This is a genomic window from Nocardia alni (genome assembly GCF_019038435.1).
Classification (GTDB): domain Bacteria; phylum Actinomycetota; class Actinomycetes; order Mycobacteriales; family Mycobacteriaceae; genus Nocardia; species Nocardia alni.
Genome location: NZ_JAGPOX010000067.1, coordinates 1 through 49,330 on the forward strand (window position 1 = coordinate 1; position 49,330 = coordinate 49,330).

Below are 49,330 nucleotides of genomic sequence, written 5' to 3' on the forward strand. Positions count from 1 at the left end.
ACTCACCCGTTCGCCGCTCGTGTACCCCGAAGGGCCTTACCGCTCGACTTGCATGTGTTAAGCACGCCGCCAGCGTTCGTCCTGAGCCAGGATCAAACTCTCCGTTGAAGACTCTCAACAAACCCCACAAGGGGCTTATCGGAAGAATTAACCAGAGTCCGAAAACCTTGGCAAAATCAAACGCCAACAAAAAGTATTTGCTGACAAAAATGTCCGACACCCACACGGGGGTGTAAGCGCCGGAACCAAATAAAACATTTGGCACTGACATTCATCGACACACTATTGAGTTCTCAAAGAACACACGCACCAGTAACCTCCCCGGAGTGAACCGGCTCGATCAGCTGGGCAACTTTTACAGCTTAGCTCAGTCAAGTACATGGAACCAAATCCGTGATCTTGGCTGATCTAGTGCGATCGCCAGGCGCTCCTCGTACATCCTCGTTTCCCGGGCCTTTCGGCTCCGGGTCGGTGTCCGTGTCGCTCTGACTTGGATTAAGTTACGTGCCGCCCCGAATCATGTCAAATCGCCTGGTCAGGGCCGTGGCCCGACACGCTCGATCTCCGCACCCAATCCACGCAGATTCTCCACGAAGTTCGGATAACCCCGATCGATATGGAAGACGTCGTGCACCTCGGTCACCCCGTCGGCCACCAGACCGGCAAGCACCAGGCCGGCGCCGGCCCGAATATCCGACGACCACACCGGCGCACTCGACAACCGCGGAATACCGCGCACCACCGCGTGATGCCCGTCGGTCCGGGCGTCGGCGCCCAGCCGGATCATCTCCTCCACGAACCGGAACCGGGCCTCGAACACGTTCTCGGTGATCATCGAGGTGCCATCGGCGATCGCCGCCAGCCCGATCGCCATCGGCTGCAGGTCGGTCGGAAAACCGGGAAACGGCAGTGTGGAGAAGTTCACCGCGCGCGGCCGCTCGGGCTGCACGACTCGAAAACCCTCCGGCTCGAACGAGATTCGCGCACCCGCCGATCGGAGCTTGTCCAGCACCAGCGACAGGTGTTTGGGGTTGATCCCGTTGACCCGTACGTCCCCGAGCGTCATCGCGGCGGCGATTCCCCAGGTGGCGGCGACGATTCGATCGCCGATCACCTGATGGGTGGTGGGCGAGAGCTTGCGCACGCCCTCGATGGTCAGCACCGAGGTACCCGCGCCGTGGATCTGCGCCCCCATCCGGGCCAGCATTGTGCACAGGTCGACGATGTCCGGCTCGCGCGCGGCGTTGTCGATCACCGTCTCGCCCTCCGCGAGCACCGCGGCCATCAGGATGTTCTCGGTGGCGCCGACGGACGGAAAGTCGAGGCGGATCCGTGCGCCCTGCAGCTCGTCGGCCCGCGCGACCACGCAACCGTGCTCGATCTCGCTGGTCGCACCGAGCAACCGCAGACCTGCCTGATGCATATCGAGCGGACGTGAGCCGATCGCGTCGCCACCCGGCAGAGCCACCACGGCCCGGCGACACCGCGCCATCAGCGGACCGAGCACGCAGACCGAGGCACGGAACTGGGTCACCGCGGGAAAGTCCGCGTGGTACTTCGGCTCCGGGGGCGTGGTGATGGCGACGACGGACCCGTTGACCGTCACGTCGCAGCCCAACCCGCGCAACACCTCGGCCATCAGCGGCACATCGAGAATGTCGGGGCAGTTCGTGATCGTCGTGGTGCCCTCGGCCAGCAACGCGGCGGCCATCAGCTTCAGGACGCTGTTCTTCGCGCCACCCACCGCGACCTCACCGACGAGCCTGCTGCCCCCGGTGACCAGAAAACGCTCACCACCCGTCACAACTGCACCTCGCTACCGCTCGGCTCTTCGCTGCGCTCACTCACGGACGTCAGCCTAACGGTCAGGACCATCTGTGGTGGCCTCTCCTTCCGCGTGTGCATTTGCGGTGGCACCGGGACGCCACAGAATGTCGCCGTCGGGATTGGCCACCCGGCCGAGTATGAACAGCAGATCCGACAGCCGATTCAGATATTTCGCCGGAAGGACGCTGATGTCCTCGGGATGAGCGTCGACGGCCGCCCAGGCCGCTCGCTCGGCCCGGCGGACCACCGTGCGTGCCGTATGCAGCAACGCTGCCAATGGCGTCCCGCCTGGGAGAATGAAGGAATTCAGGGGCGCCAGTCCGGTATTGAACTCGTCACACCAGCGCTCCAGCCGATCGATATACGGCTGGGTGACGCGCAATGGCGGATATTTGGGTTCGGGGACAACGGGAGTCGACAGATCCGCGCCCGCGTCGAACAGATCGTTCTGGACCTGCCGAAGTACCTCGCGTAACGCCGCGTCGGGCTGCCCTAGCGCAATTGCGACACCGATCGCGGCGTTCGCCTCGTCGCAGTCGGCGTACGCGACCAGCCGTGGATCGTTCTTGGCCACCCGGGAGAAATCGCTCAATCCGGTGGTGCCGTCGTCGCCGGTCCGCGTGTAGATACGCGTCAGATGCACACTCACACGAGCAGCCTAACTTTTATGCCGGGCGCCGACGGACGCGTTCGGAGGGCCGGGACTCCACCCAGGACAGAAAAGCCGCCAGCGAGCCGCGGTCCAGGGCTAGCTCGTAACTGCCGTCACCGTCGGACACCGTGATCACGACGATGTCGTCGGTCATGATGTCGTACTCGTCGCCGACCGGGCCGCGTCGATCCACCACCTCGATGCCGAGCCGGCGAATCGTGGAATCCGCGCCGAATTTCAGGCTGGTCAGCTTGTAGAAGACCAGCTGGTTCTCGCGGTAGCGGATCAATCCGTGCCGCCAACCCTGACCGCCCTTGGCCGGGAGCACACGCAGAATCGCCGCCGTGCCGCCGCGTCGCAACATCACCAGCCGGTACAGCGAGGCCAGTCCCAGACCGACAAGCAGCAACACCAGAATGATCAGCAACACCATTCCGGTCCGCAATCGACGTCCGTCCCTTCGGTGTAGCCCCTGTTCGTCGCTGGTGCCGTGCCATCCCGTACAACGTCACCGTGGGGGCGAGTCTACAAACCGCTCCCGGCGCGGGGTCGCCCGGTACACCCCTGTCCCGGACCGCATCGCCCGCAACCACGCCCGCCTGCGCAAACTCCTTCAAATATACAGGTGTGCAGGATAATTCAGCGCACTACGAAAGACCCGGACAGCGGGCCGCCCGGAACCGGACAACCCGCCGCCACGCGACTCGATGGGGTTCAGCCCATGCTGAACGGCTGACCCCACACCGTGGTGATGCTCTCACCGGCGGCGGTGGACACGTCGACATATGTGAAGGCCCTGGCCTGCGCGTACCCGGCGCACCCGTCGACGGAGAAGGTCTCGTCCTGCCAGCTGACACTCGCATGCGGACCGTTCACCGTGGGATGGGTCTTGTGCTGCTCCTGGCCGTAGTCGTCGGGCTGCTCGATGTCGAGCAGATAGCGCGCCACCGCCTGACCGGGACTCAGGACGAGCGTCTCGGTGGTGCCGAGCGAAGGAACCCCGACAGGATTCGTCGCACCCGGCGTCACCGTCTCGCTGTCCTGCTCGCCCGTGGTCGCCCCGCCGAAGGTCACCTGACAACCGACCACATATCCGGGGTTCATCTGGATACCGGCAGTGGCCGCGCCGGGGCCGGTGACATCGACGATCGCTCGCCCTGTCGTCCACACGTTGCGGTGGAACGGCGTAGAACCCATCGACGGGCTGATCCTGGCCGACTCGTTCACGATTCGCAGATGGACGACGGTGCCGTCGCCGAGCGTGCGGTTCACCACACCATCCGACAACGGAATGAATGTGTCGGCGTTCGCCGCGCCGGGTGAGAACAGTCCCAGTCCGATAGTCATCGCCGCCGCCACACCGATCAGGCGCCGGTACCGCACAAGATGTCGCACAGGATTACTGCGGATCATGCGTTTCCTTCCCGAGGAGTGCCGACGGCATCAGCCGAGAGTGAACGGCTGGCCGTAAAGAGTGACCTTGTGATAGTCGGGGCCGACTACCTCGACCACGTCGAACTGCCGGGCCTCCGCGTAACCGCCGCACCCCTGCACATCCATCGTGACGTCCTGGTAATTCATGTAATACCGGCCCGACTTCGTCATGTCCTTATTGTCGATCTGGTACCACTTGACCTGACCGGGACTGATCGGAATCGACATCCCCAGGACCGCCGTCGGCGACTGGGACAACGTCAAACCGAAAGACGGTCCGAACGTTCCCAGCGCCACCTGGCAGCCGACCAGATATCCGACGATCAGGCTGGATGCGCCGTGCGTCGACGAATCGTCGGTACCCGCATTGTTCTGCGCGCCGTTATTGGGCCCGACCACACCGTTCGGAGTATCGATATCCACGGTGACGTCCCCGCTGACCCATGCGGCCCGGCCCGCACCGTTAGCCGCCATCGACGGCGAAATGATCGCGTGCTCATGGATACTGCTGATCCGTACCCCGGGCCCCTGCTTGAACCCATTGTGCAGCGGTATGAAGCTATCGGCCCGGGCGGCTCCCGGGGACCACAGTCCGATCGCCGCGACAACCGCGCTCACACCCACAGCAATACGCATGAACCAGGAAGTATCACTTGCCGAAGACTTGCTCATTCACTCCACGCATCCTCATCTTCATGGCGAGATGGCGATAATCACAGGAGGAGTGACATCGCGGCGCCAACTAGTTGGGCGATTGGGTGACGCTGAAGTATTGCTGCTGAGAAAGTACCTGAAGATCACGATCCGGCCAACGAGGCCCACCGGTGTCGCAGCAGGTAATTCGCCGAACCATGAAACGCACAGTCGCACACGAAAAAAACCGTGTGGCGGTTCCGGACGAATCCGGAACCGCCACACGGTTTGCTGCATCGGGTTGGCGCCGCGAAGCGCCGGCGATGCCTCAGAGCGTGGAGCTCTGCTCCACCGCCTTCAAGCGCCCCTCGGCGGCGTGCTTGTCGAGTTCGGACGCATTCGGATCGGCCAGCACCGCGCGGGCCGCGTCGACATCCACATCGCTTGCGAAATCCGCTGTCTCCGCGAGAATTCGCACGGTCGCTCCGGTCACCGAGAAGAACCCGCCGTTCACCGCGGCGACGATGCGCTCACCGTCGGTACCGACGATGGTCACCACGCCGCCCTCGACCAGCTGGCCCAGCACCGGCTCATGGCCGTGCAGGATACCGATCTGGCCCTCGGTGGTCGTCGCGCTGACGAAACTCGCCTGGCCCGACCACAAACGGCGCTCGATCGAGACCATATCGACTGACATATCGGCCATGGTGGACTACTTCCCGGCGATCTTCTTCGCGGCCGCCTCGACGTCGTCCAGGCCACCGCAGGAGTTGAACGCCTGCTCGGGGAAGTGGTCGAACTCGCCCTTGCAGACACGCTCGAAGTCGTCGATCGTCTGCTCCAGCGGCACGACCGAACCCACCTGACCGGTGAACTTCTCGGCGACGATGAAGTTCTGACCCAGGAACTTCTCCAGGCGACGGGCGCGACCGACGAGGACCTTGTCCTCTTCGGACAGCTCGTCCATACCCAGAATCGCGATGATGTCCTGAAGTTCCTTGTACTTCTGCAGGATTCGCTTGACCTCGTTGGCCACCGCGAAGTGCCGATCGCCCAGGATCGACGCCTCCAGGATGCGGGAGGTCGAGGTCAGCGGGTCGACGGCCGGGTAGATACCCTTCTGCGAGATCGGACGCGAGAGCTCGGTGGTCGCGTCGAGGTGCGCGAAGGTGGTCGCCGGCGCCGGGTCGGTGTAATCGTCGGCGGGCACGTAGATCGCCTGCATCGAGGTGATCGAGCGACCGCGCGTCGAGGTGATGCGCTCCTGCAGCTGGCCCATCTCGTCGGCCAGGGTCGGCTGGTAGCCGACGGCCGAGGGCATGCGGCCCAGCAGGGTCGACACCTCGGAACCGGCCTGGGTGAACCGGAAGATGTTGTCGATGAACAGCAACACGTCCTGGTTCTGCACATCGCGGAAGTACTCCGCCATGGTCAGCGCCGAAAGAGCCACGCGCATACGGGTGCCCGGCGGCTCGTCCATCTGGCCGAAGACGAGGGCGGTATCCGGAAGGACGCCCATCTCTTCCATTTCCAGGTGCAGGTCGGTGCCCTCACGAGTGCGCTCACCGACGCCCGCGAACACCGAGGTGCCGGAGAACTCACGCGCGATACGGGTGATCATCTCCTGGATCAGCACGGTCTTGCCGACACCGGCGCCACCGAACAGGCCGATCTTGCCGCCCTTGACGTACGGGGTCAGCAGGTCGATGACCTTGATGCCCGTCTCCAGGATCTCGGTCTTGCCCTCGAGCTGGTCGAACGGCGGCGGCTGGCGGTGGATGCCCCACTGCTCGCCGTCGCGACCCGTGCCCGGGGCGTCCAGGCAATCGCCCAGGGCGTTGAAGACGTGACCCTTGACGACGTCACCGACCGGCACCGAGATCGGCTTGCCGGTGTCCTCGACAGCCACGCCGCGGACCAGGCCGTCGGTGGGCTGCATCGAGATGGTGCGAACGATGTTGTCGCCCAGGTGCTGTGCGACCTCGAGGGTCAGCGTCTTTGCCACCGAGGGCAGTTCGACCTTGGCGTGCAGGGCGTTGTAGAGCTCGGGAATGGACCCGCGCGGAAACTCCACGTCCACCACGGGGCCGATGACTCGGGCGACGCGGCCTGTGCCAGCGCCCGCCCGGCTTTTGTTCTCTCGGGTAACAGCTGCGGTCATTGTTTCCTTCTTAAGGGGTGGGCAGTGGCTACTAGCCGCGGTCCGACGCCGTTGCCAGCGCGTTCGCGCCGCCGACGATTTCGCTGATTTCCTGCGTAATCATGGCCTGCCGAGCCGAGTTCGCCTGCCGGGTCAGGTTGTTGACCAGTTCGTTGGCGTTGTCGGTGGCCGCCTTCATCGCTGTACGGCGCGCGGCCGACTCCGAGGCCGCGGCCTCGAGCAACGACGAGTAGATGCGGGTGTTGATGTACTTCGGCAGCAGTGCGCCGAGCAGCTTGTCCGCATCGGGCTCGAACTCGTACAACGAGTTGATCTGCGCGGTCGGCGAATCGGACAGCATGTCCTCGCCGAGCTCGTAGTTCTCCTCGATGTAGTCCACGTGGATCGGCGCCAGGCGCCGCACCTCGGGGACCTGCGACAGCATCGAGACGAACCGGGTGTAGACGATGTGCAGTTCGTCGACGCCCGGGATCGTTCCCTCGCCGCTCGGCGCGGGCACCTGCTGCTGTGAGCCGGCCATGAAGGCCTCCACCAGGTGGTTGCACGCGGACGACGCGTCGGTGTAGTGCGGCTGCTGTGAGAAGCCGGTCCACGATCCCAACGGCCGGCGGTTGCGGAAGGTGTAGTAGGTCAGGCCCTTACCACCCATCACGTAGACCACCGGCTCCTTGCCCTCGGAGCGCAGCGTCGTCATGAGCTCCTCGGCGCGCTTGAGCACGTTGGAGTTGTAGCCGCCGCACATACCGCGGTCGCTGGTGATCACCAGGATCGCGGCGCGGCTCGAATCGGCCCGCTCGGTCAGCAGCGGATGCGAGAGATTCTGCGAGGCGCCGGCGAGTTCGCCGAGCACCTTGGTGATCTCCTCCGCATACGGCTTCGCGGCGGCGACCCGGGCCTGCGCCTTGCTGATCCGCGAGGTCGCGATCAGCTCCTGGGCCTTGGTGATCTTCTTGATCGAGCTCACGCTTCGGATGCGGGAGCGCAATTCGCGAATACTGGCCATAGGTCAGGCCTTACTTCTCGACGTGCTTGCGGTGCACGGCAACGGATTCGACCTCTTCGTGAGCGAGTTCGCCCGCGGCGGCCTCGTTCACCACGCGGCTGCCGTCGGAGGCGATGAAGCTCTTCTTGAAGTTGTCGGTCTCGGTCTTGACCAGGTCGGCCGACTCGCCCTCGAGCTTCTTGCCGCCCGCGATCGCGGTGAACGCGGCGGCCGCGGTGCGGTGCAGGTTCTCCAGCAGTTCGACGTTGAACCGGCGCACGTCGGCGACCGGCACGGTGTCGAAGTAGCCGGCGTCGACGAGGAAGATCGACACGATCTGGTCCTCGACCGAGACCGGCGTGTACTGGTCCTGCTTGAGCAGCTCGACCCAGCGGGCGCCGCGCTCGAGCTGTGCCAGCGAGGCGGCGTCCAGGTCGGAGGCGAAGGCGGAGAACGCCTCCAGCTCGCGGTACTGGGCCAGCTCGAGGCGCAGCGAACCGGCCACGGCCTTCATACCCTTGGTCTGCGCGGCGCCACCGACACGGGAGACGGAGGTACCGACGTTGATCGCCGGGCGCACACCCTTGTTGAACAGGTCGGATTCGAGGAAGACCTGGCCGTCGGTGATGGAGATGACGTTGGTCGGGATGAACGCCGAGATGTCACCGGCCTTGGTCTCGATGATCGGCAGACCCGTCATCGAGCCCGCGCCCATCTCGTCGGACAGCTTGGCGCAGCGCTCCAGCAGGCGCGAGTGCAGGTAGAACACGTCGCCCGGGTACGCCTCGCGGCCCGGCGGGCGGCGCAGCAGCAGCGAGATCGAGCGGTACGCCTCGGCCTGCTTGGACAGGTCGTCGAACACGATCAGCACGTGCTTGCCCTGGTACATCCAGTGCTGGCCCAGGGCCGAACCGGTGTACGGCGCAAGCCATTTGAAGCCGGCCGAGTCGGACGCGGGCGCCGCGACGATGGTGGTGTACTCCATCGCGCCGTGCGCCTCGAGCGCGGACTTCACGCCGGCGATGGTGGAGCCCTTCTGGCCGATCGCGACGTAGATGCAGCGCATCTGCTTGCTCGGATCGCCCGAGGTCCAGTTGGCCTTCTGGTTCAGGATGGCGTCGATGCAGACCGCGGTCTTACCGGTCTTGCGGTCGCCGATGATCAGCTGGCGCTGGCCGCGGCCGATGGCGGTCAGCGCGTCGATCGCGGTGATGCCGGTGGCCATCGGCTCACCGACCGGCTGGCGCTCGAGCACCGTGGCGGCCTGCAACTCCAGGACGCGGCGCTCGTCGGCCTCGATCTCGCCCAGGCCGTCGATCGGCTGGCCGAGCGGGTCGATGACGCGGCCCAGGAACTTGTCGCCGACCGGCACCGAAAGCACGTCGCCGGTGCGCCGGACCGTCTGGCCCTCTTCGATGGAGTCGAACTCACCGAGGATGACCGCACCGATCTCGGTATCCTCCAGGTTCAGCGCTACGCCCAGCACACCACCCGGGAATTCGAGCAGCTCGTTGGCCATCGCCGAAGGCAGGCCACTGACGTGGGCGATACCGTCGCCGGTGTCGGTGACCGTGCCGATCTCCTCGATGGAGGTCTCGGGGGTGTAGGCCTGGGTGTAGCTCTCGATCGCGCTACGGATCTCATCGGGGGAGATCGTCAGCTCCGCCATGTTCTTCCTGCTCTCGCTGTGTGGTCTCGAATGTCGGGTGGGGTGGCCGTATTTACACCGGATCGCCTTACAGGAGCGTCCGGCGCAGGCGCTGTAGCCGTCCCACAGCACTGCCGTCGATCACGTCGTCGCCGACGTGTACGACGACGCCGGCCAGAAGGCTTGGGTCGACCTGCACGTGCACCGTGATCGGCTTGTCGTAGATGCGCTGCAGCGAGGCCGCCAATTGCTCACGCTGCTGCTGCGTCAGGTCGGTGGCCGCCCGCACGTGCGCGACGATCTGCTTGCGCAGAGACGCGGCCAAATCGGACAGTTCATCGAAGATGACACCCACATCGCCGTGTGAACGGCTGACCGCCTGCTCGGTCAGCTGCAGGGTGATCTCCTCGACCTTGCCGGTGAGCAGGCGCGCGACCAGCTCACGCTTGGCCTGCGCCGACTTGCCGCGGTCGGCCAGGGCCTGCTCGAGATCCGGATTGTCCTCGACGATCCGGCCGAGCCGGAACAGCTCGTCCTCGACCGCGTCGATGCGCCCGCTGTCGGCCGCGGAGCGCAACAGCGCCTCCCGGCCGAGCAGCACGAGCGTCTCGACCAGATCCCTGGTACGGGACCAGTCCTGTGCGACGGCCGTGGTCAGCACGGCCTGCGTGGCCGCGCTGATCTTGCCGCCGAAGACGCGTTCGGCCAGTTCGGCACGCGCCGAACTGGCCACCGACTTATCCGCGAGCGCTACACGCAGCGAACGCTGATCGTCGAGCACGTCGACTACGGCGAACAATTCGGAGCCAGTCGTCGCCGCGACGGTTTCACTCCCGGTGAGAGCGGCCGAAAGAGCTTCCCGAGCACGGGAATTCGCCTCACGGCTCGCTGCGTACATGCTTCCCACTTTGTGTCGTTACCTTCCGACCCCGATACCGGCTTGCACGTTCAATTCTGCAAGGAACCGGTCGATGGAGGCAGCCTGCTTGGCCTCATCGGCCACGGACTGCCCGATGATCTTCTCAGCAAGGTCGACCGCCGTGTGGCCGAGTTCCGAACGAAGCTCGGTCACGATCTGCTGCCGCTGAGCCTCGAGCTGAGCATGCCCTGCGGATACGATGCGGTCCGCTTCGGCCTGCGCCTCCGCGCGCAGTTGCGCGAGAATCTGCTGGCCCTGGCCGCGCGCCTCTTCCCGGATGCGCGCCGCCTCGAGCCGAGCGTCGGACAACTGCTGCTGGTATCGCTCCAGCGTTGCCTGCGCCTGAACCTGAGCTTGCTCGGCCTTCTCCAGACCGCCCTCGATCTTGTCCGAGCGCTCGTCCAGCACCTTGGTCAGACGCGGGACGACGTACTTGAAGAAGACGAAGCCGACGACGATGAAGACAATCGCCGACCAGAAAATGTCGTACGACTCGGGGAGCAGAGGGTTCGGATCCGAACCCTCGGCGAGCCGACTGATCGACCCTGCGTCCGCGAGCAAAAACATCCCGTTCATGGCAATCAGAAGATGAAGCCGGCGACGAGACCGATCAGGGCCAGCGCCTCGGTGAACGCGATGCCCAGGAACATGTTGGTCCGGATGGTGCCCTGCAGCTCGGGCTGGCGAGCGATGCCCTCGATCGCCTTACCGACGACAATGCCGACGCCGATACCCGGGCCGATCGCGGCCAGACCGTAACCGATGGCGCCGTAGCCCTTGACCTTGTCGCTGGTCTGGGCTAACTCGGCAGCCACGTAGGAGAGGCTCATGAGTTATCTATCCCTTTCTGTTGCCCGCCCGCCGGGAGCGTGCGGGGCAGTTCTTGTGCAGCTTGCGTGCGCTGTGTGCGGTCACGTGTCGGTCAATGCGAGTCGGCGTGCTGCGCCAGGCCGATGTACACGGCTGTCAGCAGCGCGAAGACATACGCCTGCAGGAAGATCACCAACAGCTCGAAGAGCGTGAAGGCGAATCCACCGGCCAGCGAGAACGGGGACAAACCCTTCATCCATGCGGCGCCATCGAACAGGAAGAACTGCGTGGCGGCGAAGAACAGCACCAACATGACGTGTCCGGCCAGCATATTGGCCATCAGTCGCACGGTCAGCGTGAACGGGCGCAGGATGAAGGTCGAGATGAACTCGATCGGAATCAGGAGAAAGTGCATGGCCCAGGGCACATCGGGTACCACGATGGACGAGCGCATGTACTTCCAGAAGCCGTACTTCTTGATGCCGATGTAGTTGAAGGCGACATACGCGACAATCGCCAGCACCAGCGGCATACCGATTCGCGCGTTCGAGGAGACGTTCAGGAACGGGATCACGCTGGAGAAGTTCAGGAACAGCACCGTGAAGAAGATCGTCGCGATCAGCGGGAAATACTTCCGGCCCGTCTTTTTGCCCAGGACTTCGAAGCAGATCTGTTCGCGCACGAACACCAGTCCGTATTCGGCGACGTTCTGCAGACCGCGCGGTACGAGCCGCGGGCTTCGAAATGCGAGCAACATCACAGCAATCAATACTGCCGCCATGACGATACGCACCAGCATCAAACGGTTGAGCTCGAAAGGCGTCCCCGCGAACAGCACAGCATGCGGGAAGAAGTCGTTCAGTGACGGTGCGTGAAACTCGCCCGCCAGAGTTGTGACGCTCAGCGTTCTCTCCCGTGTTCGGGCCGTGGACGAGTTTCATCCACGGTTCGGACATTGACGATCTGGTGGTCGACTCAGGTCGGCTCGAGGTTCGTCAGCGGCTGAGGCGGGTAATCCCCGCTCGAGGCGTCTGTACGTCGGCGACATCGTCGACGGTGCAGAGCCAGGCCCGGAAGCCTGACACGGCTGTAAGCATATCCTGCGGTGAGTGGATCGAAGCGATCGCCCCCACTGTTCGGATGCTTACGGTAAAGAGTTTACCAAGCAATCTACGACAACGCGTAGGGGGTCCGGTGAAAGATTTTATTGATCTTGTTCTGGCTGCTCATCGGGGGTGGCCATGATCGGCACTCGCGGGCGTAACGCCCCATAGGTCTCCGCGCCCAGCACGATCAGCAGCGCGGCGACCACGGTGAGGAACAACGTGCCGCGACTGTAGAAATCGAACTGTTTCAGCACGGCGATCACGATCAGGACAACCAGGAGTTTGCCAATCCAGCTGGCGAGCATCGTCATGCCCTGAATACCGGATTCCAATTTCGCGCTGAACAGCACCAAAGCGGCTGTGGTCAGTATGAAGAACCCGCCGATTGCCGAGCCGATCAGCGCACCCCACAGACCGGGCAGCCCCGCGACGATCGAACCGACCACGGCCGAAACGATCACCAGCACGATCAATCCGCCGACGCCGTAACGCAGCGCCGCGCGCAGGGGCGCGTCGTGGTCGGTCTGCGGTGTCGTCACGTCGGCAGAGCCTACTCCCCGCTCGCCACGGGCCCGTCCGGTGCCCGATCCTGCGTGGGAAGCGAAAGGTCCTCCGTCGGGGCCGGATCCTCGTCGTCTCGCTTGGCGCCGCCCCGGCGCAGGCCCACGGCCTCCCGCAACGACGGCACCAGGGTCACCACCAGCGCGAATACCAGTCCGGCGGCGAGCAGCAGCACCACCAGGCGGCGATCGATCAGCGACGAGCCGACCGCCGCGAACGCGAGCACGCCGACCCACAGATAAATCGTCATCACGACGCGGCGCTGCGAATGCCCGATCCGCAGCAACCGGTGATGCAGATGCATTTTGTCCGGTGTGGAGAAGCTCACACCCGCACGCGTGCGGCGAATGATGGCGAGCACCAGATCCAGCACCGGAACGAACATCACCGCGCCCACCAGCAACAATGGCGAAAGCAAGGCGACGATGTCGCGGGCGCCGTATCCGGTCAGCGGAATTCGCCCGGACGCACCGGTGGATACCGCCGCGAGCATCAGCCCGATCAACATCGATCCGGAATCGCCCATGAATATTCGCGCGGGCTGGAAATTATGTGGCAGAAATCCCAGACAGCCGCCCGCGAGCGCGGCGGCGAGCAGCGCGGGCGGATAGCCGTCCGTGGTGCCGCCCTGCTGGTAGAGCAGTCCGACGGCGAAGACGAAGACCGCCATCGAGGCGATCACGCCCAGCCCGGCCGCCAGACCGTCCAAGCCGTCGACGAAGTTCCAGGCGTTGATCATGGTGACCGTGATCAGGCCCGTCACCAGACCGCCGTACAGCTGGTCCAGCACCACGGTGGTGTTGGTGAACGGGTTGTAGATCGCGACCCAGCTCAGCCCCATCACCGCCATCACCCCGGCCGCGGTGATCTGCCCGACGAATTTGGTGAGCGCGTCCATGCCCCAGCGGTCGTCGATGATGCCGACCAGCACGATGAGCGTGCCCGCCACCATCACCGCGGGGATGTCGCGCGGATAATCGAAGCCCCGGCGCAGCGCGGGCAACTGATGGGCGAACAGCACCGCGGCCACCACGCCCAGAAAGATGCCGACGCCGCCCATCCGGGGAATCGGCTTGGTGTGCACATCACGCGCGCGCGGCACGGCGACGGCGCCGAACTTGATCGCGAGGATTCGAATTCCCCCGGTGGACAGCAGTGTCACCACCGCCGCGACGAGCAGCACAAGCAGTAGCTCGCGCAGTGGGACGACCGCGCCCTGGCTGAAGATCATCTACCAGGCCGTATCCATCTGCGGCGCTTCCGAGGACCCCACGTGGTTACGCAAGCTTCCTCCTGCGGGTCCGCCGGGCGCACCGCATCACCGTGCGGCCTGGGACGCCAGCTGATCGGGCGCGATGCCCAGCACCTGCGCCACCTGCGCGGCGGTGATCGCACCCTCGCGCAGGATGCGCGGGGTGTCCGCGGTCAGATCGATGATCGTCGAGGCGATGCCGTGGTCTGCCGGGCCGCCGTCCAGGTACACGCTCACCTGCTCACCGAGCTGGATACGGGCGTCCGCGGCGGTCGTGGCGGCCGGCTGCCCCGAGACGTTCGCGCTGGACGCCGCGATCGGGCCCACTTCGCGCAGCAGTTCCAGCGTCACCGGGTGCAGCGGCATGCGCAACATCACCGTGCCGCGGGTATCGCCGAGATCCCAGGCCAGCGAGGGCGCCTGCCGCACAACCAGACTCAGCCCGCCCGGCCAGAACGCCCGGATCAGATCGCGGGCGCCCTGCGGCATCGAGAACACCAGACCGTCGATCGTGCTCCACGAGCCGACCAGCACCTGTACCGGCATATCTCGACCGCGGCGTTTGGCCGCCAGCAGCGCGCCGACGGCCGCCGAATCGAAGGCGTCGGCGGCGATGCCGTACACGGTGTCGGTCGGGATGACGGCCAGCCGCCCGGATTTCAGCGCGGTACGCGCGGCGGTAAGGCCGGCGGCACGCGAGTCGGGATCGGAGCAGTCGTAGACGGTACTCACCCGGGTGAGTTTAGGTGTTGTCTCTGAGAAGGATGTGGCGGGAGTCGGCCACGGGATCACATACGGGGTCTGCGGCCGAGAATCCGTCATGAGCACGCTGAGAACCGGCCTCCCGCTGCATTTTGTGTTGGGATTCGACGGTTTCCAGACTTTCTGGCGAGGAGATTGCAGCGGGAGGCCGGTTCTCTGCTCATCGCACCAGGCGACCGAGCAGGGCCGAGGCACAGGCGATTCCGAGAACCGCGGCCACGACCAGCACGCCGAAGTCCAGGGGAAGATTGTCCGCGGAGTTGATCAACAGACCGCGCAGGGCGTCGACCTCGTAGCTGAGCGGATTGATGTGGCTGATGGCGCGCAGCCAGCCGGGCATCAGGGCGATCGGGTACAGCGCGTTGGAGGCGAAGAACAGGGGCATGGTGATCGCCTGGCCGATGCCCATGAGCCGGTCGCGCTGGGCGACCACACCGGCGATGGTCATCGACAGGCAGGAGAAGAACGACGCGCCCAGCACCACCACGACCACCGCGCCCAGCAGCTTCAGCGGGTTCCACGTCATGTGCACGCCCATGACCAGCGCGAGCACCAGCACGATCACCACCTGCGCGACCGAGCGCGCACCGGCGGCGAAGCATTTGCCGGTGATCAGCGCCGAGCGCGGGGTCGGGGTGACCATCAGTTTGTTGAGGATGCCCGCGTCGCGGTCCCAGATCAGATGGATGCCGTAGAAGATCGAGATGAACAGCGCGGACTGCGCGATGATGCCCGGGGCCAGGAAGTCCAGGTACGGCACGTGTCCGGTGGGGATGGCCCGGATCCGGGAGAAGGTGTTGCCGAAGATCACCATCCACAGCACCGGCTGCACCGCACGGGTGAGCAGTTCGGTGAGGTCGTGCCGTAACTTCTGCACCTCGATCAGTACGAAGGTGCCGATCCGCGAGCTCAGCGCCGCCGCCCGGGCCAGGCCGCGCGGTGAGTGGCGCAGGGGTGGGAAGTCGGTGGGGCGAGTAGGTTCAGCCGGCTCGCTGAGCGGTTCTACGTGTGCTTCGGACACTGCGCAGCCCTCCCTCCGTATTCGTTTCCTCGTCCAGCCCCGCGCCCGCGTGGTGGCGGAACACGTCCTCGAGCGATGCCTCGGGCCCGAGCGTGGCCTTCAGCTCGGCCGGTGATCCGACCGCGCGCAGCAGGCCCTTGTGCAGCATGGCGATGCGGTCGCACAGCACGTCGGCCTCGGCCATGTAGTGCGTGGTGAGCAGGACGGTCGTGCCGAATCGGTGACGCAATTCACGCACCCGGTCCCAGACGCTGTCGCGCGCGATCGGGTCCAGCCCCACGGTGGGCTCGTCGAGGATCAGCAGGGCCGGCCGGTTCACCAGGGCCTGTGCGAGTTCGAGGCGGCGCACCATGCCGCCGGAGTATCCGGACGCCAGGCGGTCGGCCACGTCGAGCAGATCCATCGCATCCAGCATCTGCTCGACCCGCTCGGCACGGTCGCGGCGCGGCACGTCGAACAGCCGCGCGAACCAGGTGACATTCTGCCGTCCGGTCAGCGCGCCCTCGATGGACAGCTGCTGCGGGACGTAGCCGAGGTTGTAGCGGATATCGGTGTTGTGCTTGCCGACCTGCCAGCCCAGGATGCTGACCTGCCCCTGCTGAACCGGCATGAGCGTGGTCAGCAGACGGATGGTCGTGGTCTTGCCCGCGCCGTTGGGGCCGAGCAGTCCGAATACCTCGCCGCGATCGATGCGCAGGTCCAGATCATCGACCACGGTGTGCTCGCCGTAGCGGTGGGTCAGGCCGCGACATTCGACGGCGGGGATGTCATCGGGTGGCTCAACGGATTTCGTCGTCATCGCCCTCCCCTGTCTCACTCGTGCCCGATGCCGTGGGTTCCGGCCATCGCGGCGTTTCCGTATTCTCGTGCGCCGGAAGTCGGCGGTCGCCGTTGACCGACCGACGACCGGTTCTACCGCTGCACGTGCTGCTCGCGCTCGTACAGCAGGCCTATGAGTTTGTCGATCGCGGCCACACCGCGGATCAACTCGTCGCGTTCCTGGGCCGACAGTTCGCCGAGTGCGCCCCGGACAACCTCGTGCCGACGTTGGCGGACCTCGTCGACCGACCGCTGCACCTGTGCGGGCAGCGTCAACCGGATCACCCGGCGATCGTCCGGATCCTGTTCACGCACCAGCAGATCCGCCTTGACCAGCGCGCTGACGAAGGTCGACACGCTGTTGGGCGCCAACCCCATCTCGGCGGCGACGGCCTTCACCGAGATCCCGGGACTGCGCCCGACCAACCGAAGAAACTCCGCCTGCGAATCACTGATCGCGGCGCGATCGAACGACCGTCCCGCCAGCCGCCGAACCTGTCGCCGGAACCTTCCGAACGCTCCGAACAGCCCACTGACCAGCTCCGTATCGAAGGCAGGATCAGCGACCGCGGTCTCGCGCGTCGTCTCCACACTCGGACGATACCTCCGAGTCAGAGGTATTTCCATCGGAAACAGAGCTAATTGTCCGAACCACAGCACACTCGAAGGTGCGCGGGCCGGATCAGACGGTGCGGCGGGCGGCTACGAAGCGGGGCTTACCCGCCAGGTCGGGGTGTTCGACGATCGCGTCGAAGGCGTCCGTGGCACCCAGGAGGGCGGCCACCTGGGAACCGTTGGTGTCGTCGTGCTCGATGGCGACCAGACCGTCGGCGCGCAGCAGGCGGGTGACGGTGGGGATCATGGGGCGGATCACCGAGAGGCCGTCGCGGCCGCCGAACAGGGACAGGTGGGGATCGTGGTCCGCTACTTCGGGGTCGAGGTCGGCCGATTCGGGGATGTAGGGCGGGTTGGCGACCAGGACGTCGACTCGGCCGTCGAGATTCGACAGGATGTCGGGGGCGGTGACGTCGCCGTTGTGCAGGATTATCGGCGTATCGCCTTGCGCGGCCTGGTTGTCGGCGTTGCGCTGCGCCCACTGGAGTGCGGCGGAATCTATTTCGACCGCGTGCACCTCGATATCGGGGCGGGCGTGGGCGATCGCCAGCGCGAGGGCGCCGGAACCGGTGCACAGATCCACGACGATCGGGCGATGCTCGTGGCCGACGGCCTCCAATTGCGCCAAGGCCCAGGCGAACAGCAGTTCCGTCTCGGGGCGGGGCACGAAAACCCCTGGGCCGACCGCCAGATCTATCTCACCCATGGCCGCGACACCCGTGAGATGTTGCAGCGGAACACGTTCCGCACGCCGATCGACCAAGGTCCGAAGCTCGGCGAGCTGCTCGGCGGTCACCATGGGCGTCAGCGCCAGCCGGGAGCGCTCCACACCGAGCACGTGCGCTGCCAGAAATTCGGCATCGGTGTGCGGACTGTGCACACCGGCGACCTCGAGTTGTTCGGCGGCTCGGACGATGGCGGGACGCAGGGGTGATCGACTCACTCCGACAGTCGCATCAGTCATGATCAGACAACCTCATTACGTCGGGGTACCCGTCACGGTGCCGATTCCTGCCTGTCCCGGAGGCTACCCCGGCCCTGACACGCTCACACCTGCCACCGGCCCGGCGGGTGATTTACTCCGCGGAAAGCCGGGCCGCGCGATCGGCCTCGCCGAGGGCATCCAGGAGTGCGTCCAGATCGCCGTCCAGTACCGAATCCAGATTGTGGGCCTTGAAGCCGATGCGGTGGTCGGCGATGCGATTTTCCGGGAAGTTGTAGGTCCGGATGCGTTCGGAGCGGTCCACCGTGCGGATCTGCGAGGCACGCCCTGCCGCGGCGTCCTGGTCGGCCTGCTCCTCGGCCAGGGCCTGCAGGCGTGCGGCGAGGACCTGCTTGGCGCGGATCTTGTTCTGTAGCTGGGACCGTTCGTTCTGGCAGGTCACGACCAGGCCGGTGGGCAGGTGGGTGATGCGCACGGCCGAGTCGGTCGTGTTGACGCCCTGGCCGCCCTTACCGGACGAACGGTAGACGTCGATGCGCAGGTCCTTCTCGTCGATCTCGACCTCGGCCACCTCGTCGGGCTCCGGATAGACCAGCACGCCGGCGGCGGAGGTGTGGATGCGACCCTGCGATTCGGTGACCGGAACGCGCTGCACCCGGTGCACGCCGCCCTCGAACTTCAGCCGCGACCACACGCCGTCGCGGGCGGCCTCCTTGCTCCGGATGGAGAAGGTGGCCTCCTTGTAACCGTCGAGGTCGGAGTAGGTGACACCGAGCACCTCGACCTTCCAGCCGTGCCGCTCGGCATAGCGGATGTACATGCGGGCCAGATCCGAGGCGAACAGCGCCGATTCCTCGCCGCCCTCGCCGGATTTCACCTCGAGCACCACATCGTCGGCGTCGTGCGGATCGCGCGGGGCGAGCAGGTCGGTCAGGGCCTTCTCCAGCTCCTCGACCTGCTGTTCCAGCCCGGGCACCTCGGCGGCGAAGGACGAGTCGTCGGCGGCCAGCTCGCGCGCGGCCGACAGGTCCTCGCGCGCGGACTTCAGCTTGGCGTAGGTGGACATGATCGGAGCGAGCTCGGCGAACCGCTTGCCGACGCGCCGGGCCTCGCCGGGGCTGTTGTGCAGCGCCGGATCGGACAGCTGCAGTTCCAGCCCGGCGTGCTCGGCCAGGATGTCGTCGATCGCGTTCGGGGCCGTCAAGTCGGCCATCGCGTGCTCCTCGGGAAAAGTCTGGATAGTTGCCGCAGAACGCACCGACGCCCGCCCTGCGAACGGGCAGGACGGGCGTCGGGTGAGCAGCTACTGGGCGTCGGCCTTCTTCGCACGCTTGCCGTAGCGAGCCTCGAAGCGGGCGACGCGGCCGCCGGTGTCCAGAATCTTCTGCTTGCCCGTGTAGAACGGGTGGCACTGGGAGCAGACCTCAACGGTGATGTGGCCCGACTCCTTGGTGCTGCGAGTCTGGAAGGTGTTACCGCAACCGCAGACGACGGTCGTGTCCACGTATGCGGGGTGGATTGATGCCTTCATGGGTGTCCTTTCGATGGTCGCCGGGTCGCCCTCGCCGAGCGGGGACGTGAACCGGAACCGACTAGGCATGGTTGCCAGCGCACCAGTATAAGCGCCCTGCCCCCACTCCTTTATTCCGCCCCCCACCAGGCATTCGACCCCTCTCTCGATGTCACCCCCAGAAAGTACGGGCACGCATATTCGAAGGTCTCGAGCCAGGCTGAAGACGGGTAGTCGGCTACTCGCGAATACGAACATTTTCGTTCGTAGAGTGTCGACTTACGAGGGAACGGATAGCGATCCGCACAGGAGGGAAGCCGTGAATCAGCACACCGCGCGGGGGGCTCGGGGGTCGCGGTCGCCCGGCATCCGGGCATCTCATCGCTCGATCCGCGTCCTGCCGGGGGGTTGGCGCGCGGAACGGCTGGCGGCGGCGGTACTGGTCGCGCTGCTCGCACTGATCGCGATCGGCTGGTGCGCCGCGCCGTCGGACCGCAGCGCCGCCGCGGCCGCCGCGTCGGCGACCGTCACCACCGACGAGCCGTATCAGTTCACCGCGAGGACCGTCCCGATCAACGGGGTCACCGCCGCCACCGCCGTGATCCTGGGCGTGCTCGTCCTGGGCGCGGCGACCATCGGCGCGGTGTTCTTCGCCCCCACAACAAGCCAGCGCGGCGGCCCCGCAGAAGCGGGGCCGCCGCGCAATAGCGGGGGAGCTCTCAGTCGTCGATCGCGCCCGGAGCGGTCTTGGAGACCTGGAGCAGGAACTCCATGTTGTTCTTCGTCTTCTTCAACCGGTCCATCAGCAGGTCGATCGCCTGGTGCGAGTCCAGGCCGGACAGCACGCGCCGCAGCTTGTGCACGACCGCGGCCTCGTCGGGCGCCATCAGCAGATCGTCACGCCGTGTGCTGGACGGGTTGACGTCGACCGCGGGGAACACCCGGCGCTCGGCGATCTTGCGGTCCAGCTTGAGCTCGGCGTTGCCGGTGCCCTTGAACTCCTCGAAGATGACCGTGTCACCGGTGGACCCCGTCTCCACCATGGCGGTGGCGACGATGGTCAGCGAGCCGCCGTTCTCGATGTTGCGCGCCGCGCCGAGGAACCGCTTGGGCGGGTACAGCGCTGTCGAGTCGATACCACCGGACAGGATGCGACCGGAGGCCGGCGACGAGTTGTTGTACGCGCGGCCCAGACGGGTGATCGAGTCCAGCAGCACCACGACGTCCTGGCCCTGTTCCACCAGGCGCTTGGCGCGCTCGATGGCGAGCTCGGCGACCGAGGTGTGATCGCTCGGCGGACGGTCGAACGTGGAGGCGATCACCTCGCCGCGCACTGTGCGCTGCATGTCGGTGACCTCTTCCGGACGCTCATCGACCAGCACGACCATGAGGTAGACCTCGGGGTTGTTGGTCGCGATCGCGTTCGCCATGTCCTGCAGGATCGTGGTCTTACCAGCCTTGGGCGGAGACACGATCAGGGCGCGCTGCCCCTTGCCGACCGGCATGATCAGGTCGATGATGCGGGTGGTCAGCTTGTTCGGCGTGGTCTCCAGGCGCAGCCGCTGGTTGGGATACAGCGGGGTGAGCTTGTTGAACTCGGGGCGACGACGCGCGGCCTCGACATCCGCACCGTTGACCGTGTCCAGGCGCACCAGCGGATCGAACTTCTGCCGCTGATTGGCCTGATCGCCCTCGCGGGGCGCGCGGACCGCACCGGTGATGGCGTCACCACGGCGCAGGCCGTTCTTGCGGACCAGATTCATCGAGACATACACGTCGTTCGGGCCGGCCAGGTAGCCGGAGGTGCGGACGAACGCGTAGTTGTCCAGCACATCCAGGATTCCGGCGACCGGCTGCAGGACGTCGTCCTCGCGGATCTCGACCTCGCGGGTCGGACCGCCACCGGTCTCGGCGCCCTCGCGGTCCCGCCCCCGACGACGCTCACGGAACCGACGACCCCGGCGGCCGCGGCCGTCCTCGTCGTCACCGGCGCGATCAGCGCGGTCGCGGTCGCGGTCGCCGCGATCGGCGCCGTTGCGGTTCTGGTTGCCCTGGTTGTTCTGGGCCTGATTGCCGTTCTGCTGATTGCGGTCGCGGCGGCGCTCGCCGGACTCCTCGGATTTCGCCTCGGACTTGGCTTCGGACTTGGTCTCTACCTTCGCCTCCACCTTCGCCTCCGCATTCGCCTCGGTTCCGTTGGTCTCGGCCTTCGATTCCGAAGCGCCCGAACGCTGGTCACGACCACGACGCTGGCGGCCGCGGGCACGGGCGGCGTCCCGGCCACCCTCCTCACCCGAATCGGCCGGGCGCGCAGGCGAATCCGCCTTGGCCTGCTCAGCAGGCTGGTCGGTCATGCCGTCCAGGGTCTGCTGTTCGGCCCGCGCGGCCTTGGGCCGTTCCTGGGCCGCCTTGGGCTGCTCCTGGGCCGGGGCCTGCGGGGCCTGTTCGGCCTCCTGCGACTTCTCCGGCTTGGCCTCCCCCGCCGGCGCGGTTCGACCGCGCGAGAGTTTCGTAGTAGTACCGGCTTGATTTTCCTTGATGGCGGCGATGAGATCGCCCTTGCGCATACCGGAGGTGCCTCGGATACCGAGCTCTCCGGCGAGTGCGCGCAACTGCGGCAACAACATTCCAGTCAGCCCCTGTGCGACGTCGGTTTGTTCGCTCATCTTCGAAATCTGTCCGGAATCACTTTCGCGCGCGCCCGGGGTACGTCCATTGGCTTCCACCTCGGGTGTCGCGAGCAGGTCCGTATCTGTCACGGAGATCCTTTCCTTCCCTCGATTGCCGTGTGCTTATTCGAGGGTTTCGTCCCGAAGCTCGATCACCGAGCCCGGATGCCGTATCGCCTGCCCCGCCGGACCGGCGGCAAAACTACCACCAGGTCTGCGCCACCGGTTCACAAAGGTGGGATTGATCATTCCAGCGACAACCCCGAATTCGAGACTCGTGTCGCGAGCCTCTCGCAAGGAGCCTGCTGGAGCGATTGCCCAAATGAAGCACCGGCGACTGATGCGCACGATGTACGGACTCGCTCAGGATAGCTCCAAGGTGGAATGCCTGCAAGGCAGCCACGCCGTTCATCTGGAATCGGGTCCGAATCAATCGGTCAGGACACCATCGGATATGACCGGCTCGACCACCCGCAGACCCTCGGAGGTCGCGAGTTCGCGCAGTTCGGCAGGGAACTCTTCGGTGGTCAGCGCCAGGACCGTCGGGCCCGCGCCGGAGACCATCGCGGCGATTCCGGCCGCGCGCAGCCGGGCGATCCACGCCGTCGTCAAGGGAAGCGCGCCGGCGCGATAGCCCTGGTGCAGCCGATCCGCGGTGGCGGGAAGCAGCAGGTCAGGACGCTCGGTGAGGGCCACGACCGCCAGTGCGGCGCGGCTGGCGTTGAATGCCGCGTCGGCGTGCGGAACCGTCTCGGGCAGCAGCCCGCGGGTGTGCGCTGTCGCCGAACGCTCCTCGGGGATCAGTGCGAAGGCGCGCAGCGAGGGATGTGGGTTCAACCTCGCGGCGAAATAGCGCCGGCCCGGTCTGTCACCGTCCGCCACCTGCTCGTTCTCGGTCCAGGACACCACGATTCCGCCCAGTACGCTGGCGGCGGCGTTGTCGGGATGGCCCTCGAACTCCGCGGCCAGCTGCACCAATTCGGCCTCGCCACAAGCCAGTTCGGGATCGAACTTCGCGGCCAGCGCACGGCCCGCCGCCAGCCCGCCGACCACGGCCGAGGCCGAGGAGCCCAGCCCTCGTGAGTGCGGAATCACATTGCGGCACATCACATCCAGGCCGTCGGCCCATACGCCCGCCGATTCCAGGCCGCGCTCGATCGCGCGTACCACCAGATGCGAAGGGCCCCAAGGCACATCGTCGGCGCCCTCACCCTCCACCCGAACGGCCAGCCCGGATTCGGTGGTCCGTACCGTGATCTCGTCGTAGAGGCCCAGTGCGACACCCAGGGAATCGAATCCCGGCCCGAGATTGGCGCTGGACGCGGGCACGCGCGCCGTGACACTCAGTCCGGCAGGCAGGGTTTCGGTGACCGCCGCGCCTCGCCGGCGCTCGGTCACTTCCGCGCCGCGCGTGTGCCGGGGCTCTGTGACGTGATTCACTCGATCAGTTCCAGCTCTCGGGCGACCGCGACCGGATCGACCTGGATCGCCTGCACCGGCGGCATGCCCGACAGCGCGGTGTCGGGATCCTTGAGGCCGTTACCTGTCACCGTGCAGACCACGGTGAGTCCGGCCTCGAGCCAGCCCTCCTTGCGCGCGGCCAGCAGCCCGGCCACGCTGGCGGCCGAGGCGGGCTCGACGAAGACGCCCTCGGTGCTCGCGACCAGGTGATACGCCTCGAGGATCTCCTCGTCGGTGGCCGCGCGGAACGCGCCGCCGGACTCCTGCTGGGCATTCACCGCGCTGTTCCACGACGCGGGAGCGCCGATCCGGATGGCGGTGGCGATGGTCTCGGGATTCTTCACCGGCGCGCCGTTGACCAGCGGCGCGGCACCGGCGGCCTGGACGCCGAGCATGCGCGGGCGGCTGGAGACCAGGCCGTCGGCGTAATACTCGCCGTAGCCCTTCCAGTACGCGGTGATGTTGCCCGCGTTGCCGACCGGGAGCGCGTGCACGTCGGGGGCCCGGCCCAGGGCGTCGCAGATCTCGAAGGCGGCTGTCTTCTGGCCCTCGATGCGCGCCGGGTTCACCGAGTTCACGAGGCCGACCTGCGGGAACTCCGAGGTCACCTTGCGCGCGAGCTCGAGGCAGTCGTCGAAGTTGCCGTCCACCTGAATGATCTTGGCGCCCAGCATCACCGCCTGGGCGAGCTTGCCCATCGCGATCTTGCCCTGCGGGATCAGCACCGCGCAGTGCATGCCGGCCCGGGTGGCGTACGCCGCGGCCGAGGCCGAGGTGTTGCCGGTCGAGGCGCACAGCACCGCCTGCTGGCCGCGGGCCTTGGCGTCGGTCATCGCGACGGTCATGCCGCGGTCCTTGAACGAGCCGGTCGGGTTCAGGCCCTCGACCTTGAGATAAACCTCACAGCCGGTGAGCTGCGACAGATGGTGCGCGGGCACCAGCGGGGTGCCGCCCTCGTACAGCGTGACCGTCTCCCAGTCGGCGCCCACCGCGAGGCGGTCGCGGTAGGCCTCGATCAGCCCCGGCCAGGGGGTGTGTACCGCGGTGGGAAGAGGCACTCCTGCCTGATTCATTCCTCGGTGCCTTCCAATCTCAGAACGCTGGTCACGGACGTGACGGATTCCAGCTCGGCCAATGCGGCCACCGTATCTGCCAGCGCCGACTCCGCTGCCTCGTGGGTCACCACAACCAGGCGGGCGCCCTCGTCGGAACCCTCCTGGCGGACCGTCGAGATGCTGACACCGTGCCGGGCGAACTCACCGGCGACCTCCTGGAGGACTCCGGTGCGGTCGGCGACCTGCAGATTCACGTGGTACCGCGTGGGCGTATCGCCGATCGGCGCGATCGGCAGCTCAGCATAGACCGATTCGCCCGGTGCGCGGCCACCGTAGAACTTGTTGCGCGCGGCCATGACCAGGTCACCCATCACCGCGGAGGCGGTCGGGGCGCCGCCGGCGCCCTGGCCGTAGAACATCAACCGGCCCGCGTTCTCCGCCTCGACGACCACAGCGTTGAACGCGCCGGTGACCGCGGATAACGGATGCTTGCGCGGGATCAGCGCGGGGTACACCCGTACCGAGATGCGGTCCTTGCCGCCCTCCTCGGCGGCGGGACGGCCGGGTACGCGTTCACAGATAGCCAGCAGTTTGACGGTGCAGCCGACGGCCGCGGCGGTTTCCATATCCTCGGAGGTGATCTTGGAGATGCCCTCGCGGTAGACGTCCGCGGCGGTGACACGGGTGTGGAAGGCCAACGAGGCCAGGATCGCGGCCTTGGCGGCGGCGTCGAAGCCCTCCACGTCGGCGGTCGGGTCGGCCTCGGCATAGCCCAAGCGGGTGGCCTCGGCGAGCGTCTCGTCGTAGTCCGCGCCGGTCTCGTCCATCGCTGACAGAATGAAATTCGTTGTGCCGTTGACGATTCCGACGACACGGTTGACGCGGTCACCGGACATCGACTGGATCAGCGGGCGAACCACCGGAATCGCGCCGGCCACCGCCGCCTCGAAGTACAGATCCGCGCGACTGGGCAGGGCCGCCGCGGCGAGTTCGCCGGTGTAGTCGGCCAGCAGCGCCTTGTTTGCGGTCACCACCGACTTGCCCGCGCTCAGCGCGGCGCCGATCAGCTCGCGGGCCGGATCGATACCGCCCATGACCTCCACGACCAGGTCCACGTCGTCGCGGGCGACCAGCGCGTGCGCGTCGGTGGTGAGCAGCTCGGCCGGAATGCCCCGGTCGACGTCCGGGCGGCGCACCGCCACGCCGCGCAGCACGAGCGCGGCGCCGACACGCTGGCGCAGGTCCTCGGTTTGGTTCTGAATGATCCGGACCACCTCGGTCCCGACATTGCCCATGCCCAGAACCGCGACGCCGATCGGATGATCGGATCCGTAAGCGGACCGACTGTTCATTCCCGCACCTCCAAACTCAGCAGATCGTCCACCGTCTCGCGGCGCAGGATCAGACGGGCCTTCCCGTCCCGCACGGCGACCACCGCCGGACGGGTCAACAGGTTGTATCGGCTGGACATGGAGTAGCAGTACGCACCCGTCGCCGCCACCGCGATCAGATCGCCGGGGGTGAGGTCGTTCTGCATCCAGGTGTCGCGGATGACGATATCGCCGCTCTCGCAATGCTTCCCGACCACGCGGGCCACGACCGGCGCGGCAGAGCTGGCGCGCGAGACCAGTCGGCAGTCGTAGTCGGCCTGGTACAGCGCGGGGCGGATGTTGTCGCTCATTCCGCCGTCGACGCTGATATACCGGCGCTGGGCGCCGGCGTCGAGGGCGACGTCCTTGATCGTGCCGACCTCGTAGAGGGTCACGGTGCCCGGTCCGGCGATCGCACGGCCCGGCTCCACCGCCACCGACGGAGTGGGCAGGCCGATCGCCGCCGCCTCCTCGGTGATCAGGTTCATGACCTTCTTCGCGAAATCGTCCAGCGGCGGCGCGTCGTCGCCGGGAAGGTACGAAATACCCAGTCCCCCACCGATATCCAGGGTGTGGATCTGCTCGGTCCGCGTCACGCCGAACTTCTCGATGGCCTCGTACAGCAGGCGCAGCATCCGATGCACGGAGATCTCGAAGCCGTCGATATCGAAGATCTGCGAACCGATGTGGCTGTGCAGGCCGACCAGGCGCAGGTTGTCCGCGTCGAACACCCGCGACAGCGCCTCCATGGCGTCGCCGCCGGCGATGGAGAAGCCGAACTTCTGGTCCTCGTGCGCGGTCGAAATGTATTCGTGCGTATGGGCTTCCACGCCGACGGTGACGCGAATCAGCACGTCCTGCACCGCCCCGGCGCGGCCGGCGGCGGCCTCGAGCCGGTCGATCTCGATCAGTGAGTCGACCACCACGTGCCCGACGCCCGCGGCGACCGCAGCGTCCAGCTCGGCGACGGATTTATTGTTGCCGTGCAAGGCAATTCGCTCGGCCGGGAATCCGGCGTGCAGGGCCACCGCGAGCTCGCCGCCCGAACAGACATCCAGCGACAGGCCCTCGTCACGCACCCAGCGGGCGACCTCGCCGCAGAGAAATGCCTTGGAGGCATAGTGGACTCGCGTGTTGGTTCCGAATGCGCGCAGCATATCCCTGCAGCGGGAACGGAAGTCGTCCTCATCGATGACGAACAGCGGCGTACCGTACTGTGCCGCAAGCTCGTTCACGGGCACACCGGCGAGCCGGACCATGCCGTCGGCATCGCGAGAGGCGTTGCGCGGCCACACATTCGCGGGCAGATCGATCAACCTCGCCGGATCATCGGGCCGCTCCGGCAGATTCGGGGCATGGGGGATCTCGGCATGCCGAGGTCCTGCCGGGTGGGCGCTCACAGCATTTCCTTCCATACTTCTCGGCCGGCAACTCGGCCTTCCGGCCGAATGCGGTATCCGGCCGGTACGACTGGTAGAGCGGGGCTCACATGCGCTCCGGGGCGCCGACGCCCAGCAGCGTCAGCCCGTTGCGCAGCACTTGCCTGGTGGCCTTGACCAGTTCCAGCCGGGCGGCGTGCCGCGGCGTCAGCGGCTCGTCGCCCTTGGGGAGCACGCGCATATCGTCGTCGGACTGGAACGGGTGATACACGCCCGCCAGATCCTCCAGATAGCGCACGACGCGATGCGGCTCGCGCAGCTGTGCGGCCATGGCGACCACGCGCGGGTACTCGCCAAGGGTGCGCATCAGCTCGCCCTCGCGGTCGGCCGTCATCGCGGCGAAATCCGGTGCGACCGAGGCGAAGTCGAACGCGGCGGAATTCTCGATGATCCGGCAGGTGCGCGCGTGCGCGTACTGCACGTAGTACACCGGGTTGACGCTGTCCTGCTTGGTCCACAGGTCCAGATCGATATCGATGCTGGTGTTGACCGACGAGCGCACCAGCGAATACCGCGCCGCGTCGACGCCGATCAGATCGACCAGGTCCTCGAGCGTGATCACCGTGCCCGCCCGCTTGGACATCCGCACGGGCACACCGTCTTTCACCAGATTCACCATCTGGCCGATGAGCACCTCGACGGTGTCCGGATCGTCGCCGAACGCGGCCGCGGCGGCCTTCAGCCGTCCGATGTATCCGTGGTGGTCGGCGCCGAGCATGTAGATGCACAGATTGAAACCGCGGGCGCGCTTGTTGTGGAAATACGCGATATCACCGGCGATATAGGCGGAATTACCGTCGCTCTTGATGACGACGCGGTCCTTGTCGTCACCGTATTCGGTGGAGGCGATCCACCATGCGCCGTCTTTTTCGTACAGCTTGCCGGACGCCTTCAATTCGGCAACGGCACGCTCGACCTCACCGGAGGCGAAGAGCGAACTCTCGTTGAAATAGACGTCGAAATCGGTGCCGAAATCGTGCAGGCTCGCCTTGATGCGCCCGAACATCAACTCGACACCCTCACGGCGGAACAGTTCGTGCCGTTCGTCCGCGGGCAATTCGGCCGCACCGGGATTCGCCGCGACGATCGTATCGACGATCTCGGAAATATAGGCGCCCGCATAGCCGTCGTCGGGGGTGGGCGCGCCGGTCGCGGCGGCGGTCAGGGAGTTGGCGAAGCGGTCGATCTGCGCGCCGTTGTCGTTGAAATAGTACTCGCGGGTGACCTGCGCGCCCTGCGCGACCAGGATGCGGCCGAGCGCGTCGCCCACCGCGGCCCATCGGGTGCCACCGAGGTGAATCGGGCCGGTCGGGTTGGCCGAGACGAATTCCAGGTTGATGTTCTTACCGGCCAGGGCCTGGGCGGCGCCGTATCCGTGGCCCGCGGCCAGCACCGTCTCGATGATCGCGCTCTGCGCCTCGGCGGCCAGCCGGATGTTCAGGAAGCCCGGGCCCGCGACCTCGGCGACCTCGATGCCGTCGGCGGCCGAAAGCGCGTCGGCGAGCAGTCCGGCCAGCTCACGCGGGTTCATCCCCGCCTTCTTGGCCACCTGCATGGCCACGTTCGTGGCGTAATCACCGTGCTCCGGATTGCGCGGACGCTCCACCGTGACCTCGGCGGGCAGGACCGACGGGTCCGCTCCGCGCTCGACAAGCACCTTCGCGGCGGTAGCACGAAGGAGTTCCGCAAGGTCAACTGGAGTCACGACTCACCATCCTATGGTTCGAGCAGGTGCACGCTGTCAGCGGGTTTGCCACGCCCGGCTCGACGACCTCGCCGTCGTCACCGCACCAACACTCCCTCCCACACCGATATATCAGCGACCCCCCACACCCCGCATCGGGTTTTCCCCGCCCAGCACACCCTTTTTGGCTCACCGCCCCCGATGCGATACGCTGTCCCAGCCCGATCGGACTCATGGACGAGCGGGTCCAATCCCCGCCCTCGTAGCTCAGGGGATAGAGCGTCTGCCTCCGGAGCAGAAGGCCGCAGGTTCGAATCCTGCCGAGGGCACACCACGAAATGGCCCTGACCAGTGCGCAACTGGTCAGGGCCTTTTTTGTGCCAGCGGTTCAACCGCCTTCGGTGTCACGAGTTGTCACACACGCATCCGGCAGGGCGCGTTCAAGGGGTCGGGATCACCTTGCCGGGGTTGAGGATTCCGTAGGGGTCGAGGGACTGTTTGACGGCGTGGTGCATGGACATGACGACGGGGTCGAGTTCCTTGGCCAGGCCGTTCATCTTGAGCAGGCCTACGCCGTGTTCGCCGGTGACGGTGCCGCCGAATCGCAGGGCGGCGTCGATGATGTCGGTGAAGGCGGACTGGGCTCGGGTGCGGGCGGCGGTGTCGCCGGGCGGGGTGATCAGCAGGGGGTGCAGGTTGCCGTCGCCGGCGTGGGCGATGTTGGCGATCAGGATGTCGTGGTGGGCGGCGATCTCCTCGATGCGGCCGAGCATGTCGGGGACCGCGCCGATCGGCACGCAAATGTCTTCGGTGAGAAGGGGGCCCAGGCGTTCGAGCGCGGGGTAGGCCAGGCGGCGAGCCTGGAACAGGGCCTCGGATTCGGTCTCGTCGGTGGAGACCGCGCTCCAGGTCGCGCCGCACTTCTCGAAGCACGCGCGCATCGTCTCGGCCTCGGATTCGCCTGCGGCGCCGACGGTGTCGACCCGGCCGAGCAGGACGACGTCGGCGTCCACCGACAGTCCGAGCTTCTTCCAGTCGTCCACCGCGCGCAGGCAGTGCCGGTCGATGAGTTCCAGGGCCGAGGGGATCACCCCGGAGCCGATCACCGCCTCCACCGCACGACCGGCGCTGACGATGGAATCGAAATAGCCCGCCACCGTGCGCTCGGCCGGGCGACGGGGCCGCAGCCGCACCGTGATCTCGGTGATGATGCCCAGGGTGCCCTCGGAACCGACCATCAGCCCGGCCAGGTCGTAGCCCGCGACGCCCTTGGCGGTGCTCCGGCCCAGCCGCACCAATTCACCTGTGCCGGTGACGATTTGCATACCGAGTACATAATCTCTGGTCACGCCGTATTTCACGCAGCACAGCCCGCCGGCGTTGGTGGCGACGTTGCCGCCGATCGTGGACCACGGCGCGCTCGCCGGATCCGGCGGATACCACAGGCCGTGCTCGGCGCAGGCGCTGCGCAGATCGTCGTTGACCACCCCGGGCTGCACGACCGCGAGGCGTTCCAGCTCATCGATCCGCGCGATGGCGTTCATCTGCTCGAACGACAGCATCACGCTCCCGGCGATCGCGTTCGCGCCGCCGGACAGCCCGGTTCCCGCGCCACGCGCGATCACCGGTGTGCGGTGCGCGACACAGCGACGCACGACTGTCTGGACGTCGGCGGCGGTGCGGGGACGCACGACTGCCAGCGGGGCCTCGTACGGCGCCCACTCGGCCTCGTCGTGCAGGTAACGCGTGAGCACGTCCGGATCCGTCACGATCCGGCCCGCGGGCAGGTCACCTGTCAGTTCCTCGAGCAGACTCACCACGTCACCTCACATTTCCACTGCCACGGGCACCTCGAGCCTACGGGTCGCGACGGCCGGTCCTATCGCCCCGGGCGCATCGTCAGATAGCGCTGCAGGGTCGGGGCGATATCGGCGACGAGCTCGTCGTGCGTCAGCGCGACGACCGACGGAATACGCAATACGTAGCGGCACAGGGCAAGTCCCAGGATCTGGCTGACGACCAGGCCCGCGCGATGCGGTGCGTCGGCCGGATCCCCGGCACGCAGCACCATCGGCATGGCCTGGGTGGCGAACAGTTGCAGCACACGCTCGACCATCGACTCGTCGGTGACCACCGTGCGCAGCAGCGTCATCAGGACCTCGTTGCTCGGCGGCGTCTCCCAGATCGCCAGGAATCGGCGCACGAGCACCTCGCCGAACGAGCCCGGATCCACCAGCCCGAGGTCGGGCAGCCCGAGGTCGATGTCGAGGGCGGCGGTGAACAGCCCCTCCTTGTTGCCGTAGTACCGCATGACCATCGACGGGTCGATACCGGCGTCGGCGGCGATCGCACGGATGGTCGCCTTGTGAAAGCCGTCCCGCGCGAAGCGGCGGCGCGCCGCGTCCAGGATGGCGGCGCGAGTGACGTCGGAGCGGCGCGTCGGCGTTTCGGATGTCTCGGCGGTCATGCCAACGACTGTAGGCCAACAATTGTTGACGTGCCAGCACCGGGCCACCGATGGACAAAACACGTGGTAGCCAAGGCCCTGCGGGACGGCCGCCGAAGCAGCTGGCGTCCGGCCCGGTGCCGTAGGGTGCGCGGGGACGGTAGTTCCGAGGTCCCGACACGCCGGATGTGCAAGGGGAGCGAAGTGACGTGCTGCGGGCCGAACCGGCGACGCGTGCTGGCCGCACTGGCCGCGATACCGATCCTGGCGGCAGGCCCGGCTCGCGCGCAGGCTGGTTCCATGATCGCCACCGACCTCGAGGTCGTCACCATCACCGATACCTCGGTGGTACTGACCTGGACCACCCTGGCTCTCGATCCGTCCGGCAATCCGGTGCCGGTTGATGCGGGCACGCGCCTCCACCTGGCCCCGGCCGACGCGCTCGCACCCGCCCGGCCCTGTTTCGAGGACCCGGTCCGAACGCCCTACCACTACGCGGAGGTCACGGGCCTCGAACCCGGACGAACCTACCGTTTCGAGGCGTGGTCGGACGGCGTGCGTGCCACCCCGGCCCTGACCGTGGCCACCCATCTGCCCACGAGCCCGGAATGCACCGGTCAGTTCACCACGCTGGCGCCGCCGCCGGGGCGCCTGCTGCGCACGCTGGCGCTGTCCAACGATCTGCACATCGGCGAACAGATCGCCGGGCTGATCATGAACGGCTGGCCGCCGGGCGTGGAGCAGGAGCCGGGCCTGCCGCCGTATCCCGAACTGATGCTCGCCGCGATGCTGGAGGATCTGCGCCGGCCCGACCGCGACGTGGACCATCTGCTGGTCGCCGGCGACCTCACCGCGGAGGCGACCCCCGACCAGAGCGCCGACGTGCGAGCGCGATTGGACTCCTGGGGCGTCGCGGATCGTGACTGGTTCGCGGTGCGCGGCAATCACGACCGCCCACATATCGGCGCCGAGTACGCCGGATGCCCGACGGTGGCCGACGCGGAACACCACGACTGCTGGGGCGAATCCTTCCGTCCCCGAGGACAACTCGTCGACCATCGACTCGGCGAGCTACGCCTGCTCGGCCTGGACACCACGATGCTCGACGCCGCCGGAGGCGCGATCGATCCGGAGCAGTTCACCCTGCTGCGCGAGCTGCTGACGGCCGATCCCGATCGCCCGACACTGGTTTTCGGTCACCATCCGGTCACCTGGGAATCGGCCCTGACCAACATCAACGGCGTGAATTTCGTACTGAATCGGCCCGATGCCCTTGCGCTGCAATCGCTGTACAGCACGATTCCGGGAGTATTCCTGCATCACGCGGGTCACACCCACCGCAACCGCCGAACCGCCCCCGACGTACCGCTGAACGTCGAATTCCTGGAAGTCGGTGCGGTGAAGGAATATCCGGGCGGCTATACCCTGCTGCGCCTGTACGAGGGCGGCTACACAGCCAACTTCTACAAGACCCGCGCTCCCGACGCCCGGCGCTGGAGCACCCGCAGTCGCGCCGAATATCTCGGCCTCCTACCGGAATACACGCTGGGCACGACAGCAGACCGCAATCACGCCGTGCACCGCGATTTCTCGGGGTTGACATAGCGGCACCGGACATCTGTTCGGAGATGCAGAGCGAGTGGCGGGAATCGAACCCGCGTACACGGTTTTGCAGACCGCACCCTGACCACTCGGGCACACCCGCATCGCTGTCCATAGTGCCGCCCGAGCGCTGCCCATCCCAGTTTTACGGTCACCATGATCGGAAACTACGGATGAGGAACAAATAGACTCGCCTCATGGCCACATCTCGCCCGCTCCCCCTCGACCCGATCGCGGAGGCCCATCGTCAATGGACCTCGCACGGCTGGGGCGAGGTCGCGGACGGGATGGCGGCGGTGACGTCGCTGGTGCGGGCGCAGCAGATCGTGATGGCGCGGGTGGACGAGGCGCTGCGCCCCTCGGGGCTGACCTTCTCCCGCTACGAACTGCTGGCGCTGCTGAGCTTCAGCAAGACGGGGGCGCTGCCGATGGCAGTGGCCAGCGCCCGGTTGCAGGTTCATCCGACCAGCGTGACCAATACCGTGGACCGGCTCGAGGCGGCCCAGCTGGTCAAGCGGGTGCCGCATCCGAGTGACCGGAGGGCAACGCTGATCGAGATCACCGGCTCCGGCCGTGAGGTGGTGGCGCAGGCGACCCGGGAACTCAACGCCGCGGTCTTCGCCCAGCCCGGTCTTCCCCCGCAGCGACTGCGACTGCTGCTGGAGCTGCTCTCGGAGTTCCGTCGTGCCTCGGGCGATTTCGATACGGGCGACACGCCGACGCTCTGGGCATAGCAACCCGGATCCCGGGCGCGGCGCATAACCTTTCAGCATCCGCCCAGCGACATCGGACCTATCGCCTTCACATCCGCGCACAAAAGGTTCACCATGGAGGCCATGGTGCTGGTCCTCGGGGTGTCGGCGGGCGCTGGGGGCGCTCGGGCGATGCTGACGCACTCCGACCAGCCGCATCTGCCGCCCATCGATCGCTGTACCGTGCCGCGCCGGGCCGGGGCCGGGATCGAGGAACCGGTGTTCACGGCGATCAACCTGATGCGTCAAGCCGCCGCGCACCGCGACGAATTCGTCACCGGGATCGCGGTCACCTGCCGCAGCACCCTGCACGAGAACGCCATCCGCGCCACGGCCGGGCGCAGCCGCCTCACCATCGTCGACGAACCGCTGGCCCAGCTGCGCTATCTGCGTTTCAGCGGTCAGCTGCCGGACGAGGGCGCGGTACTGCTCTACGACCTGGGTGCCGCGGGGCTCACCGTCACCGAGGTCGAATGCCGCACCGACGCCATCCTCGCGGTGCGGCGCAGCACGATCCTGGGCGGGGACGGACACGATGCCCTGCTGCGCTGGCACTTGGCGCACGGCGGAATCAATATCGACAAGCCGACCAGTCGCTCCTACAAGGAGGCGCTGACCCACGCACCCGTGCTGACGGCCAGCGATCCGCACAACGGACGGCGAATGGTGGTGACGCGCAGCGATTTCGAAGAGCTGGCCGAAGCGGGCATCCATCACTCGGCGTCCTATGTGCGCCAGCTCGTCGACGAGACAGGAGTGCCGCCGCACGCGATGGCGCTGCTGGGAGGTTGCGCGCGCAACCCGCGCATCCGCGACTCCCTCTCGCAACTGCTGGACCTGCCGGTCATCTACGATCCGGAGCCGGAATTCGTCTCCGCGCGCGGCGCGGTGCTGATGGCCACGCAGCTGCCCTCGGCCCGCCGGGTCCGGGGCGCTCGGTTCGCGCAGATCCCCGCGCTGCGGCCCGCCGAAACCCCGCCGGTCTCCAAACGCAAACTGGTTGCGGCGCTGGCGGTTACGGCGGCACTCGGCGCGACGGTCGTGGGATTGCTCAGTACGAACCGGGATTCGAACCGCCCGGACACCCACGGGACCGCACCGACACCGGTGGAGGTCGCGGGCACCCCCGTCGATCCGGTGCCGTCCAGGTAGATTCGCGTATCAACTACCGTCGATGACCAGCGTGTTCTGCATCAGGCTCATGGCCTCGGCACAGGGGTCGGGCTGTGCGAGGTGACTGCGGTTCTGCACCCACCAGGTGACGGTGCCCGTATCCGCGGCGGTGATACCGCAGCTGCCCGGATCGTTCGGATCGCGCCAGTACATGCCGCCGAACTTCTCCACCACCAGCTTCTGGATCTGGTATCCGTACTGGGCGGCGACCTGGGTGTCGCGCATCAGCAGATCGTCCTGGAACCAGCTGTACGTGGCGTCGACGACACCGTCGGGGGTTTGCGCGGTCCACGTGCAGGTGGTGGGCGAACTCTGCTGGCGTAGCGAGGTCGCGTGCAGGTTCCCGGTGATGAACTGATCGCTCACCGGCCCACATCCGGCCAGGAGATTCGGGGCGGCGGCGTTGCGATCGGCGGACGACCGCACCTTCGGCGTACTGCTCGAACAACCGGCCACCGCCGTGATCAGCAGCACCGCGGCGGTCAGCCGCACGAACCTGCGCATACTCCCTAGCCTGCCTTCGCGAGCGTGGTGGCGGCAAGCTGTTCGAGGTTCGAGCAAGCCTGCGGACGCGCGGCCTTACTCCCGCTCGCGGTGAGGATCCAGTCGATGAAGTCCTCCCCGCCCGAGCCGACCGCGATCTCACAGCCCTGCGAACCCGACCAGAGAATTCCGGGATGGCCCGCGACCTGCACCGATTTGGGTGCACCGACGGTGACCTGGGTGCGCCGCTCCGCCAGCGGGGTACCCCGGAACCATTCGAAGATGACGGCGTAGTCGCTGTCGGTGGCCGTCTGCCAACTGCACCGCAGTGGGTTCACGGCCACCTTCCGCAGCCCGGTGAGCCCGGTGGCGTGGGCGATATCGGCGTCGGTGACCGAACCGCAGAGCCCGATCGCCGCGGCAGCGGAGGGGGCCGTCGCGGTGACGGTCGGCGCGGGGGAACCGCTCGAACCACACGCCGCCACCGAGCCCAGTGCGATGGCCAGAGTCACGGCTGCCGTCACGCGCTTCCACACGCGCCCCAGGCTACTGGAGACGATCAGCGCGTATCGGCTGCCGTTCAGCGACGGAAAGGGGTGCTGCTCAGCGATTGGTGAACTTCGCCGGCCGCTTCTCCACGAACGCCGTCATGCCTTCCTTCTGGTCCTCGGTGGCGAACAACGAGTGGAAAACGCGGCGTTCGAAGCGCAGCCCCTCGCTCAGGGTGGTCTCGAAGGCGCGGTTCACCGCCTCCTTGGCGACCATCACCGAGGGCAGCGACAGGGCGGCGATCGCGTCGGCCGCCTCGAGCGCGGTCGAGATCAGCTCGGCGGCCGGGACGACGCGCGAGACCAGACCCGCCCGCTCGGCTTCCTCGGCGTCCATATTGCGGCCGGTCAGCACGAGATCCATCGCCTTGGCCTTGCCGACGGCGCGGGTCAGGCGCTGGGAGCCGCCCATCCCGGGAATGATGCCGAGCTTGATCTCCGGCTGCCCGAACTTCGCGGTGTCGGCGGCGATCAGGATGTCGCACATCATCGCCAGCTCGCAGCCGCCGCCCAGGGCGAATCCGGCGACCGCGGCGATGATCGGCTTGCGGAAGGCGGTCAGGCGGTCCCAGCCGGAGAACTGGTCGGCCAGGTACATGTCCATATAGGACTTGGGCTGCATCTCCTTGATGTCCGCACCGGCGGCGAACGCGCGCTCGGATCCGGTGAGCACGACCGCACCGACCTGGTCGTCGTGCTCGAGCTCGTCCAGCGCGGCCGAAATATCGGTCATCACTTGCGAATTCAGTGCGTTCAGGGCCTTGGGGCGGTTCAGCGTGATGAGGGCGACGCGACCCTTGCGCTCCAGCAGAATGGTTTCGAAGTCGGGCATGCTGTTCCCTTTCTGGGCGTGCACCGGCGGACGACGGTCACGATAGTCGAGTAGATCGCCGGCTTCGGATCTCAGGGTGGGGTCAGGCCCAGTTCGTGCTCGCCGAGTGGGGCGAAGTAGGCGTCGATGCCGGTGACCTCGGCCAGGTTCGCGGGTGACCAGCGTGGGTTGCGGTCCTTGTCGACGACCTGGGCACGGATGCCCTCCACCAGATCATGGGAGGCCAGGGCGGCGATCGAGGTGCGGTACTCCCGGTTCAGCGCCGTTTCGAGGTTCACCTCCGTCCGTGCGCAGCGCAGTGCGCGCAACGTGGCCTTCAGTGCCGTAGGCGATTTCGAGGCAAGTGCGGCGGCCGCCTCGGCGGCTTCCGGACGGGATTGCCGGTGCAGCCGGGAGACGATCTCCTCGACGGTGTCGGCCCCGTAGCAGTCATCGATCCATTGCCGCTGGGACATGAGGTTCGAGACAGGTTCGGGCAGAGCGAACTTGGCGATGGCGACCTCGGCTTCGGCGGTCCGCAGCGCGTCCACCAGCGCCGGAATCTGGTCCGACGGCACGAAATAGTCGGCGAATCCGGCCGCGATCGCATCGCCGCCGTCCATGCGCGCGGCGGTGAGCCCGAGGTGGGTGCCGATCTCGCCGGGCGCGTGCGAGAGCAGGTAGGTGCCGCCGACGTCGGGGACGAAGCCGATCCCGGTCTCGGGCATACCGACCAGCGAGCGTTCGGTCACGATGCGATGGCTCGCATGCCCGGACAGGCCGACCCCGCCGCCCATGACGATGCCGTCCATCACCGCCACATACGGTTTCGGATAGCGGCCGATGACCGCGTTGAGGACGTACTCGTCCCGCCAGAACCGCCCGCTCGCCGACTCGGCCCCCTGACGGCTCCCGGCGCCGCTTTTCGCGTCATCGTGGATCGCGACGATATCCCCGCCGGCACACAGCCCGCGCTCCCCCGCGCCGGTGATCACGACTGTGCGCACCGCATCGTCGTCCGTCCACTCCCGTAACGCGCCGAGGATGGCCAGTGCCATCGGATGGTTCAGCGCGTTGATGGCGCGAGGCCGGTCGAGCGTGATCAGGCCCAGACCGTCGTCCTTCTCGATCAGCACCCCGGTCGCGTCGTCCGCCACGGATTCCATGACGGCTAGAATATAGATGGACGTCCAACTATTTCTAGAGGAAACGACTGTGATCCATCCCATGCGCACACGCCACCAGGTCACCCTGGTGCGGCGATCGACACCGCAGTAGAATTGGTTTGACGTCCTACTATTGGGACACCAAATTACTAGGCCTCTGATGGAGGATCTCATGGTCGACCTGCACGTTCCGGTGAATCCTGTGCGCTTCGTGACAGCCGCCGCACTGTTCGACGGGCACGATGCGGCGATCAACATCATGCGGCGAATCCTGCAATCGCAGGGCGCCGAGGTGATTCATCTCGGTCACAACCGGGCCGTGCGCGAGGTGGTCGACGCGGTACTCACCGAGGACGCGCAGGGCGTCGCGATCAGCTCGTATCAGGGCGGGCACGTCGAATACTTCGAATATCTGGCCACCGCGCTGCGCGAGGCCGGCGCCGGGGATGTGCGGATCTTCGGGGGCGGCGGCGGCGTGATCGTGGACGCCGAGATCGACCGGCTCCGGCAGGCCGGGGTGCGGATCTTCTCCCCCGAGGACGGGCAGCGGCTGGGACTGCCCGGCATGATCAACGAGCTGGTGCACGACTGCGATGTGGACCTCTCACGCGAGCCGGCGGAGATCGAGGCGGTGCTGGCCGGTGAGCGAAAAGCACTGGCGCGCACCATCAGCTGCCTGCAGGCCGATGCGCTGCCCGCGGACGATCTGGCGGCGATCACCGCCGCCGCGGCCGCGCGGCGCGTCCCCGTGCTCGGCATCACCGGCACCGGCGGATCCGGAAAGTCCTCGCTCACAGACGAACTTGTGCGCCGACTGCGTTCGGATCAGCAGGACAAGCTGCGCGTGGCGATCCTGGCGGTGGATCCGACCCGGCGGCGCGGGGGCGGCGCGCTGCTCGGCGACCGGATCCGGATGAACTCCCTGGACGACGGCCACATCTACTTCCGTTCGCTGGCCACCCGGGGCTCGCACGAGCTGCCGACCAATATCGACGCGATGATTCTGGCCTGCAAGGCGGCGGGTTACGACCTGGTGATCCTGGAGACGCCGGGTATCGGACAGGGCGATGCGGCCATCGTCGATTACGTCGACTACTCGCTGTATGTGATGACGCCGGAATTCGGCGCGGCCTCACAGCTGGAGAAGATCGACATGCTCGATTACGCGGATGTGGTGGCCATCAACAAGTTCGAGCGGCGCGGGGCCGCCGACGCGTTGCGTGATGTGTCGCGCCAGCTCGTGCGCAACCGGGAGGCGTTCGGTGTGCCACCCGAGGAGATGCCCGTATTCGGAACCAGCGCCGCGACATTCAACGACGACGGCGTGACGGCCCTGTACCAGCATCTGACCAGCGCGCTCGCGGAACGGGGACTGCCGCTCGAGCCGGGCGTGCTGCCGCGGGTCGACACCCGCGCATCCACTCGGTTCGCACAGATCATCCCGCCGGCGCGGGTGCGGTATCTGGCGGAGATCGCCGAGACCGTCCGGGGATACCATGCGGATACCGCGGAGCAGATTGTTGCGGCACAACGCGTTCAGCGTCTGGAGCTGGTGCTCGACGAGCTGTCCGGCGCATCGGAGCACCCCGAGGTGAGCGAACTTCTCACACGGGCGCGCAAGGAACTGGCGGCGCAGAATGCCGAACTGCTCGCGCAGTGGCCCTCGGTCGTCGAGTCCTACCGCGGTGACGAGCAGGTCGTCAAGGTGCGGGACAAGGAGATTCGCACGACGCTTCGCCGCACATCGCTGTCGGGCAACTCGATTTCCCGGGTAGCGCTGCCCCGATTCACCGATCACGGTGAGCTGCTGCGGTTCCTGCGCGCGGAGAATCTCCCCGGACGATTCCCCTTCACGGCGGGGGTGTTCCCGTTCAAACGGGACAACGAGGATCCGGCCCGGATGTTCGCCGGTGAGGGCGATCCGTTCCGTACCAACCGCCGGTTCAAGGTGCTGTCCGAGCATGCCGAGGCCACCCGTCTGTCCACGGCGTTCGATTCGGTGACCCTGTACGGGCACGATCCGGCCGAGCGGCCCGACATCTACGGAAAGGTCGGCACCTCGGGGGTTTCCGTCGCCAGCCTGGACGATATGAAGGCGCTGTACGACGGCTTCGATCTCACCTCGCCGACGACCTCGGTGTCGATGACGATCAACGGCCCCGCGCCGACCATCCTCGCCTACTTCCTCAATACCGCAATCGACCAAGCGGTGCAACGATTCTCCGACTCCGAGGGCCGTGAGCCCAGCGATGCCGAGGCCGCCGATATTCGCGCCCGCACCCTGGCGACCGTGCGCGGTACCGTCCAGGCCGACATTCTCAAGGAGGATCAGGGGCAGAACACCTGTATCTTCTCCACCGAGTTCAGCCTGCGCATGATGGCCGATATCCAGGAATACTTCGTGCGCAACGATGTTCGCAACTTCTACTCGGTCTCGATCTCGGGTTATCACATCGCCGAGGCCGGTGCGAATCCGATCAGCCAGCTGGCGTTCACCCTCTCCAACGGATTCACCTATGTAGAGGCATATCTCGCGCGCGGTATGGATATCGACGACTTCGCGCCGAATCTGTCCTTCTTCTTCTCCAACGGCATGGACCCGGAGTATTCGGTGATCGGCCGGGTGGCGCGGCGGATCTGGGCGATCACGATGCGGGACAAGTACGGTGCGAACGAACGCTCCCAGAAGCTCAAGTACCACGTGCAGACCTCCGGACGCTCGCTGCACGCACAGGAGATGAATTTCAACGACATTCGCACCACCCTGCAGGCGCTGATCGCCCTCTACGACAACTGCAACAGCCTGCACACCAACGCCTACGACGAGGCGGTCACCACGCCCACCGAGGAATCGGTGCGCCGAGCCCTGGCCATTCAGTTGATCATCAACCGGGAGTGGGGCCTGGCGATGAACGAGAATCCGCTGCAGGGCAGCTACATCATCGACGAGCTCACCGACCTGGTCGAGGAGGCGGTGCTCACCGAATTCGAGCGCATCTCCGAACGCGGCGGCGTCCTGGGCGCGATGGAGACCGGCTACCAGCGCGGCCGTATCCAGGACGAGTCCATGCTGTACGAACAGCGCAAACACGACGGCACCCTGCCGATCATCGGCGTCAACACCTTCCGCAACCCGCATCCCGAGGAGCATCGCGAGATCGAATTGGCCCGCGGCACAGAGGAAGAGAAGCAGTCTCAGCTGCACCGCACCCGCGACTACCAGACCCACCACCGCGACGCCGCACACGCCGCCCTGGAACAGCTGGCGGCCGCCGCCCGCACCGACGCCAACGTGTTCGAGGTCCTCATGGACGCCGCGAAAGTCTGCACCCTGCAACAGATCACCGACGCGTTCTTCACCGTCGGCGGACAGTACCGCCGCAACGTCTGATCGAACGTCCGCGCTGAGGCGCCCGGGGTGTGTCGACGCTCGAGCTGTCGACAACCCCGGGCGTTGCCCTATCCCCAGAGTCGCCGGAATCCCACGACCCCAGCCGATCGAACCAGATCCGCACCGGCCGATCCCGCATCCCCACGTACCCGATCCGGCATGGGTTCCGACCGACGTCTACGGACGTGACCTGCGCTGAATCTCACCCGCCGACCGCATGTCCCCGGCCGGCGGTGCGGGCGAGTTCGTCCGACAGGCGCGAGCGTGCGGTGCGCAGGGAGGGGCCGTACCAGGTGAGGTCGCGGCCGGATACCAGGGCTACCGGGATGTCCGGGAATGCCTCGGGGCCGTCGGATTCGGTGAAGACGTAGGGTTCGTCGGGGAGGACCGCCAGGTCCACGCCACGGACCAGTTCCTCGTCGGAGACCGTCGGATAGCGATCGTCACGGTCGGCGTGGGCGAGGCGTAGGCCCAGGCGGCGGGCGAGGTCCTCGGTGAAGGTGTCGCGACCGACGACCATCCATGGGCGGCGCCAGATCGGGATCACGGCGTTACGGGGTGGGTGCGGCGGCGGAGGCGACCAGGCCGATTCCGCCTCGGTGAGCCATTGCGGGCGGTCCGCGCTCAGGGCGATCTCGAAGAGTCTTGTCATCGAGGTGAACGCCTCGTCGACCGTTCGGATTCTGGTCACCCACACCGGAATTCCGGCGGTACGCAGACGCTCGACATCGATGCGGCGGTTCTCCTCCTGATTGCACACCACCAGATCCGGCGCCAAGTCCACGATGCGGCGTACGTCCGGATTCTTCGTGCCGCGTACCCGCTCGACCGCGAGATCCGCCGGATGGGTGCACCACTGCGTCGCCGCGATCAGCAGATCCGGGCAGGTCACAGCGATCGCCTCGGTCAGGGACGGTACCAGCGACACCACCCGCCGCACCGGTTGCCGCAATGGCACCACCGCGCCGAGGTCGTCCACTATCTCACCACCGGACATAACCCCACCCTACGACGTCCCGGCACATCACCCGCCATCCACCGCATCCACGCGGCCGCGGCCGCCGCGCCGGGCGATCCACCGCGCATCGGCGGATCCCAGCCGGAATCGCACCGGAACGGTTCTACCCGTCCAGGCTCTGGTACAGCGCACGCAGCTCGCGCAGCCCGGATTCCGCCGTTCGCTCGTCCTCGGCGGTCATCCGCAGCGCCTGGCGCAGTGGGAGCGGGTCCAGATCGTCCATGGCCGAGCGGAATTCGACCCGGGGCAGGTCAGGGAGGACGATGTTCTCGCCGTAGAGGTCGTCGGAGACCGTGGGCCCGTTCTCGCGCTGCACGCCGCCGATGAGAGTGTCCAGGTCCAGACCGCGCAGGGTGAGCATCACCGCGGGCTCGTCGTCGAGGCGTTCGGAGATGATGTAGCAGACCGCGGCGACGTGTTTGCACGGCCAGCCCTGGTCGGGGCAGCTGCACCCGAAATTCAATTCGGCGGCCGTCGTGGGCAGCAGCAGCGGGCCCAGTTCCTTCGGAATGGTGCCCGACGCGATCTGGGCGAGCATGCCGGGTGTGTCGCGGATCAGGTCGAGGACCTCGTCCAGGCGTTCGTCGCGCAGCGTACGCAGGGTCAGCTGCGCGGTGAACGGGCGCGGCTGGCTGCCCTGCACCTCGGCGGTGACCAGGCCGGACTCGATGTGGTAATTCACCACCTGGCCGGAGCGGGCGTAGGTTCGGCCACGGGCCAGGCGTCCGGCGTCGGCGACCTGTTCGATCGCGTCGATGAAGGCCCGACCCCACCATGTACGCGCGAAAGAACCACGACGACTGCGGGATTGGACGCCACCCTTGACCGGGCGGCGCGGACCGTACTTGCTGTAGTCCTCGAACGGACTCACGACTCCACCTCGCTAGCGCTCGGCTCCGTCGTGTGCCCGGCACGCTGGCTCGATGGTTCACTCCGCTGCGCTCCGCTCACGACTCCACCTCGCTAGCGCTCGGCTCCGTCGTGTGCCCGGCACGCTGGCTCGATGGTTCACTCCGCTGCGCTCCGCTCACTCGCCGATCGCCTCCGTACCCAGGGCGAACAGCCGGCTCAGCTCCTCGGTGCTCAACTCCGTGATCCAGTTCTCGCCGGTGCCGACTGTCAGGTTCGCCAATTCCTGCTTACCGGTGATCATGTCGTCGATGCGCTCCTCGATGGTGTCGACGCAGACGAGCTTGCGCACCTGCACGTCGCGGCGCTGGCCGATGCGGAAGGCGCGGTCGGTGGCCTGGTTCTCCACCGCCGGATTCCACCAGCGGTCTAGGTGCACAACATGATTGGCGGCGGTGAGGTTCAGGCCGGTGCCACCGGCCTTGAGCGACAGCAGCATCAGCGGCGGCCCCTGGTCCTCCTGGAAACGGTCGACCATGACGTCGCGGCCTTTTTTGGTCACGCCGCCATGAAGGAACGGGACCTGAGCACCGAACCGTTCGGTCAGGTACGGAGCGATCAGGTTGCCGAACTCGCGGAACTGGGTGAACAGGATCGCCTTCTCACCATCGGCCAGCACCGATTCCAGCACGTCCTCGACCAGCCCCAGCTTGCCCGAGCGATGCTGTCCGCGCTTGAGCACCCCCGAGCCGTCGCCCAGGTAGTGCGCCGGGTGATTGCACACCTGCTTGAGCCTGGTCAATGCGCCCAGTACCGCCCCCTTGCGAGACATGCCCTTGGCACCTTTGAGTTTCGCCAGCATATCGTCGACGACCGCCTGATACAGCGCCGCCTGCTCGACGGTGAGGTTGGCACGTACCGTCATCTCGATCTTGTCCGGCAGATCCGAGATCACCGCCGGATCGGTCTTGACCCGGCGCAGCACGAACGGCGAAGTGACCGTGCGCAACCGGGTCAGGGCGTTCTCGTCACGCTCGCGCTCGATCGGCACGGCGAAACGCGCGTGGAACACCGAGGGTTTGCCCAGCAACGCCGGCGCGGCGAAGTCCAGGATCGAGCGCAACTCCTCGAGCCGATTTTCCACCGGAGTTCCGGTGAGTGCCAGACGATGTCGCGCGGGTACAGCGCGCGCGGCGCGGGCCTGGCGGGTGGCGGAGTTCTTGATGTGCTGCGCCTCGTCGAGCACCACTCGCTGCCAGCCCTGCCGCTTCAGCTGGTCCACATCCCGGGCAAGCAACGCATAGGTGGTGATGACCAGATCCGAATCTGCCACCGCCGCATCCAACTCCGCGTCCTTGCGCCGGTTCGCGCCGTGATGGACGAGCACCCGAAGGCCCGGGGCGAACCGCTCGACCTCGCGCTGCCAGTTGCCCACTACCGACATCGGCGCCACCAGCAGTGTCGGGCCGACGGGCGCGATCGGCACATCCGTACCCTCTTCACCGACTCCGGGGGACTTCACGGTTCGATTCGCGGGCACGAGTGTGCGGGCACCCGTGCCGACGGTGCTCGCGGCAGTCTCCCTCTCGTGTACCAGCAGGGCGATTACCTGCACCGTTTTGCCCAGCCCCATATCGTCGGCGAGGATGCCGCCGCAGCCGAGGCGGTTCATCGTCGCCAACCAGGTGAGCCCGCGCAGCTGGTAGGGGCGCAGATCGGCCTTCAATCCGGCCGGTGGCGCAATCTCCTCGACCGCCCGGTGCGCCTCCAACAGCTCGGACACCCAGCCGCTGGCGGTGACATCCTCGATCGGCACATGCCTGACCTCGCTGGCGGCGATCTCCCCGAGCAACTCGGTCAGCGAACCGGTCGTCTCGTCGGTGCGCCCCTCGAGGTACTGGGCGGCCGCTGCCAACGCCCGATGGTCGGCCTGCACCCACTCCCCGCGCAACCGCACCAGATCCGATTTGGACTGCACCAGGCGCGCCATCTCAGCGGGCGTCAGCACGGTATCGCCGAGCGCGAGCTCCCAGCGGTAGGACACCAGACCGTCCATACCGACCGCGGTTTCGGTCGCCGCGGGGCTCTGCACCTGCATCCGCATGCTCGGGGTCACGATCCGCCAGGACCGGGGCAACAGTAATTGCACACCCGCGGAACGCAATTCGTGCGCGCCGTGGGCGACCAGATCCTGGACGACCTCGGTCGGCAGCAGGAAGTCGATGCCGCCGGGATCGCGCGGCAGACGCTGCAGCATCGGATACGCGGCGATGGCCGCGGTCACCCGCTCCCCCGCCAGGCGCAGCTGCGCCGGATCACCGTTGACCGGAACCGGCAGCGGCGCTTCACCTTCCGAACGCAGGCATACCTCGAGGCGCCACAGCGCCGTGAAGGCCCGCGTATCCTCCTCGGGGTCATCGTCAGGCTCGATCAGGCGCAGGACCAGTTCCGGCTCACCGACGGTCAGACTCGTGCGCCACTGCTGCAGGGCCGTGGCGACGCGATGCGATCCCGACGCCAGCGGTGTGCCGGAACTCAGCGCGGTGATCAGGGGATGCGGCCCGTTCGAGCCCGTAGCGTGCTTCGGTATATCGAGCAACGACCGCGCGATCGGGTCGGCCAGTTCGGTGACCATGTCCTCCAACAGCGCCGCGGGACGTCCGGCCACACGCAGGGCGGGCGGCATGGCGGCGGCGAGTTCGGCCAGCCAGGCCCGCTGCCGCTGCCCGCCGACCAGGCGCCAGCGCACCCACCAGTCGCCATCGTCGCGCAGTAGCTCGGGGACGACCCGCCCGCCGCGCACCCAGCGCTCGACGCCCCGGGCGACGTGTCCGAGGAAACGCAGATCGGCCGCGATCGCGCCCGGGGGCAGCTGTTGCAGCAGGATGGGGGCGGCCGATTGCGGCGTGAGCGCATGACCGCGGACCTCGACCGTGTGCGGGCCCTCCGGACCGGCCATCAGCACCTGAGCCCGGTGCCGGAATCGCGCTGCCTGGACCACCGCGCCCAGTGGATCGGGCACCGTCACGGCGTCGATGGCCGCGACGGCATCAGTGCCTGGGGGCTGCCACAGCACCAGGCCCGAACCGGGCGTCCACAATCCGTGCAGCATCACTCCATCCAACCAGCCGCCACCGACAGGCCAGCCGTGGGTAGATGGTGTTGTCGACGTGGCGGATGGACCAGGTCAGGAGTAGGCGCCGATGACCGCGCCCGCGACCGCGCCGACCGCGCCACCGACGAATGCGGCCGGAATGCCCGTCGCCGCCGCGCCCGCGACCGCGCCGATCGCCGCGCCGCCGGCAATACCCATCGGAATGCCCGCGACGGTCGGCGCCGACGCCACGGTGCCGAGGGTGCCGCCGATGATGCCACCGACCACACCGCCTGCCACAGCGGCCGGAACACCGGCGACCAGCGCACCCACAGCCGCACCGGCTGCCGCTGTCCCGGCGATCCGGTCGGACCGGTCCGGGTTGACGCCGATCGAGTTCATATCGGTGGCGACGATGGCCTCGCCGCGCGCGGCTGTCACGTTGACCTGCCTCAGCACCTTGTCGGGCACGGCACTCGGTACCGGGGTGCTGTAGTTGCCGACGCGCAGCGTGCGCGGCGGCGGGGCGATCGGCTTGACCGGCGCGACGTATTCCGGCGCATGCAGTTGGGACAGGTTCACCGCCGGGGCGGGCTGGGTGTACTCGGCGTCGGGCACGGGCCGGAAGTCCGGCGGGACAACGTAGTTCGGCAGCGGCGTGACAACGCCCGGCTGCGGACCGGACGGCTGCACCAGGCCCGGCTGCACCGTATTCGGTGTGTACTCACTGTTGGACCAGCTCGAGGTGACACCGGGCTGCGTCGTGGTGACGGGGCCGGTCGTCGACTGCTGTTGCTGCCCTGGCGGCGGAGCGGTGGAGGTGCCCGGCACGAAAGGCGCGGGCGACTCCTCGGTGGGTGCGGTGGTGGCCGATGCCTCGGAGGTGGAGGTGTGACCGGCCTGGTTCGTCGTGCTGGAACAGCCGACCACCAACGCCAACGGGACAGCCCCCACAGCAGGGAGAACCACCCGCTTCGCGATGGTCAACTTCCTATGCCGACCTGTCACGTCGCTACACCACCCTCATCAACTTGATCAAGTGCCCCCCGTTCCCCGAATGGCACGTGTGCGCTCCGCACGATAACTACCCGATAACATCTCGGGCAAACTTGTGTGACATGCCTCACAGTTGCCATGAAATCGCCGGGCGTTGAAGGGGACTCGAAGGCGCCGGCCCTTCGCCGTGCCGGTTCCTCGTCGCCCGACACAGCGACCCGGCAAACCTGCCATCCCGCACATACCCTATGAAAAATATTGTGCGACAGTCATTTCTGCACCACCGGACAATATACATTCGAAACCTTTGGGTCGTATATCGACGAAATCGCACCGATACAAAGGGAATCGACGGACAGACAATCCCGAACTAGTGAGTTTGCAGATGATCGATCGCTGCCATCGCAGACCTCGGGAGTTATCGTGTCACTCACGCCGCGAATCAGAAGTTATTCCGACCGAGAAGTTCCGTCGAAGCTCCTCTATCGCCGCGGACCATGTCGGACTACCATGGAAACATTGACAAATCCGCTGGTCACGGCCGAAGAAACAGATTCGGCCGTGTAATGCAGCAACACAACATTCGCACCGCACAACCACATGGTTCGCGCCCGCACACCCGGTGGGTTCGAGCCGGGCGGGCGCTGTAGGAGGGCAGTGAATATGACGATTCTGCTCCAGGTCCTCGAGCAGAGTTTCCGCCGACCACACCATGGGAACGGCGTAAATTCACCTTCATCGATACCGCGAAGATCGTCGGTATGCGCCTGGACGGTCAGGCCGGGGTATGGCTGGATCTCTCGCGCCCGGGCGAATCGCAACGGCTGGCGCGCACCGCGACCGCGCAGGAGGCGATCACGTTCCTGCTCACCGTCTTCGGCAAGATCGCCGAGTGCGAGGACCGCGGCGGTTCATGGCTCATCGGCCACGACGGCGCCCGCGCCGAGACGGTCGCGGCGACCCGATTCCCACCCCAGTCCGCCGACATGGCGACCGACGACCTGCTCGCCCGCGCCTGGTTGTGAAACCTGTCGGCACCGCGGTGTAGAAGTGGTGCCGTGCAATCGGACAGGGGTGGATGGGGCTGGGCGCTGGCGGCGCCGGTCGTCGCGATACTGGTAGCACTGGTGATCGTGGGTGGTCCCACGCTGTTCGGCAAGCTGACCGGCGACACCCTGCCGGCGCCGGGCAGTCCGACCCGCGCCCAGCTGGAACGGCTGCTGTCCGTGGTCAGAGTCGTACCGCAACGCCCACATCCTGGCGGTTACGAGCGCGGCTGCGGCATCGGTCGAGGCTGCGTATTCGGTGCAGCCTGGTCCGGCACATCCACACCCGCCAGCACGTGCGATCCGCGCAACAGCGTCCTCGCCCGACAGTTGAGCGCCGTACGATTCCGCCCGCACACCGACAACTGCGTAGTACTGGCCGGAACTCTCCGAGACCCTTACACCGGCCGCAGCATAGCCTTCGACCGCTCCCACGCCCGCACGGTACAAATCGACCACGTCTACCCCCTGGCAGCCGCCTGGGACATGGGCGCATCCACATGGCCTGCGCCACAACGCATCCAATTCGCCAACGACATCGAATTCAACCTACTGGCCGTCGACGGCCGAACGAACGAAAACAAGGGCGACCGCACCCCCGCCGACTGGCTACCCCCCGCCC

Annotated in this window: 44 protein-coding genes, 2 tRNA genes, 1 rRNA gene and 1 pseudogene; 7 read left to right on the forward strand and 41 right to left on the reverse strand. The window is 66.8% G+C overall.

Annotated features, from left to right (window positions below; all coding sequences use genetic code 11):
- The 30 genes from JZ791_RS23980 to argS all read right to left on the reverse strand — a co-directional run.
- A 16S ribosomal RNA gene (locus JZ791_RS23980) occupies window positions 1-108 on the reverse strand; the annotation flags it as partial.
- A 427-nt stretch (window positions 109-535) separates the two neighbouring features.
- Entirely contained in the window at window positions 536-1,804 is a 1,269-nt protein-coding gene (gene murA / locus JZ791_RS23985; RefSeq protein WP_216897461.1) for a UDP-N-acetylglucosamine 1-carboxyvinyltransferase, read from the reverse strand.
- Window positions 1,805-1,858: 54 nt separating this feature from the next.
- Window positions 1,859-2,476, reverse strand: coding sequence for a cob(I)yrinic acid a,c-diamide adenosyltransferase (locus tag JZ791_RS23990; protein ID WP_216897462.1), 618 nt, complete (start codon window positions 2,474-2,476; stop codon window positions 1,859-1,861).
- A 16-nt stretch (window positions 2,477-2,492) separates the two neighbouring features.
- Window positions 2,493-2,912, reverse strand: a complete 420-nt coding sequence (locus JZ791_RS23995; RefSeq protein ID WP_216897463.1) for a DUF2550 domain-containing protein — start codon at window positions 2,910-2,912, stop codon at window positions 2,493-2,495.
- A gap of 281 nt (window positions 2,913-3,193) precedes the next feature.
- Window positions 3,194-3,826 carry an MspA family porin gene (locus tag JZ791_RS24000; protein ID WP_254206212.1) on the reverse strand — a complete coding sequence of 211 codons (633 nt, stop codon included), beginning with the start codon at window positions 3,824-3,826 and terminating at the stop codon, window positions 3,194-3,196.
- A gap of 96 nt (window positions 3,827-3,922) precedes the next feature.
- Entirely contained in the window at window positions 3,923-4,549 is a 627-nt protein-coding gene (locus JZ791_RS24005; RefSeq protein ID WP_254206213.1) for an MspA family porin, read from the reverse strand.
- 325 nt (window positions 4,550-4,874) lie between these two features.
- Entirely contained in the window at window positions 4,875-5,252 is a 378-nt protein-coding gene (locus JZ791_RS24010; RefSeq protein ID WP_216897466.1) for a F0F1 ATP synthase subunit epsilon, read from the reverse strand.
- A 6-nt stretch (window positions 5,253-5,258) separates the two neighbouring features.
- The gene (gene atpD, locus JZ791_RS24015; RefSeq protein WP_216897467.1) at window positions 5,259-6,707 is read right to left on the reverse strand and encodes a F0F1 ATP synthase subunit beta; all 1,449 of its coding nucleotides are present in this window, start codon (window positions 6,705-6,707) and stop codon (window positions 5,259-5,261) included.
- 31 nt (window positions 6,708-6,738) lie between these two features.
- Complete coding sequence (locus JZ791_RS24020; RefSeq protein WP_216897468.1) at window positions 6,739-7,710, reverse strand: F0F1 ATP synthase subunit gamma; 972 nt, start codon at window positions 7,708-7,710, stop codon at window positions 6,739-6,741.
- A gap of 10 nt (window positions 7,711-7,720) precedes the next feature.
- Window positions 7,721-9,358: a F0F1 ATP synthase subunit alpha gene (gene atpA / locus JZ791_RS24025; RefSeq protein ID WP_216897469.1), complete on the reverse strand. Its 1,638-nt coding sequence runs from the start codon at window positions 9,356-9,358 to the stop codon at window positions 7,721-7,723.
- Window positions 9,359-9,425: 67 nt separating this feature from the next.
- Window positions 9,426-10,235 (reverse strand): F0F1 ATP synthase subunit delta, encoded by an 810-nt coding sequence (locus JZ791_RS24030; RefSeq protein ID WP_216897470.1) that lies wholly within the window; start codon window positions 10,233-10,235, stop codon window positions 9,426-9,428.
- An 18-nt stretch (window positions 10,236-10,253) separates the two neighbouring features.
- Window positions 10,254-10,832, reverse strand: a complete 579-nt coding sequence (locus JZ791_RS24035; protein ID WP_216897471.1) for a F0F1 ATP synthase subunit B — start codon at window positions 10,830-10,832, stop codon at window positions 10,254-10,256.
- A gap of 5 nt (window positions 10,833-10,837) precedes the next feature.
- Window positions 10,838-11,086 carry an ATP synthase F0 subunit C gene (locus tag JZ791_RS24040; protein ID WP_216897472.1) on the reverse strand — a complete coding sequence of 83 codons (249 nt, stop codon included), beginning with the start codon at window positions 11,084-11,086 and terminating at the stop codon, window positions 10,838-10,840.
- Window positions 11,087-11,178: 92 nt separating this feature from the next.
- Complete coding sequence (gene atpB, locus JZ791_RS24045) at window positions 11,179-11,955, reverse strand: F0F1 ATP synthase subunit A (RefSeq protein ID WP_216897499.1); 777 nt, start codon at window positions 11,953-11,955, stop codon at window positions 11,179-11,181.
- Window positions 11,956-12,270: 315 nt separating this feature from the next.
- Window positions 12,271-12,711, reverse strand: a complete 441-nt coding sequence (locus JZ791_RS24050) for a Cg1360 family ATP-synthase-associated protein (RefSeq protein ID WP_216897473.1) — start codon at window positions 12,709-12,711, stop codon at window positions 12,271-12,273.
- Between the two features lie 11 nt (window positions 12,712-12,722).
- On the reverse strand, window positions 12,723-13,964 hold the full coding sequence (locus JZ791_RS24055; protein ID WP_216897474.1) for an MraY family glycosyltransferase: 1,242 nt from the start codon (window positions 13,962-13,964) through the stop codon (window positions 12,723-12,725).
- A gap of 87 nt (window positions 13,965-14,051) precedes the next feature.
- Entirely contained in the window at window positions 14,052-14,717 is a 666-nt protein-coding gene (locus JZ791_RS24060) for an L-threonylcarbamoyladenylate synthase (RefSeq protein WP_216897475.1), read from the reverse strand.
- 190 nt (window positions 14,718-14,907) lie between these two features.
- Window positions 14,908-15,699: an ABC transporter permease gene (locus JZ791_RS24065; protein ID WP_254206224.1), complete on the reverse strand. Its 792-nt coding sequence runs from the start codon at window positions 15,697-15,699 to the stop codon at window positions 14,908-14,910.
- A 28-nt stretch (window positions 15,700-15,727) separates the two neighbouring features.
- Window positions 15,728-16,567 (reverse strand): ABC transporter ATP-binding protein, encoded by an 840-nt coding sequence (locus JZ791_RS24070; protein WP_216897477.1) that lies wholly within the window; start codon window positions 16,565-16,567, stop codon window positions 15,728-15,730.
- Window positions 16,568-16,680: 113 nt separating this feature from the next.
- Complete coding sequence (locus tag JZ791_RS24075) at window positions 16,681-17,178, reverse strand: MarR family winged helix-turn-helix transcriptional regulator (RefSeq protein ID WP_308163061.1); 498 nt, start codon at window positions 17,176-17,178, stop codon at window positions 16,681-16,683.
- Between the two features lie 91 nt (window positions 17,179-17,269).
- Window positions 17,270-18,145, reverse strand: a complete 876-nt coding sequence (prmC, locus tag JZ791_RS24080; protein ID WP_216897500.1) for a peptide chain release factor N(5)-glutamine methyltransferase — start codon at window positions 18,143-18,145, stop codon at window positions 17,270-17,272.
- Between the two features lie 133 nt (window positions 18,146-18,278).
- Window positions 18,279-19,358, reverse strand: coding sequence for a peptide chain release factor 1 (gene prfA, locus JZ791_RS24085; protein WP_216897479.1), 1,080 nt, complete (start codon window positions 19,356-19,358; stop codon window positions 18,279-18,281).
- Between the two features lie 90 nt (window positions 19,359-19,448).
- Entirely contained in the window at window positions 19,449-19,676 is a 228-nt protein-coding gene (gene rpmE, locus JZ791_RS24090) for a 50S ribosomal protein L31 (protein WP_216897480.1), read from the reverse strand.
- Between the two features lie 357 nt (window positions 19,677-20,033).
- The gene (locus JZ791_RS24095; protein WP_216897481.1) at window positions 20,034-20,189 is read right to left on the reverse strand and encodes a hypothetical protein; all 156 of its coding nucleotides are present in this window, start codon (window positions 20,187-20,189) and stop codon (window positions 20,034-20,036) included.
- 185 nt (window positions 20,190-20,374) lie between these two features.
- Window positions 20,375-22,414 carry a transcription termination factor Rho gene (gene rho / locus JZ791_RS24100; RefSeq protein WP_216897482.1) on the reverse strand — a complete coding sequence of 680 codons (2,040 nt, stop codon included), beginning with the start codon at window positions 22,412-22,414 and terminating at the stop codon, window positions 20,375-20,377.
- 339 nt (window positions 22,415-22,753) lie between these two features.
- The gene (gene thrB / locus JZ791_RS24105; protein WP_216897483.1) at window positions 22,754-23,722 is read right to left on the reverse strand and encodes a homoserine kinase; all 969 of its coding nucleotides are present in this window, start codon (window positions 23,720-23,722) and stop codon (window positions 22,754-22,756) included.
- A gap of 38 nt (window positions 23,723-23,760) precedes the next feature.
- Window positions 23,761-24,858, reverse strand: coding sequence for a threonine synthase (gene thrC / locus JZ791_RS24110; protein WP_216897484.1), 1,098 nt, complete (start codon window positions 24,856-24,858; stop codon window positions 23,761-23,763).
- Entirely contained in the window at window positions 24,855-26,192 is a 1,338-nt protein-coding gene (locus JZ791_RS24115) for a homoserine dehydrogenase (protein WP_216897485.1), read from the reverse strand. The genes thrC and JZ791_RS24115 overlap by 4 nt, the downstream gene beginning before the upstream one ends.
- A complete protein-coding gene (gene lysA / locus JZ791_RS24120; RefSeq protein ID WP_216897486.1) occupies window positions 26,189-27,610 on the reverse strand; it encodes a diaminopimelate decarboxylase in 1,422 nt (473 codons plus the stop codon). Before lysA ends, JZ791_RS24115 begins: the two co-directional genes overlap by 4 nt.
- Window positions 27,611-27,695: 85 nt before the next feature.
- Window positions 27,696-29,354: an arginine--tRNA ligase gene (argS, locus tag JZ791_RS24125; RefSeq protein ID WP_216897487.1), complete on the reverse strand. Its 1,659-nt coding sequence runs from the start codon at window positions 29,352-29,354 to the stop codon at window positions 27,696-27,698.
- A 235-nt stretch (window positions 29,355-29,589) separates the two neighbouring features.
- Here argS and JZ791_RS24130 point away from each other — a divergent pair.
- A tRNA-Arg gene (locus JZ791_RS24130) sits at window positions 29,590-29,662 on the forward strand.
- Window positions 29,663-29,773: 111 nt separating this feature from the next.
- On the opposite strand, the gene JZ791_RS24135 is transcribed toward JZ791_RS24130, so the two are convergent.
- Both JZ791_RS24135 and JZ791_RS24140 read right to left on the reverse strand, forming a co-directional pair.
- Window positions 29,774-31,150 (reverse strand): FAD-binding oxidoreductase, encoded by a 1,377-nt coding sequence (locus JZ791_RS24135; protein WP_216897488.1) that lies wholly within the window; start codon window positions 31,148-31,150, stop codon window positions 29,774-29,776.
- Between the two features lie 62 nt (window positions 31,151-31,212).
- Window positions 31,213-31,800, reverse strand: a complete 588-nt coding sequence (locus JZ791_RS24140; protein ID WP_216897489.1) for a TetR/AcrR family transcriptional regulator — start codon at window positions 31,798-31,800, stop codon at window positions 31,213-31,215.
- Between the two features lie 183 nt (window positions 31,801-31,983).
- Between JZ791_RS24140 and JZ791_RS24145 the strand changes: the two genes are divergently transcribed.
- On the forward strand, window positions 31,984-33,384 hold the full coding sequence (locus tag JZ791_RS24145) for a metallophosphoesterase (protein WP_308163062.1): 1,401 nt from the start codon (window positions 31,984-31,986) through the stop codon (window positions 33,382-33,384).
- A 29-nt stretch (window positions 33,385-33,413) separates the two neighbouring features.
- On the opposite strand, the gene JZ791_RS24150 is transcribed toward JZ791_RS24145, so the two are convergent.
- Window positions 33,414-33,484: transfer RNA gene (locus JZ791_RS24150), tRNA-Cys, on the reverse strand.
- 94 nt (window positions 33,485-33,578) lie between these two features.
- On the opposite strand from JZ791_RS24150, the gene JZ791_RS24155 reads away from it, so the two are divergent.
- Window positions 33,579-34,115, forward strand: a complete 537-nt coding sequence (locus tag JZ791_RS24155) for a MarR family winged helix-turn-helix transcriptional regulator (protein ID WP_216897491.1) — start codon at window positions 33,579-33,581, stop codon at window positions 34,113-34,115.
- 93 nt (window positions 34,116-34,208) lie between these two features.
- Complete coding sequence (locus JZ791_RS24160) at window positions 34,209-35,285, forward strand: Hsp70 family protein (protein WP_254206217.1); 1,077 nt, start codon at window positions 34,209-34,211, stop codon at window positions 35,283-35,285.
- A gap of 9 nt (window positions 35,286-35,294) precedes the next feature.
- On the opposite strand, the gene JZ791_RS24165 is transcribed toward JZ791_RS24160, so the two are convergent.
- From JZ791_RS24165 to JZ791_RS24180, 4 genes are all read right to left on the reverse strand, one after another.
- Window positions 35,295-35,810: a DUF3558 family protein gene (locus JZ791_RS24165; RefSeq protein ID WP_216897492.1), complete on the reverse strand. Its 516-nt coding sequence runs from the start codon at window positions 35,808-35,810 to the stop codon at window positions 35,295-35,297.
- 5 nt (window positions 35,811-35,815) lie between these two features.
- Window positions 35,816-36,325 (reverse strand): DUF3558 family protein, encoded by a 510-nt coding sequence (locus JZ791_RS24170; protein ID WP_216897493.1) that lies wholly within the window; start codon window positions 36,323-36,325, stop codon window positions 35,816-35,818.
- Between the two features lie 67 nt (window positions 36,326-36,392).
- Window positions 36,393-37,169 (reverse strand): enoyl-CoA hydratase, encoded by a 777-nt coding sequence (locus JZ791_RS24175; RefSeq protein WP_216897494.1) that lies wholly within the window; start codon window positions 37,167-37,169, stop codon window positions 36,393-36,395.
- A gap of 71 nt (window positions 37,170-37,240) precedes the next feature.
- Window positions 37,241-38,314, reverse strand: a complete 1,074-nt coding sequence (locus JZ791_RS24180) for an enoyl-CoA hydratase/isomerase family protein (RefSeq protein WP_216897495.1) — start codon at window positions 38,312-38,314, stop codon at window positions 37,241-37,243.
- 160 nt (window positions 38,315-38,474) lie between these two features.
- Here JZ791_RS24180 and icmF point away from each other — a divergent pair, with 160 nt between their 5' ends.
- Window positions 38,475-41,705 (forward strand): fused isobutyryl-CoA mutase/GTPase IcmF, encoded by a 3,231-nt coding sequence (icmF, locus tag JZ791_RS24185; protein ID WP_254206218.1) that lies wholly within the window; start codon window positions 38,475-38,477, stop codon window positions 41,703-41,705.
- Between the two features lie 202 nt (window positions 41,706-41,907).
- On the opposite strand, the gene JZ791_RS24190 is transcribed toward icmF, so the two are convergent.
- The 4 genes from JZ791_RS24190 to JZ791_RS24205 form a co-directional block, all read right to left on the reverse strand.
- A complete protein-coding gene (locus tag JZ791_RS24190; protein ID WP_254206219.1) occupies window positions 41,908-42,702 on the reverse strand; it encodes a helical backbone metal receptor in 795 nt (264 codons plus the stop codon).
- A 124-nt stretch (window positions 42,703-42,826) separates the two neighbouring features.
- A complete protein-coding gene (locus JZ791_RS24195; protein ID WP_216897496.1) occupies window positions 42,827-43,594 on the reverse strand; it encodes an SWIM zinc finger family protein in 768 nt (255 codons plus the stop codon).
- A 156-nt stretch (window positions 43,595-43,750) separates the two neighbouring features.
- On the reverse strand, window positions 43,751-46,684 hold the full coding sequence (locus JZ791_RS24200) for a DEAD/DEAH box helicase (protein ID WP_216897497.1): 2,934 nt from the start codon (window positions 46,682-46,684) through the stop codon (window positions 43,751-43,753).
- Between the two features lie 75 nt (window positions 46,685-46,759).
- Complete coding sequence (locus tag JZ791_RS24205) at window positions 46,760-47,620, reverse strand: hypothetical protein (protein WP_308163063.1); 861 nt, start codon at window positions 47,618-47,620, stop codon at window positions 46,760-46,762.
- 705 nt (window positions 47,621-48,325) lie between these two features.
- Here JZ791_RS24205 and JZ791_RS24210 point away from each other — a divergent pair.
- Both JZ791_RS24210 and JZ791_RS24215 read left to right on the forward strand, forming a co-directional pair.
- Window positions 48,326-48,687 (forward strand): annotated as a pseudogene (locus JZ791_RS24210) (hypothetical protein).
- Between the two features lie 33 nt (window positions 48,688-48,720).
- The coding region (locus JZ791_RS24215; protein ID WP_438804560.1) for an HNH endonuclease family protein at window positions 48,721-49,330 on the forward strand (610 nt) is incomplete at its 3' end.

Bases quoted from the DNA above. Each gene is read 5' to 3' on its own strand.
- JZ791_RS24020 (WP_216897468.1), bottom strand. From the start codon at position 7,710: ATGGCCAGTATTCGCGAATTGCGCTCCCGCATCCGAAGCGTGAGCTCG.
- JZ791_RS24190 (WP_254206219.1), bottom strand. From the start codon at position 42,702: ATGTCCGGTGGTGAGATAGTGGACGACCTCGGCGCGGTGGTGCCATTG.
- JZ791_RS23995 (WP_216897463.1), bottom strand. From the start codon at position 2,912: ATGGTGTTGCTGATCATTCTGGTGTTGCTGCTTGTCGGTCTGGGACTG.
- JZ791_RS24155 (WP_216897491.1), top strand. From the start codon at position 33,579: ATGGCCACATCTCGCCCGCTCCCCCTCGACCCGATCGCGGAGGCCCAT.
- JZ791_RS24175 (WP_216897494.1), bottom strand. From the start codon at position 37,169: ATGCCCGACTTCGAAACCATTCTGCTGGAGCGCAAGGGTCGCGTCGCC.
- thrC (WP_216897484.1), bottom strand. From the start codon at position 24,858: ATGAATCAGGCAGGAGTGCCTCTTCCCACCGCGGTACACACCCCCTGG.
- JZ791_RS24165 (WP_216897492.1), bottom strand. From the start codon at position 35,810: ATGCGCAGGTTCGTGCGGCTGACCGCCGCGGTGCTGCTGATCACGGCG.
- icmF (WP_254206218.1), top strand. From the start codon at position 38,475: ATGGAGGATCTCATGGTCGACCTGCACGTTCCGGTGAATCCTGTGCGC.
- JZ791_RS24055 (WP_216897474.1), bottom strand. From the start codon at position 13,964: ATGATCTTCAGCCAGGGCGCGGTCGTCCCACTGCGCGAGCTACTGCTT.
- JZ791_RS24140 (WP_216897489.1), bottom strand. From the start codon at position 31,800: ATGACCGCCGAGACATCCGAAACGCCGACGCGCCGCTCCGACGTCACT.
- JZ791_RS24160 (WP_254206217.1), top strand. From the start codon at position 34,209: ATGGAGGCCATGGTGCTGGTCCTCGGGGTGTCGGCGGGCGCTGGGGGC.
- JZ791_RS24115 (WP_216897485.1), bottom strand. From the start codon at position 26,192: ATGAACAGTCGGTCCGCTTACGGATCCGATCATCCGATCGGCGTCGCG.
- atpD (WP_216897467.1), bottom strand. From the start codon at position 6,707: ATGACCGCAGCTGTTACCCGAGAGAACAAAAGCCGGGCGGGCGCTGGC.
- rpmE (WP_216897480.1), bottom strand. From the start codon at position 19,676: ATGAAGGCATCAATCCACCCCGCATACGTGGACACGACCGTCGTCTGC.
- JZ791_RS24000 (WP_254206212.1), bottom strand. From the start codon at position 3,826: ATGACTATCGGACTGGGACTGTTCTCACCCGGCGCGGCGAACGCCGAC.
- JZ791_RS24030 (WP_216897470.1), bottom strand. From the start codon at position 10,235: ATGTACGCAGCGAGCCGTGAGGCGAATTCCCGTGCTCGGGAAGCTCTT.
- JZ791_RS24010 (WP_216897466.1), bottom strand. From the start codon at position 5,252: ATGGCCGATATGTCAGTCGATATGGTCTCGATCGAGCGCCGTTTGTGG.
- atpA (WP_216897469.1), bottom strand. From the start codon at position 9,358: ATGGCGGAGCTGACGATCTCCCCCGATGAGATCCGTAGCGCGATCGAG.
- JZ791_RS24005 (WP_254206213.1), bottom strand. From the start codon at position 4,549: ATGCGTATTGCTGTGGGTGTGAGCGCGGTTGTCGCGGCGATCGGACTG.
- JZ791_RS24200 (WP_216897497.1), bottom strand. From the start codon at position 46,684: ATGCTGCACGGATTGTGGACGCCCGGTTCGGGCCTGGTGCTGTGGCAG.
- JZ791_RS24070 (WP_216897477.1), bottom strand. From the start codon at position 16,567: ATGACGACGAAATCCGTTGAGCCACCCGATGACATCCCCGCCGTCGAA.
- JZ791_RS24180 (WP_216897495.1), bottom strand. From the start codon at position 38,314: ATGGAATCCGTGGCGGACGACGCGACCGGGGTGCTGATCGAGAAGGAC.
- JZ791_RS24040 (WP_216897472.1), bottom strand. From the start codon at position 11,086: ATGAGCCTCTCCTACGTGGCTGCCGAGTTAGCCCAGACCAGCGACAAG.
- prfA (WP_216897479.1), bottom strand. From the start codon at position 19,358: ATGGCCGACTTGACGGCCCCGAACGCGATCGACGACATCCTGGCCGAG.
- JZ791_RS24035 (WP_216897471.1), bottom strand. From the start codon at position 10,832: ATGAACGGGATGTTTTTGCTCGCGGACGCAGGGTCGATCAGTCGGCTC.